Below are 57671 nucleotides of genomic sequence, written 5' to 3' on the forward strand. Positions count from 1 at the left end.
TTTCAAACTCAATACGTTAGCAGATAGTGGTATTGGTGAAACATCCTATTGGCTGGATAGCGGGAGTGTATTAGGTAAATGAATATGATGGATGAAAAACAGTTAACAGCCAAATGGGATGCCATTTATCAAGGTGCAGGTAAAGCCATTGATTGGGTGACGGCAGTAAGAGGTAATGCGCCTCGTTTAAATACCGAAGCCGATAGCCTTATCTATCGTCTACGCCGTAGCCGTAATATGGCAAAAAATCTCAGTTTAGCAACACAGCGCCCCATGTCTGTGGGCTTTTTTGGTCTCTCTCAAGCAGGAAAATCGTACCTGATTTCAGCACTTGCCGCAGGGCAAGAGGGTAGATTAAGAACCAGTATGGCAGGTAAAACACTTGATTTTATCGACCATATCAACCCACCGGGCGGCGGTAAGGAAGCGACTGGTTTAGTGACTCGCTTTAGCCGCAATGCCACAAAAGGTACACAAGCGTTTCCTGTCGAGTTGCATCTTTTCAGCGAAATTGAGATCGTTAAAATTCTCGCCAATGCTTACCTGTATGATTTTAATCAAGAAAAAATTGAATTTGAACTAGATGACGAGAAAATTTCTCGTTTAATCAATTCATTAAGCACACAATGCAATGCGACACCTGTTGCCGGTATTACTCATGATGATGTTGTTTCATTATGGGATTATCTGCAACGCCACGCGGAAAAAAGCCAGAAAAAACTGGCAACAACCTATTGGCCTAAAGCGATTGAATTAGCGCCTTATCTCAACATTGCACAACGCGCTAAACTCTTTTCTGTTTTATGGGGCGATATTGCAGAGCTCACTTCCGCTTATCAACGTTTTAGCACCACACTTGCTTCTTTAGGTAATGCCTCTCTTGTTTTAGCCCCGCTCTCTGCGTTAGTTAAAGAGCAAGACGGCGTGTTAGTACAAGAAGACAGTATTATGAACGTAGATATGTTAGAGCGTCTCAATACTGCCAATGATAGCCAGATCAGCATTTGTCCTGTTCATGGCGATCATATTGATGCCCCTGTTACCCTTTCGTTAGCAGAGTTAACCGCACTGACGGTTGAATTAGTCGTCCCATTATTAGATGCACCAAGTAAAACCCTGTTTGAACATGTTGAGCTGCTCGATTTTCCGGGCTATCGCGGTCGTTTAGGGGTTGAAACCATGGCGGATGTACGTCGTCAAGTCAACGATGATAGTGCTAACCCTCTGGCACAACTTATTCTTCGGGGTAAAGTTGCCTATCTGTTTGAACGTTATACCGATAATCAAGAGATGAATGTGTTAGTGGTATGTACTGCATCAAACAAACAGTCAGATGTAAAAGAAGTCGGTGCTGTTCTCACAGAATGGATCAACAATACACAAGGCAAAGATGCACAAACTCGAGCTAAACGTCCTTCAGGTTTAATTTGGGCAATGACCATGTTTGATATGCGTATTACCAACTCTTTAACCATGAATGAAGCGTTATTACGCCAATCATGGGGCAAAGGTGGCATGATCAAAATGGCAATGCTAGAGCGCTTTGGTCAATATGAATGGATGTCATCCGATTGGATCAATGGTGAAGCCTTTAATAACACCTTCTTAGTACGTAAACCCAGTGTACCTACCCCATTTATTCAAATCAGTAATGGCAAAGAGATTGTTCTCAATGAGGACAGTGTTTCACAATTACATCTGATGAAAAAAACCTTTACTGAAGATGAAACTGTCCAACGCTATATTCGTGAGCCAGACCAAGCATGGGAGGCGATGTTGTCGCTTAACGATGGGGGGATGCAACGCCTTGCAGACTACCTTGAAACCGTTGCATTAAAATCACTAAAACTTGAACGTATTAGCGAGCAATTGCAAGAAATTCAACGTGATTTAATTGGTCATCATCTTGAAAAATGGTATCAATCCGGTGGTGAAGAAGAGCTTCAAGTCAAACGTCGTAATGCAGCCACTATCTTACGCTTTATGCAAAGTCGCCCTTATCTACAAGGTGCCTTGCTAGATTATCTTCTGCCTTCGCGTAAATCACTCTACGACCTGTATATGCAAGAAAAAGAGATTGTTGATTCGCTTTCAGATAACAAAAAAGCGACTCAAGCCCCAGTTTCTGCTTTTGCAGCTATGGAGCAACCCACTTTCGATCTCTTTAGCGATGCGCCAATTTCTCTGGTCTCAGAAGAAGATGAAGCCCCTAAAGGTCACGGTAATGAGGTTACCTACCCTAAAAAAGTGATGGCATTATGGATAAACCATCTGCGCAGCCTGCCAGATAACGGTACGTTGTTAACCTATTTAGGCATTGATCAAGAAATTATGGTGCTGTTAGTTGATGAGCTTATCACGGCGATTAACCGCCTTGGTGTTGAACAACGTATGTTGAAAACCCTTGCAGGCACCGAAGCCATCGCTCGACGCGATGACTTAGCCGAACAGCAATCATCTCGCGTATATAATGTACTGGGCGACTTTATTACTTGGTTTAATTTCAAAGATAACGGGGTTGAAAAGCCAGATAGCAAAATCAATGTTGGTCATAAAATCTTTGAAAGACCCGATAACACGAGTGTGCAATGGGCTGATGATGAGCGTTTAGTTCGCTTACCGACCAACCCCGTTAACTATACTCTTTTATTTGTGATTGATTGGCTTATCGCTTTATCAGCGATTATTACCGAGAATGCGGGGCATTCTGCGGGAAGAGAGATCAGTGCTGAACAAAATGCACTGTTAGGTCAAATCATTCAAACCATGAAATCATCCATCGTGGAGTCATAATTCGTGTTTAATCCAGAATTAAAACCCGTACAACCTGCTCGACCTGGCTTTGCGGTATTAAGCATTCGAAATTGGGAAGGTGACGCTTCCCCTGTTTATTTAAGCATTCAGCGTAATCAAGATCGCTATTTCTTAAATGATAAAGGGGAATGGGTAGGTAATGCCTTTTTCCACCAGCTGTCACTTGAAGATGCTGAGGACGGCTATCAAATCGTTCTTGATAAAACGTTGGTCGATCCCCTCGTTAGCAACTTACAAATGGCGTATCAATTTACGTTAAAAGACGATAACGAAACACAAGATATCGGACGATTGCGTATTCGTGATGGTGTCTTAGCCTCACAAGCACAAGGTCAAAGTGAAGCATTAAAATCAACGGCAACGTTAGATACTCAAGCCGTTCCACCCACTCCCATTGTCGAAACTTCACCAGAGCCTGAATCAATCAAAGAGCCTGAGCCAATTATTCCTGAAATGAAGGTGGATGAACCGCCACAACGACCAACACCACCTGCACCGAAAAAATCAAAAATTGGCTTAATTTTAGCGATTATCCTGATTTTAATTTTAGCGGGTATCTTAACGTGGTTCTTCTTACTAAGAGGCAATCCAGCAGGCGAACCTGCACCACAACCGACACCAGAACCGGCAACAACCAGTGTGTGCAGTGTTGAAAACATGAAATCAGGTACCGCATTAGCCTTTGTACAAAGTTGTATACAGAGCCAACCAGATAGCAAGACTATCCTTGCAACGATCTCACTCGCAAAACAGAACAATCAATGTGATGTGGCTCAGCGTTTATATGCTTATAAAGCACAATCAGGTGATGTTGATATCGCACTGAATTACGCTCGTGAATACGATCCAGAAACGGCATCAGCACAAGGCTGCTTTAGTGCCGACAAAGAAACCGCCATTTATTGGTACGAAGCGGTTCTTAATTATGACTCACAAAACAGTGACGCCAAAGCGCGTCTTGAAGCTTTGAAAAAATAGGAAAGTCGCATGAAAAAGGCGCATTGGCTTACTCTTATTCTCAGCGGTTTAATTCTCACAGCGCCAGCCAGTGCTGAAGAGAAAAAACCACTATTACAAGAGGGTAAAAAGACTCTCTATCAGCGTGTATTAACCTACCCAGGTTGCCAAGTGGCAGACACAATTGGCGCGGCAGGTAAAGAACAACCCGCATTTAGCCGTTTTTATGTCTATCAGCGTCAAAAACAAGGCGCCAATGAATGGCTACAAGTCGGCCCTGATAGCTTGGGTCATATTAGCGGTTGGATGAATGCAAGCTGTACATCTGAATGGAAAATGCAATTAACGCTGGCTTTTACTAACCCAGCGGGTCGTAACCCAATGCTATTTTTCAAAGATAAACAAACGGTTGAAGGCTTACTTGAAAGCCCAACGCCTGAAAAACAGTACCAACCTTTTTTAGCTGATATCAAAAATCAAAAAGTTAATCCGGCTGTTTTAGCTAAAGAGCCTGATTATATGATTGATCAAAAAAGTAATTTTTATCTGTTGCCTGTACTCGGATCAGATGAAGTCTTTACTGATGCGGGCTATAAAGTCCGCGTGCTCAATGTGGCTTCTGTCTCTTCTCAAACCAAAGACAGAAAAAACGCACAGAATGCGAATGCGGCTGCAAACAGTGCAAAACCGGCAACACCAGACAGCAAAGATGCTGACAATATGATGCAAGGTTTTTCTGCGGCAGTAGTGTTTGTTATCGACTCAACAATATCCATGGATCCCTATATTGATAGAACCAAAGAAGCGATCCAAAAGGTTTATGCACAAGTCGAAAAAGACAACATGTTGGATAAGGTTAAATTTGGTTTAGTCGCGTTTCGCTCTAATATCAAAGCCGTCCCCGCATTGGAATATGACAGCAAGATGTTTGTTAATCCTAATGATGTGAAAGATGGTCCCGATTTCCTGAATAAAGTTAAAGAATTACGCCAAGCTAAAGTCTCAAGTAGTCGTTTTGATGAAGATGCTTACGCTGGTGTAATGCAAGCCCTTGATGATGTTGATTGGACACGTTTTGGTGCGCGCTACATTATTTTAATCACCGATGCAGGCGCATTAACGGGAGATGATCCTCTCTCATCAACGAAGCTCGATGCTGAACAAATTCGCCAAGAAGCCGCTTATCGCGGTGTTGCACTTTATACATTGCACTTAAAAACCCCATCAGGAGCAAAAAATCATGCTTCTGCACAAGCGCAATATGAGGCATTAACGCTGAATCCGTTCTTACACAAATCCCTTTACTACCCTATCAACTCAGGAGATGTAAATAGTTTTGGTCGAATGGTCGATAGTCTAGCCACCGCAGTCACCACTCAAATTCAAACGGCTTATCGTGGCGAAGCAGCAGTAGGTAGCGCATTAAATGCTGATCCTGCGTATAGCAAAGATAAAGAGACAGATACCTTACTAAACGATGCGCACGATTTAGGCTATGCAATGCGTTTAGCTTATTTAGGTGAAAAGCAAGGTACAAAAGCGCCTCCTGTCTTTAAAGCATGGATAAGTGATCGGGACTTATTACAGCAAAATATCCCAACGACAGAAGTACAAGTTTTACTGACTAAAAGTGAGCTTAGCGATTTAAGTGATGTAATGAAAAAAATTGTTAATGCGGCTAATGAAGGCTTGATCTCGCCTGACAATATGTTTGCTGATTTACGCTCAATTGCTGCCACGATGGGGAACGATCCCAATCAAATCAAACAAGGTTCAGCAACTAAATTAGGTGAAATGGGCTTACTCGGTGAATATGTCGAAAACTTACCTTACTTGAGTGAAGTCTTAGGGTTAGATGAAGAAACTTGGAAAAGCTGGGATGGGCTAGAACAAGAGAAGTTTATCCGTCGCCTCAATACCAAGTTGCAATACTACCAACGTTATAATGAAGATGTTGATCGTTGGATATCCCTCGCACCGCAAAGCGATCCGCGCGATCACGTTTATCCGGTTCCACTGGAAAACTTGCCTTAATGATCCAGATTGAAGGCATGGCAATTACGCGTGGTGATGCGCAACATGGTTTTCGTGTTGCGCTTCCTTCATTGACCCTTGAAAAAGGAGAAATTTGCGCGCTAACAGGGCTAAGTGGTTGTGGGAAAAGTACCTTACTAGAAATGATTGGGCTAATCTTACGCCCTGACGAATTAACGCATTTTCAACTTGATAATGAGTTAATTATCACACAAGCGTTGTTGAATAATGAACAAACTCAACTTGCATCATTACGTGCTGAAAAATTGGGTTTTATGCTCCAAAGCGGTGGGTTACTCCCCTTTTTAACCGTTATGCAAAATATTCAATTACCTCGCAAAATGCTGGGATTAACGCAACACTCTGCTTGGCTCGATCACGCGATTGAGCATCTGCAATTACGCCCCTTACTTAGTCGCTTTCCTCGCCAACTCTCTATTGGTGAGCGCCAACGCGTAGCATTTATTCGTGCCATCGCCCATGAGCCCGCTTTATTACTTGCTGATGAACCCACCGCAGCCCTTGATCCCCATAATGCGCAAGTGCTGTATGCACTCATTGTCGAAATGGTAAAGCAACTGGATATCTCTGCACTGGTTGTGAGTCACGATTGGTCTTTAGTCGAGCGTTTTGGTTTTAACCACTATCACGCACAACTTGAAGGAGGCGGTAGTGTCTTTATCAAACAATAGCGCCAATCCTAATCGCCTAGGCTTACTTTGCTCACTCGCTTGGCGTGACTTAATTTATGATCGCAAAGTCGCACTCTGTATTGTGTTCTCTTTAGTTTCTGTGATTGCGCCACTACTGCTACTGTTTGGACTAAAGAATGGCATTGTAACGCAGCTTCACAACCAACTGCTAAATGATCCTCGTAACCTTGAAATACGTATGTTAGGTAATGGCAACTACCCTCAAACTTGGTTTGATGAAATTGCGCAAAAAGAAGAAGTTCGTTTTGTTATCCCATTAACACGTAGCTTAAACACACAAGCCGATATTGTGATTGATGGGCAACATTTTATTGATAATGCCGAAATTATTCCGACGGCAGAGCACGATCCTTTATTAGAGGGTGCGACTATTCCTCAAAATGCAGACACCTTAGTGCTCTCTGCCAATGCGGCACAAAAACTACAGGCGAATGTAGGCGATAGTGTGCGCTTATTTATCAGCCGTAAGCTTAATGGTGTCAATGAACGAGCCAAACGTACCTTTACAGTCAGTGCCATTATCAGTGATAGCAAGTTTCCAAGAGCAGCCGCTTTTGTTTCTCTTGATGTTTTAGTCGCAATGGAAGATTACCGAGATGGTTATCAAGCACCTCTTTTTGGCGTAACACAAGGCGTTGAAGCAAAACCAAGAACCCAGTTTGCTAAAGCTCGCCTTTATGCAAAAAATTTAGATGCCATTGCGCCTCTTGATGATTGGTTTAGACAACAACACATCGATGTGATGACACAAAAAAGCCAAATAGACGCTGTAAAAGCAATCAGCTACGTCCTTAACGTAATTTTCTCCGTGATTGCATGGGTATCACTATTAGGCTGCATTGCCTCATTAATTGGTGCATTCCTTGCCAATATTGACCGTAAACGCAAAGACATGGCTGTACTACGTCTATTAGGTTTTCGTCAATTTGCCGTCTCTTTATATATTGTGTTGCAAGCACTGCTATTAACCAGTGTTGCCTTTATTTTAGCCCTTGGGCTTTATACCATCGGTAGCGCCTTATTTACCTCATTATTAGGTACACATTTACCTGAACAAGCCTTTGTTTGTCAGTTAACATTTTGGGATTTATTGATTGCCATGTGCAGTGCCTTACTGGTGGCCTTAGTGGTGGCAAGTATTGGCGCATTACGTGCCGTTTCGATTGAACCAGCGGAGAGCTTACGTGAAATTTAATTTATCGCTGCTAACTTTATCATTCGCGCTGTTATCTAGCAGTTTTACCGCATCTGCCAAATGGGACGATAAATTCGTTAACCCAAAAGCTTTACCTGATGATGTGATCTTGCCTTTCCCTTGTGACGGTTCAATGATCTTTCGCCAAGTCACTATTCCATTAAGTCAACCGTTACAAGACTACAGCGTGACGCTAGGGCAAGAAGGCGATGAATGGGGTTATTTAGAGCAATCACGAGCTGAACATATTGCGGGTAGTTTCCCACTAAAAGGCAAAGAAAAAGGCCGTTATTACCTTATGGCGAAATATCCAGTTACTGATCTGCAATATAACGCCATGCAGAGCGTGGTTAACGGTAAAGAGTGCCCTGTTGCTTCAAATAAATTACGTTTACCAAAAGTGAATATCAGTTGGTATGAAGCAATGCAATTTGCAGATCAATATAACCAATGGTTAAGAAGCAAACATCCAGAAGCACTCCCTGTTGAAGATGGCGCAAAAGGTTTTGCAAGATTACCGACAGAAACAGAATGGGAATTTGCGGCGCGTGGTGGTTTAAACGTCTCTGCCTCAGAATTTCGTGATATGCGTTTCCCAATGCCAGAAGGCACCAAAAACTATATTTGGTCAGCAGGTAGCCAATCCGCTAATGGCTCATTACAGCTCACCGGTTTGTTATCACCGAACCCACTTGGCTTACATGATATGTTGGGTAATGTCGCTGAAATGATGTTTGAGCCTTTTAGACTCAATAAACTCGACCGCTTACATGGACAAGCGGGTGGATTTATTGTGCGCGGTGGTAGCTATCTCACCCCAGAAAGCGATATGCGCAGTTCATGGCGTCAAGAAGAGCCTTATTACACTAATACTGGTGCGAATAAAAACAAATACACAGGCTTTCGTTTAGCGATAGTTGCCCCAGCATTAACCTCACGTGACAAAATCAAAGAGATAGAAAAAGAGTGGCAACAATTAGGTAATGAGAAACCCGCTAACAATAAATCAAAAACCAATAGCGATAATTCCATTAATAGCCTAAATACGCTATCAACCCAAGTACAAGATGAAGCATTGAAGAAACAATTAGCTGAATTGAAAAATACATTACGCGCAAACGCACAACTGCGTGATGAACAACGAGATCAAGCTATCCGCACTTCACTGCAATTAGGTGCTTTTTTATGTACCAAATTAAAAGATGATGGCGAATTTTATGATCGATTAATCGCTCTCCATGAAAAAAACTGCCCTACTGGCACAAAAGATGCCACATGTGAGCGACGTCAAGCGCAAGTTAATGAACATAAAAAAACCCTCGACTTTGTTGTGAGCTATTACGCAGACACCTTAGTGGATATGGCAACAACGTATGATGCTTCTTTAGTAAAACCTCAAATTGACGTTGTACGCCAATTGATGGAGGCCAGAGGAAAATCCAATTTAAATACGTACCTTTCAACGTATATGCAAGGACTGCAAGGATATTGGGCTAATGGTAAAGTTTCACGCAATGAATGGCTTGAAGCGTGCAAAAAACAATAACAGAGACTTTGAGATAGGTGTGGTATGAACAAACAACTTATGGCTGTACTTAGCATTAGTACATTACTTGCCTTATCAGGATGCCAAAGCAATAACGGTACTGATCCTCGATTAAAAAACAACAGTGATATGGAATTTTTCAGCAAATCAGGCATTACAGCTTGTGCAGGGGGGGCTGCAATTGGGGCATTAGGATGCTTAGTCTCAAATTCCAGCAATAAAGGCGCATGTATGCTCATTGCTGCTGTCGCGGGTTGTGGTGTCGGTATTGGTGCAAATGCCTATTTAGACAACAAACGCCAAAATTACGCGACAAAAGAAGAGATGCTCAATTCCATGATTGCTGACATTCAAAATGAAAATCAGCGTTTACAAAGTGCCTCTAACACAGCGAAAGCGGTGATTGCTGATGATAAAAAAGCCATTGCAAAAATTCAGCAAGATATGAAACAGCAACGTTTAAATAAAGAAGCCGCAGAGAAACAACTCAAAGGTATTGATGCCAATATTGCAGCACTTCGCTCACGCTTAGCAGATATGAAAAAACGTGAAAATGAATGGCGTGATATCGCAGCGCAAAGCCGTCAAGATGGCTTAAAAACAGCACAGCTTGATAAACAAATCAATGGGATGAAGCAACAAGTTGCCTCTTTACAAGAAGAGCTTGATAGCCTTTATACTCAACGCACTGCAATAAGACTTAGTTAAAATTAAAAAGGATAATGATGAAATTTTTACCACTTTCCCTTCTCGGAATGACCTTACTTTTAAGTGGATGTGTGACTAATCCAGCGGATTGTGATCCGACAACAGGCGATGTCAGCATTATCACCAAATTTAATTGTAATTACTCAGGGACTTACGATAACCGTATTGAGCAAAAAAAAGTGATCCTAGGCAATGAACAAGCATTAAATAGAGAATTTAAAGCTGTTTTAGCTGCCATTGAAAAAGAAAAGCAACAAACTAATGCCAGCCTCAAAACCCAACAAGCAAACCAACGCGCATTAAATCAATCAATGACCAATCTGTTAAATCAAATTCGCCAAAAAACGAAAGGGCAAAATGATATTCAAAAGCAGATCAATGAAATTGATAAACAAATGAAAGCAGCCCAAAACAACCCATCAAAATCAGTGATGGAAAAACAACTTGAGCTAGAAAATTTACAAAATCAGGTCATTAGCCTACAAAGTGATTTAGGCCTTAAATAAACCTAAAAAGGCTCTCATTATTATACAGAGAGCCTTCCACCTTATTTACATTCTTATTTCTTATTTCTTATTTATTTACATGGTAATTTATATTAACAATATATTATAAATTATATAATATTAATTATAATAAATAGACTCTTTTAATAAAACAACCGTATTTAAATTAATGTACTCTTTTTTATTTCATTAAAAATAGACTCATTATTATAATCCTCTCGTTTAATAATACATTCTTATTATTTTAATTATGGGATATAACTAATGAAAACGAAATTACTATCTGCTTTATTTATAAGTGGCTTATTGGCGACCTCTTCTGTTTATGCTCAAAATGATTTTACATTAGATAAAACCACACTTTCAGCAGGTTATGCACAAGTCAAAATGGCTGGTCAAAATCCAATGCATGGCGGTGTTTTTTCTATTCGCCAAGAAGTCAATTCACAATTTGGTCTTTTAGTCACAACGACTTACGCCCAAAATGAATATGATCTAAATAAATCGATTAATACTTTCTTTAAAGACGTCAATGCACGTTATTACTCTGTTATGGCGGGCCCCACAGTACGTTTAAATGATTTTATTAGTGTTTATGGCACGGCAGGGATGAGCCAAATTCAATTTAAATCTGAACATTCTGAATTAAAAAAAGTAAAGAAAAATGCATTTAGTTGGGGCGCAGGTTTAATCATTAATCCAGCAGAAATGGTTTCTATTTCTCTCGGATATGAAAATAGCCGTTTTAAATTTAAAAACACCGATGACCGAATTATTTTAGATGGTTTTATTGCTAATATCGGTTATCGTTTTTAATTAAAAATAAGCACATATTATAAAATAATATGTGCTTCCAAAAATAAAATACCTCTGTCTAATTTAAAACAGAGGCAAAATAACTCAAAAAGACCCACACTAGGGAATAAACACAGACACCGATTATCTAAAAATCCACTACATTAAATCTTGATACGTGCCTAGCCGATAACCTCGTTCCAAAATGGCCTGTTTTAATGCGCTATCGGTTAAGACTTCAAGTTCTGTTAGACGCTGAAAACAATAACCACTTGCACGCAATGGGTTATCAACAAAAGCAGGGTGTGTCATCACTTCAATAGAATGCTCATGCCGCGCTTTCGATTCATCAAGTACCTTTAAAAACAGTGCTTGAGTGATTTCATCACCATAAAATTGACTATCAAAACCATCACTACTTATTACACTTTGAGTATCAATCCCCTCTTTGTGTGCGAGTCGTCTATCAACCCGCATTGGTAGCGATTTTTCTTTGGCAAACTCCGCCACAATAGGAAAAATTTGTTTAAACATATGCACATGATGGTGACTATCAATATGGTCTGGTTCACAACCAAAGATCTCAATAAAACGCTGATATTGTGCTTTAAGCTCAACACGAATTTCATCAAGTGGCAAATTGCCCTCTTCTGCCATTTGCCATACCCATTTCCCTAAGACACCTTCACGCGTTAAAGAAGGTAAAGGAGACAGTGGTTTACCCATCGTCAACGTAAAATGAAGCCCAACGCCTAATCCGGGCAAATCATGACGTAATTGTGCGGCATGTTTAATTCCTTCAGCATTGACAAGTGCTGTTGTTGAGCTAACCACCCCATAACGAAAACACTCTGCAATACCGTAGTTTTGCCCTTTACTTAGCCCAAAATCATCCGCATTCACAATTAATAAACCCGCCATTCTGTCTCCTTATTACTTATTTTTATCTGCTGACGATTAATGAGAGGCTTTTTCTAACTCTGTAATTGCTTTAGCAAAATTAGGTAGATGTGCTTTATGCGCTAATAACATCTCTCGTGTAAGGACTTCTGCATCTTTATCTGAAAGTACTAACGGTGTTAAATTCATCGCTAATAAAGCATCATTTAATTCACCACTGATAGCCGCTTTGCTGGCCGCGATCTCAAAGGCTTTGATGGTATGAATTAATCCCATCACTTTTTCATCAAAATGCGTTAAACGTGGATGAGGTTTAGCGCCATCACGTCCTAAAATAGCAGTCACCTCAATTGACCAATCTGCTGGAATATTATCAATATGGCCATGATGAGGAATATTCACATAATGCTCAGCATGTTTATCATTATAAATAGCATTTATCACTTCGCACGCCGCATCAGAGTAATAAGCACCGCCACGTAATTCCAACTCTTTCGGTTTGATATTTAAATCAGGATCTTTATACAACTCAAACAGTTGCTTTTCGACTTTTTGTACGACTTTAGCGCGAGCGCCCCCTTTATAGTATTCACCCATTTCAATCGCTAACATCTCTTTTTGCTTGAAGTAATACAGTAAATAAGAGCATGGCAGCATATTAAGAGAGCGGATCAACCCTTCACTAAAAGGTAAGTCAAAAATATTTTTTACAGAGCCCGCGGTTAAGGTTCCTGAAGCCACACCGTCCAATAATTCAGGAAAACGGGATTGACCATTAACAATAACGTCTTTAATAAACACCATGTGATTTAAACCAAATAAATCAATAGAGAGTTCATCTTTATCCGTTAACTTCAAAACATCGGTAATAAACATTTTCATACCGATTGGGATATTACAAACCCCAATAAATTTCTTAAAATTGGTATGACGATAAACGGCTTCTGTTACCATTCCTGCTGGATTCGTAAAGTTGATGATCCACGCATTAGGGCAAATTTCTTCAACATCCTTAATAATATCGAAAATAACAGGGATAGTGCGTAAACCCTTAAATAGCCCCCCAGCACCATTAGTCTCTTGCCCTAAATAGCCATGACTTAAAGGAATAGATTCATCAAGCTCTCTTGCTTTCAATTGACCAACACGCAATTGTGTTGTGACAAAATCAGCCTCTTTTAATGCTTCACGGCGATTAAGGGTTTTATAAAGGGTTAAAGGAATACCTGCCTTTTTTACCATGCGCTGACAAAGCGCAAAAATAATATCAAGCTTCTCTTTTCCTTCTTCAATATCCACTAGCCATAATTCAGTGATCGGTAGTTCATGATAGCGCTTAATAAAACCTTCTAATAATTCAGGCGTATAACTGCTTCCACCACCAATGGTAACAACTTTTAATTTATGACTCATAAAATACTCCCATACAGCATAATAGTGCTGTTATTTGTGTATTAATGGCGAAATTAAGGCGTAAAGAACCATGAAGAAAATAAGCTTATTTTCTTCTTTCTCTCTATTTCCAATAAAGGTTAACCTTTATTGGTTATTAACTTTTACGCTTAATAATGAATTAGTTTGTTTCTTTAATACTGTATAAATTCTTCCGATAACTATTAGGTGTCAGCGATGTTATTTTCTTAAATGTCTTAATAAATAAACTTGGACTGCTGTAACCCGCATCAAAAGCAATATCTGTTATCGAGTAGTTTGTAATTTCCAATTGTTTTTTCGCAAAATTAATTCGAATATCATGAATAATTTGCATTGGTGTTTTATCGTAATAACGCCGAGTTGCTCGGGTTAAATATTCTTGTGATTTCCCTGATAACATCACCATATTAACCAGTGCATTTTCACCAAATTTTTGTTTGTCATGCATCTCGTTTACAGTGTCTCTCAGCCATAAGGGAATATCGTCTTGCGTTCTGTTTTCTCGATGGTGTCGTAATCTATTCACCACATTAAAGGTGACCATTTCAATAAATTCATTAAATTCAGTATGGCGGAAGTTCAGGGAGCCAATAACAGATTCAATATAGGACAGAAACTCATTTTTCAATTCATAAACTTGTGAAGCAATAAAATAAGAAGGCAATAACGAGAGATAATGTTTATCAAAAAAGGCTTTACTAATTCCCACATTTAAAATACGAGTTGCACCAAAATCATAAAAACTTTGATGATGAGAGCCGATGGGGATAAAAACAAAGTCACCCCGCTCTAATAAAATCTTTTTACCATTAATCTCTTGATAATAGCGTCCTGTTAATACAATGGTGAATTCATAATAATCATGCTGATGCAGCCCACTGACACTCTCTGTTTTATTATAAATAAAGACATGAAAGTTTTTGCCATTAAATAGCTGATCTTCATAGACCATGCGTATTTCGCTTTGTGCTCTCAATGACTCCACCACGGTATTCATCTTATTTTATCTTCTCATGTAACTCGATTAATTCTGTCACTAACTCCCTGGCTAACATCGATGTCATCAAATGATCTTGCGCATGGACTAATACCAAACTGACTTTTGTTTTTCCGACGCCTTGATCATCACCAATTAAACGCGTCTGTATTTTATGTGCTTCATTTAATGCTTCGCGAGATTGCTCCATTAATTTTTTAGCGCCATCAAAATCACCTTCTTTGGCTTTTTTTAATGCACCATAAGCCACACTACGCGCTTGGCCTGAGTTAATAATGAGCCCCATAATGATCTCTTCAAATTCGTCATCGGTTGCACTGCTATCAACGGCATTTTCAATATCTAACATCATCGTTCCTCTTTAACACTGGCAAGTGCAGAGAAACCTCTGCACTTGTGTTTTCTATCACTTAAAATTTCAACGCATTGGCAATATCTTCTTCACTTTCTTCTTTTTCAATTTCAGTTTGCGCTTTATTTGAAATAATCACGAAAGGAAGATAAATCAGTGTGGCAACCCCCAAGTTAAACAGTGCTAATAACAGTGCCGCAATACTACCGTTGGTATTAAAGAAGGCACCTAGCCCGGTTGGCATTGTCCACGGTGCAATATTTGTTACTGGTGGGATTATCCCTAAGTAATAAGCCGTCACCGTAATTGCAGCAAGAATAGGCTGAATAAGAATAAAGGGAATAAACATGACTGGGTTCATAATCACAGGTAGACCAAAAATAATCGGTTCGTTAATTTGGAATAAACCTGCTGGTAATGCCAGTTTTGCCACTTGGCGATGATCGGCACGACGAGATGCAATAAAGATAGCCAAAATAAGCCCCAATGTTGCCCCTGTTCCCCCTAAGAAGATAAAGGAATCTAACATAGGTTTCGCCCAGAGATGGAACGTTTTACCTGCCGCGAGCGCCGCTTCCACTGAACCGTATTCAGTATAAATTGAGACGTTCTCTAACGCCCAAGGCGTCATAATGCCACTATCAAGTGCTGCAAGTGCAAGAGAACCATGAATACCAAAGAACCACAGTAGAGAGGTGAAGATAACGTAAGCCCAACCCACCACAGAGCCCATTGATGCTAATGGTGTTGAGATAGAATCTAAAATAATTTGATGGAAGTTCGTCTCATACGTCGCTAATCCCCACGAAACGACCCCCATAACTGATAGAATAATAAAGCCGGGAATTAATGCAGAGAATGAGCGTGAAACAGAGGCTGGCACGCTATCTGGTAAACGGATAACCCAGTTGCGACGCACAATAAAGGTAAACATCTCAGCTACAACAAGACCAATAATGATACCAGAAATAATATTGGCACCACCTAACCAGTTAGCACCTACTGCATAAGCGCCACCTGCGTTATAAGGTGTTACGGTCATAAAGGCGGCAATAGAAAGTAAGCCTGCCGCAATTGGATCAACTTTACGCTCTTCAGCTAAAGCCATTCCAATAAAGAAGGGGGCCATCAACGACATGATCCCCAATGTACCGTTATAGACATTCCCTCCTATGGCTTTAAAACCATTGAGTGTTTCTATTGTGGATGCATCAAGGCGGATACCTAAAGAATAAAAAAAGGAGCCATCACCAAAACTAAGAAAGACGTTATTGATAAGTACAAACATTGCCCCTGCAAGGGTTAACGGCATTAAACGAATAAAGCCATTTTTAATCGCATTGACGTGAGGTTGCTTTCCAATTTTAACCGCAAAAGGAAGGAGTACCTTTTCAAGTGAACCAATAAACTTACTCATAGAAAAATACCCTTAAAATGCCGCTAATTGCTCGGCTTGCTGAAAAATTCGCTCTTTGACTGGAATAGAAATAATAAAAAATAAAAAAATAGAATTAATTTGTTGTTGCAGATGCTTTTTTAATAGAGGCGACAGCGGCTTTTAACACACCTAAACCATCTACTTTTCCATATAACAAAGAATCGATCACTTCGACCGGTTTATTCGGGAGTAATTTTTGGATATCAGGCAACATCCAGCTAATTTGTGGTCCAAGTAAAATCAGATCTGCATCCTGTCCTTTTTGTGCCGCTAAGGTTTCAGGAAATGCTTCAATGACCACGGGTACCTCATATTTTTCTGCTTGTGCTCGCATTTTGGTCACGAGAAGAGATGTTGACATGCCAGCAGAACAAAATAAGTAAATATATTTCTTTTGCATAAAACCCTCTTGAATTGGTAACGATTGACCCTAGAGATAATAAGACTTTCTCTTGTGCATTCATTACTGTGTCAGTACAGAAACCGAAGTAAGATTAAAATAAGGATTGTTTCTGCTTGAATGAAGTATACGCAATGATACTAGTTAACGATATTTCTTATAGGTCCAGAATTGTCTCTCCTTGACCTGCTCTTTTGACACTCTTCACAAATTGAGTAAATAATCTGAAGAGTTCTTTCACGTCACGAAATTTGTCTTTCTTATTAACCGTTATGATCATTCGCAACATTTCGCCATTTTAGTCAAGTTAATTCTTTATTATTATGAGAATGTGAATTAGTATCATTACTCTTTATGTTTTTGATGGTATTATCGTCTTCTTTGTGGATCGACATTTAGGCCACTGCGGTAAAGATCCGTGTTATTTCGTATTGCAACAATATGGGAAAGAGAATGTTTAAAAAGTCATTAAGCCCACTGTTTTTACTGCTTTCTTCACTTGTTATCGCTGGTTGTGATAATGCTCAAGACACATCAACAGCACAATCAGCAGAGAAACAAACTCTCACGATTGAACATTTCCAAGGGACCACTGAAATCCCTGCACACCCACAAAAAGTGGTTGTGATGAATATGGAAACACTCGATATTATTGATGCATTAGGTGTTTCTATTGTGGGTCTTCCACAAACGAATGTTCATTTACCAAAATTCTTAGAGAAATACACCAATCCGAACGACTATATCAATGAAGGTGCATTATTTGAGCCGAACTATGAAAAACTCAGTACAACAGCACCTGATTTAATTTTAAGTGGTAGTCGTGCTCGTGATGCGTATGCAAAATTAAGTGAAATTGCCCCTGCGATTTCGATGGATATCGATCCTAAACGTTTCGTTGAAAGCCTTGCCGAGCGCACAACAACATTAGGTCAAATTTTTGGCAAAGAAGAACAAGCCAAAAAATTACTGGCTGATTTCCATAGCAAAATTGATACCGTAAAAACCAAAACGCCAGACGCAGGTAAAGCAATGGTCGTTTTAGTCAGTGGCGGTAAAATTTCGGCTTATGGTCCAGGCTCTCGCTTTGGCTTTATCTATGATGTATTAGGTTTTGAACCCGCTTATGTTTTTGATAGCCCAGGTTCACACGGCAACATCGTTAACTCTGAATTACTGTTAAAACTTAACCCAGACTGGATGTTTGTTATTGATCGTGATGCCGCAATTGGTCGTGAAGATTCACAACCTGCTCAACAAGTTCTTGATAATGCTCTGGTCAGAAAAGTAAATGCTTGGAATAAAGACCAAGTTATCTATCTTGATGCAAGTTCCATTTATATCTCTGGCGGGATCCAAACATACTCTCGCTTAATGGATACAATTAATCAGGCATTGGATCAAAAAAATAAAGTAACTGAATGAAAACGTTCCATTTATCATTGGGGATAGGCGTCATCGCTATCCTCTCAATGATCAGCCTATTTGTCGGTGCAGGAGATATTACTCCTGCTTCGCTGTTTTCTGATCCCGATATGCGCGATATCTTCTTTATCAGCCGTGTTCCGAGAACCCTATCATTATTACTCGCCGGTGGTGCCATTAGTGTTGCAGGTTTAATCATGCAACTGCTTACGCAAAATCGTTTCGTTGAGCCCTCTCTTGCTGGCACAACGCAATCTGCAAGTCTTGGATTATTAGTCGTCATGCTGCTCTTTCCCGCAGCGAGTATCTTTACCAAAATGATGGTCGCCACTGTTTTTGCCCTTTTGGGGACGTTACTATTTATGTTGCTTTTACAAAGGATCACCTTAAAAACAGCGCTAATAGTTCCTTTAGTTGGCATTATGCTCAGTGCGGTTATTGGCGCACTCACCATCTTCTTAGCCGTGTATTTCGATTTACTGCAATCATTAGATGCATGGACAAGTGGCGATTTTTCAAGTGTATTGCAAGGTCGTTATGAACTGTTATGGCTTGTTGGCGCTCTTGCCTTAATGGCATGTTGGGTTGCAGATAGTTTTACTGTGGCTGGAATGGGCCGAGAGTTCTCGATTAACGTGGGACTGAATTACCGCAAAATCATGATCATTGGATTATCCATTATCGCGCTTATCAGTGGTGTCGTGGTTTCTGTTGTGGGTGCATTGCCTTTCCTTGGTTTAATTGTGCCCAATCTGGTGAGCTTAGTAATGGGGGATAATATACGCAAAACCATCCCTTGGGTCTGCTTAAGTGGTGGTGGGATTGTTTTACTGTGTGATGTGATTGGTCGCCTTATTCGCTACCCATTTGAAATTCCTGCCAGCGTTATTTTAGGCGCTGTGGGTGCCGTTATTTTCCTTTTCTTACTACTAAAGCAGCAACGTTATGCAAAAAGTTAATTCATCCATAATTAGCAAATGTACTGGCGCTGCCGAACATAAGAAAATGCGCCTTTCCCCCATGTCTCGTATCTGGTTATTATTAGGGGCATCGTTATTATCTATTGTGTTATTTATGACGATAAACCTAAACGGCAATATCTCTTATATTCTGACGCATCGTGCTTACATTATTCTCACCATGATTGTGGTGGCATTTGCAGCGGGTGTTTCTACTATCCTGTTCCAAACCATTGCCAATAACCGTATTTTGACGCCTTCACTAATGGGATTAGAAGCCCTGTTCGTGTTGCTACAAACGGTGTTTGTCTTCTTTGAAGGCGATATGCCAGCCTCATGGATGCTGAATCTATCAAAGTTTTTCTTAGAATCGACATTGCTAGTGCTATTTTCCGTTGTACTCTACCGCTGGCTGTTTAGTTCTGTACGTTTTAACATCAATTTAGTCCTCATGATTGGGATTATTTTAGGAACACTATTTCGTAGTTCAGCTACGCTATTACAACGCTTGATGGATCCTAATGAGTTTTCCATTTTACAAAGTCGCATGTTTGCCACATTCACTCGTGCCACTCCTGATCTTATCTTTTGTGCCTTAGCCATTATCGTTGTCGTCGGTATCTTACTGTGGCGAATGCGCTATAGTTTTGATGTCATGGCATTAGGCCAAGCAAATGCCATTAACCTTGGTATTAATTACCGCAAACAGACCACTTATATCCTGTTACTGATTTCTGTTTTAGTTGCCGTTTCTACTGCTTTAGTTGGTCCGTTAACCTTCTTGGGTTTAATTGTGGCTAACCTTGCTTATCATATCAGTGGCAGTAGCCAACACCGTTTCTTGATGCCTGTTGCCTTCCTATTGGGGACTATTGCCTTAATCGGCGGACAACTGGTTTTAGAATATGGCTTAAAAATGACAGGAACACTTTCTGTTGTGATTGAGTTTGTTGGTGGGATGTTCTTTATCTATTTGGTGTTAAGAAGACTTTAATATGATTGAAATCAGCAAAATATCAAAACGTTATCAAGACACAACGGTTCTCGATAATATCACAACAACCATTCAACGTGGCGGTATTACTTCGATCATAGGCCCTAATGGCGCAGGTAAATCCACACTACTTTCGGTTATTGGGCGTTTATTACTTCCTGAAAGTGGCATGGTAAGCGTTAATGGTATGGATGTTGCGGCAACAGATAGCGATGTTCTTGCTAAAAATCTCTCAATACTGCGCCAAGAAAACCAGTTTGTCAGTCGTTTAACCGTAGAAGAATTAGTGAGTTTTGGGCGCTATCCTTACAGTAAAGGGCGTTTAACACTCGATGATAAGAAAGTCATTGATGAATCATTAGCCTTTTTAAATTTGACCGAGTTTCGTCATCGCTATCTAGATGAATTATCGGGCGGGCAACGTCAACGTACCTATGTTGCGATGGTGCTATGTCAAGACACAGAATATGTCATGCTTGACGAACCGCTGAATAATCTTGATATGAAACACGCGGTAATAATGATGAAACTTCTGCGAAAAGCGGCGGATGAATTAGGAAAAACCATTATTATCGTTATTCATGATATCAATTTTGCCTCTGTTTATTCTGACTATATTTTAGCCATGCGGAATGGAAAACTGTATTATCATGGTTCACCCAAAGAGATCATGAAAGCAGATATTATCGAAGATATTTTCGATACTCCCGTTGACGTTAAAGAGCTCGATAATAAGCTAATTGCTATGTATTACTAATTCCAACTAGCTTGATTCGCTTCAATAAAAAGCATGTTGTTCTTCTCATTAACAACATGCTTTTTTTATTCTCTTTTTCCTTGCTGAAGTAACACCGAATCAATATCTTCAAAGATAGATTGCCACTCATTATCGTTAATATCCATTAAGCCTAAATAGCGTAATAGGAATGTGCCTTCTGTTGCTAAAAATGCCAATCGTGCACGTTTTCCAGCTTCTGTCGTCGTATCTATACCCGTTAATCGTTGCTGATACCACGCTTTTGTACTTTGCAAATATTCTGGCGTTTGTAGCAATGCCGCTAATAAACTTGCCCCTTTAGCAAAAGAGATTTGATCATGAGCCTGCGTGGCATAAATATGTGCAGCGACGCGATTTTCAGATGAATCATCATTTTTAATAACTTCTTTAAATTTGGTTTCATAACTCTCTTCCCAATGCTCAAACATCGCATCAATCATCGCTTCTTTACTGCTAAAACAGTATTGGACACCCCCTTTTGAAATGCCCATTCTTTTCGCCACTGTATCAATAGTGAGTGCTGCCGCACCTTGTTCCATTACGATATCGAAGATTGTTTCTAACAACTTCTCCCTATCAATGGTTCTTTGACGTCCCATAAAAAACCTCTTTTCAATACGACCGTATGGATTTATATTATAGCTGCTAGTAAAAATAATACACATAAAAATAACTGAGATTTCTATGATAAAAGATTATAAACGTTGGATAGTCTTACTTTTGGTCTCTAGCATGCTGTTTCTCATTGTTGTTGATGTCACTGTGCTTTATACCGCATTGCCACGTTTAACCCATGATTTAAACGCAAGTGCTTCAGAAAAACTGTGGATAATGAACGCTTATCCTCTTATTGTTGCTGGATTATTACCCGCTGCGGGTATGCTTACGGACAGGATCGGCCATAAAACATTATTTATTAGTGGATTACCGCTGTTTGCGCTCGCTTCATTATGTGCAGCATTTTCACCTTCGGCTACTGCTTTAATTGCTTCTCGCGGTTTTTTAGCCGTAGGCGCCGCAATGAGTATGCCAGCAACACTATCAATAGTGCGCCAAGTTTTTAGCGATCCCCAAGAGCGCGCTATTGCGATTGGTATTTGGTCTGCTGTGGCTTCTGGTGGTGCCGCTTTGGGACCGTTAATTGGTGGAATTCTATTAAACAACTTCTGGTGGGGTTCTGTCTTTTTAATCAACGTTCCCATTGTTCTTTTCGTTTTACCTTTCTCTTTTTGGCTTATCCCTAAGTTTTCGGGACACAGTGATCATAAAATTGATTATTTAAGCTCAGTACTCATTTTAGTGGGTTTGATCAGTGCTATTTATGCCTTAAAAGAAATAGGAAAACCTTATACACAGTGGAATGAAGCTACGATTGCCACTATTATTGCCGTCGTCTTTCTTACTCTATTTACGCTACGCCAACGTCAACAGACTCACCCAATGATTGACTTTACGCTATTTAAAAACCGCTTTTTTAGTGTCGGTATTTTAATGGCTATACTTTCGATGGTGATCATCGTGGGCATTGAATTATTGCTTAGTCAACGTTTACAGCTTGTTGCAGGTTTTACTCCTCTTCATGCAGCGCTGGTTATTTTACCTATTCCGATTGGCTCTGTACTGGCTTCTCCATTAGCAGGTTATTTTTTGGTACGTTTAGGTGAAGTTCGCTTAATTATTGCCGGATTTATACTTACTTTAGTGGGAAATCTGTGGTTACTTGCTGTTTATCAAACAACATCACCCATGGTGTTAATTGGTAGCTTATTCTTCATTGGCTTTGGGTTAGGCATTATTTTTACCACCGCATCGACATCAATTATGTTGAGTGTGGCAGATAACCAAGCAGGAATGGCAGCATCCATTGAAGATGTCGCTTATGAGCTAGGTAGTGTGATTGGTGTAACATTTATGGGCAGTTTGATGAGTACGGTGTATACCTTAAAACTGATATTGCCTGACTCATTAACCATCGATGATACCGTATATGACAGCTTAGATGAGGCGCTTATTGTTGCCGAGAAATTGCCAAATGACGTGGCTTCTCTTGTAATATCTCAAGCAAATATCGCCTTTGAAAATGCTTTTTTTGTCGTGTTAACTGCGACAGCAATGATTACCGCACTTAGCTTGATTTTTTTACCTTATTGCTTACGTAGCACAGTAAGATAAAATGCACTTAATAATAAGTAATTGATAAATAACCTCACGCAATATCATGGTGCGTGAGGTTATTAACTGCAATATTAGATGATATTAAAGCGTAATAATTCCTTTCATTAATAACCCTACTACAACAACATCAAGTAATAATAAAATAACTAAATAAAGTATCTCTTTTGCCTGGAAAATAGGTTTATTATCGTGTTTTTCTTTACGTGACCAAATAAAAATGGGCAATCCGCAAGTTAACAAAATAGGCACTAACGCAACATACTGGATTTGGCTTGCATACAAAATAAAGAGACAGAAAATAACACCTAATACACCACTTAATAATGCTAATTGTCTTCCTGTTTTAGCGTATTGATCATATTGGCGATTAATACAAATCTTGGTGATATAAAGTGTTGTCGTAATATAAGCGGGAACAACCATTAACGCGCTAATGTTATACATTGTATTCCAGGCATTATTAGAAAAGTAGACTAATAGCATTGCCGCCTGCATAACAATACTACTTACCCACAACGATGTATTTGCCGCTTGATTTTTATTCGTACGAGCAAAGACCTTAGGAAATGCGCCCTTTTGACCTGCAACCATTGGGATTTCAGCACATAACATTGTCCATGCTAACCACCCCGCTAATACAGAAATAATCAACCCAACATTCATTAGCCAATCGCCCCAATTTCCAACAACTTTAGCCAATACACCTGCCGTAGAGGGGTTACTTAATTGCGCTAATTGACTTTGTGGCATAACACCAAAGGGTAATACTGATAATAAAATATAAATAATTAATGCTAATAAAAATCCTAATAAAGTGGCTTTACCCACATCTTTCTTATTTTTTGCTCTACCCGATAAAACAACAGCCCCTTCCACACCAATAAATGACCATAATGTTACCGTCATTGGTGCCAAGATTTGTGACATTAACGAGACAGGCTCTGACTTATTACCGACAGTACTCATGATTTGAGGAGATGTTCCCCAAAAATTACTAAATAATTGGTAATAATCAATAAGTACACCAAGCACAATAACAAATAAAATCAATGGCACTAATTTAGCAAGGGTTCCGAGTGTATTAACGAAGCCCGCAACTTTTGTTCCTGATAACACTAAAAAGTTATAGCCCCAAATTAAAATAGAACCACAGATAATCGAATTTAAATTATTACCGTCAGTAAAGACACCAGGGAAAAACTGATCAAATGCATCCATCAAGATAACGGCAAATGCCACGTTACCAAATGCAGTCATTAACCAATAACCCCAAGCCACATTAAATCCAATAAAAGAACCAAAACCCTCTTGTGCATACATATATACGCCTGCCTGAAGATCGGGTCTTAAATCCGATAACAAGCGAAATGCATTAGCAATAAAATAAACGCCAATACCCGCAATAATCCATGCAATAAGCACAGGACCTATTGCTGAACTTGCTGCGGTATTTTGTGGCAAGCTAAACACGCCACCACCTAACATTGAACCTACAACAATTGCAATAAGTGCCAATAAGCCCAATTTTGCACCACTACCTCCCGTTGTATTAGTGGTGTTGCTTGATGATGTTATTTCAGATTTGTTCGCCATAAAAAACCTCTTATCTCCAGATAATCCTATCTGGCACTTTAATCAGTGCCAGATATTTTGATAAAATTGTTATCTCGTTATTGATTATTGACGGCCTTTCTTAATAGCAGAAACATGGCGTTTAAATTTTATATGTGAAGGTAACACTTTCGCTTCGCGTTCATCTTCAACAATAGCTCTAACCCAAAAATCTCCGTTTTCATCTACATTAATTCCCTGAATTTCATGCTCAAATCCTGGAAATTCTTTATCAAAATTCTGTAATGCTTTAAGGTAACCAATAATACCTTGATCCCCTTTAGGTAGGCGTTCACCCGGCATAAGTACAGGAATTCCTGGTGGGTAAGGAACTAACATAGTCGCAGAAATACGGCCTGAAAAATCATCAAGAGGGATATGCTCAGCTTTATAACGAACCACTTTTTGGTAAGCATCAGCGGGGGACATTACAGGTGTAGGGTCGGTATTTACCGCCTCACTAATATGTTTCATTAAATCCAACTCATCCATCTTATTGTGCATAGTTTGGCAAAGTTGTTTTAATGTCATTTTTGCATATTTAGGAGACGCGTCTTTCAGTGATGGGATTGCCTCTGTCGCTAACGCATTTGAATCATAGAGTTTTTTAAAGGTGAGTAAACTTTCTAATAGTGTTCCCCATTTTCCTTTTGTCACGCCAACAGAGAACAGAATTAAAATGGTGTAATCTCCTGTTCTTGCGATCTCAATACGCCGATCATCTAAAAATTTCGTGATGATATAACCAGGAATACCCATTTTTTGGTATTTGCCATCCGCGGTGATCCCAGGGCAAGTTATTGTGACTTTCACGGGATCTAGCATACTGTCGCTATCGGCAATATCTTCATCAGAAAAACCATGCCATTTATCACCCACTTTTAATGTCCAGCAATCTGGCTCTTGGCTTAACAGATTAAGAGGTGCTTGCTCAAAACTGTGGCTTTCACCTGTTTTCGGATCACGTACTTGGGTCGGTTGTAGTACATCAAAGAACCACTCTGATTCACCATTCTGTTCTTTTAATTGACGTTTGACAGAAACAACCGCCTTACGAAAACCAATGGCTTCTTCTATCGATTCCTGTACTAAAGATGGACCTGATTCACCTTTCATCATACCCACAGCAACATCAATAGAAGCAATAATTGGGTAATAAGGCGATGTTGTGCCATGCATCATAAATGAGTCATTAAAATCATCAAAATTTAAAGGCGCACGATCACTTTTCTTCACATGGATCATCGATGCCATAGAGAGTGATGGCAACATTTTATGTGTTGATTGCACCGCAAAAATGGTAGGACGGTTTGGCATATCCTCAGCAACATCCATCGCAAAACGATTTTTATACAGAGGATGAAAACGCGCATAAGCATACCATGCTTCATCAAAATGAATACGGGGTACACTGGCGGCTAAATTTTTTACGACATCATTGACGTTGTAACAAAAACCATCATAAGTGCAGTTGGTAACCACGGCATAAGTAGGCTCCGTACTAACGGCACCTTCTGCTAGCGGGCTCTCTTTTATTAGTTGACGAATACTTGCCTGTGATAATCGTTTGGTTGGAATAGGGCCAATTAATCCGTATCCATTACGTGTTGGTTTCAAATAAACAGGGCGTCCTTGTGAAAGCGTCAAACCATGATTAAGCGATTTATGGCAGTTTCTATCAACGACTACGATTTCATTAGCACCTACAGCACCTTGAGCAACAATACGATTAGAGCCTGATGAGCCAGACACACCATAAAATGTCCAATCAGCACCAAATAGCTCTGCGGCAATTTCTTCTGATGTTTTTGATGGCCCAGCATGAATAAGATAGTCACCCATTTCAGCCGTCGCGACACCAATATCCGCCCGCATCATATTTTCACCAAAGAAGTTAATAAACTCGATGCCAATAGGATGTTTTAAATATGCCATACCGCCCATATGCCCGGGGCAATCCCAGTAATAATCACCATCCTCAGTGAAATTTTTTAATGTTTTAAAATAAGGTGGTAAAAGACTTTCTGCATAGCGATGAATTAATGTATAAATGCGATTCGCCGTAAATGTAGCTGTTTCTGAGTAAAGATAGATATATTCGCTAACTTCTTTAAGAATATTGATAGAGACATTATCTGTAATATTTTCTTCGGAGATTAATAATATCGGTGTATCTGAATTTCTCTGTCTGAATAATGAAATAAAACCTTCGGCTTCTATATTCATTTTGGGATTATTTTTATCCCAAAAAATACCAACGGCACTATATTTCGGGCTTTCTTTTATATATTTAATACCATGATCAATATTATCTGCAATTTGAGCTACAAATCCACGTTCAGCAATTGCTTTTTGTAAAGATGTTAATGCCTGTTTAGCGGGGCTATCTTCTTTTAGCCCAGATGAAGAGACAAATAATACATTATGATTAAATTTCACGGACACCTCCATAGGTATCAAATACCTATATTTATTAGGTTTACATTACATTACTCATTTTGCTTCACAAAAAATCAGTTGGTCATTTCACAATGATCAAATTAAAATTTAATAAAATCATTCAAATATAAAATAATAGTTAATATGTCCAGCATGATAATAAAAATAAAGAACGCACGTTCTGTGGGCGTAAATATCACTTTTTTCTCTTGATATCGAGACCACACAAAGAGGGGGATCCCCAAAGTCAGTAAAATAGGAACCATTACTAAATACTTTATTTCACAGGCATAAAACATAAATAGACAAAAGGCTAACCCAATAAAACCACTAATCAAGGCTGAGATTTTTCCTTTATCTGCATATTTAGAAAAATCGCCTGATAAGCAAAGTTGTAATAAATATGCTGAGGAAGTTAAATAAGCGGGTAAAACCATTAATGCGGAAATGGCTAACATTGTTAACCAAGCATTGTTGGAGAAATAAACAACAAAGACGACTAACTGCATAAATAGGCTACTGACCCAAAGTGATACGCTAGCAGCGCCATTATCATTTTTAGTGGCAAAGGCTTTCGGGAAAGTTCCGTTCTGAGCTGCGGCCATAGGAATTTCAGCACAAATCATTGTCCACGCTAACCAACTGGTTAATACGGAAACCAAAACGCCAATATTAATTAACCATTCACCCCAATCTCCTGACACTGTTTTTAATATTCCTGCCGTAGAGGGCGTGGGGATCATGCTTAATGTTTTTTGAGATAAAACACCAAAAGGTAATATTGAAATAAAAATACAAATAATCAGTGAGACAATAAAGCCGATCAACGTGGCTTTCCCCACATCTTTCTTATTTCGAGCGCGTCCAGATAACGCAACAGCGCCTTCTACACCGATAAAACACCATAAAGCAACATCGAGTGGCGCTAATATTTGTTCTGAAATAGAACCCAGATTATCAGCCGGTATAGAGGCAGAATTTCCCCAAAAATTATTGGTGAGTTCTTCATAATTAAGAAAATAAACGAGAATAAAAACAAAAATACTTAAAGGAATTAACTTAGCAAATGTCCCGATAATATTAATTGCGCCCGCTAACTTTGTACCGGATAAAACCAGGTAATTAAATCCCCAAATGAGAATAGAGGCACCAATAATAGAAGGAATATTATTTCCTCCCTTAAAATCACCAGGTAAAAAATAATTTAAAGTATCCATAACCATAATAGCAAAAGCAACATTACTAAATATGGTCATTAACCAATAGCCCCACGCCACAATAAAAGCGACAAAAGATCCAAATCCTTCACGAGCATACATATAAATACCCGCTTGGAGATCTGGACGAACGTCAGATAGCACCATAAAAATACGAGCAATAAAATACATGCCAAAACCACAAATAAGCCAAGCAACAATAACTGGACCTACTTCCGAGGTTGCAGCCATATTTTGTGGTAGACCATCAACACCACTGCCTATCATTGAACTAATGACGATAGCAACAAGTGCAAGCAAGCCTATTTTTTGGCTTGCATTGTTATTAGAAGCGCCCTTTGACATATTATTATTAACCCTATTGCAACAATAATTTTATTAAAACTATTAGTTAATTTTTAATTATAGTTAAATATAAAAATGACACAGGTTTTTATCCTATATATCACTGTAATAATGATGTGCATAACCTATTTAAGATGAACAATCGTATACTCTGTGCTAATTATTTAATCATCTTGTGATGAAAAATAACAAACAAAACAACTAAAAAATAGATATAAGTCAAAAAAAAACACTAATACAAGAATAATTATAATTTATTCATTCATTGTGTTAGATATAAAAAACCAATTATTATTAATCTTATTAAGATTATTATAATTGTATATTTAAACCTTTATAAAAAAATCACTATATATAAAACATTCAACGAGTTAAAGACAAAAAACCTTATTTAAAAATAATTGATATAGTTAATACTATCTACGTATTAATATGTAGGTATATATTAAGAATATACTCTTTAAGCGGATATTTTTAATTTAGATATTAAAAACAATCTATATTTAATCCATCCAGACTAAAATGAGAAGGCGATTGTCCCATCTGCTTTTTAAACATCGTTGAGAAAGAGCCGGCACTGTTATAACCCAAATCAAAAGCAATTTCAGTGATCCCGCGGCCTGATAATATTTGTGTTAATGAATTCAATAAACAGACCTGTTGTCGCCATTGTGAAAATGACATTCCTGTTTGTTGGCGGAAAAAACGACTAAAAGAACGCTCACTTTTATGTAATTTATCTGCCCACTGTTGTGGTAAAGAATCTATTTTAGGATTACGAATAAAATCACGACATAGTTGAGCTAATTTACCGTCTTGTGGAATTGGCGCAAAAAACGGTAACGGTTTTGCTTTCGCTAACTCACATAAGATTAACTGCATTAACAGACCATCCCGACCTTTTTTATCATATTCTGCGGGCACATCTACAGCATCAAGCAAGAGTTGACGAAAAAGAGGAGAAACACTGACAACCTCACATTGTTTACTATGACGCGGTGCTGCAGAAGGTTCAATATATAGGCTACGAGTGCTCACATCTAGCATACGCGTTTCATGCCCAGTTTCTGGCGGGATCCACACACCACAAGACGGTGGGATAACCCACTCACCATCATTGGTACTCACTTCAATTAAACCGGTGGCAGGATATAAAAATTGAGCTCGGCGATGTTGATGCGTTTCTAACAAAGTATTGGGCAAATAATCTGTACCCAGCGCAATAACATCTCGGTCAAGTGAATCAACGCTTTTTAAAGGTACATTTCTCACAATTAAGCCACTCTCTTTTTATTTTCATTCTTTTAATATAACAGTTCTCACGCACACTACACACTGGCAAATAATGAGCCCTATGATTAAAATCGATATATATCTAAATAGATAACGTAAGTGCCTTATGTGAAATTTCAACCTTCTTGATATCTATTTAACAAACTTTATTAACAATCAAAAAACGCACTTTTAACACCCCTCGTAAATAGGCTGAAATTCAAATGTCATTGTCTGGTTTTAGAATGTTGGCAAAAGATTAATCAACTACTATCCCTCTCGCAGAGGTTATTTCGCGCATTCTGCAATTATCTATGCATTCAATAATAATGCAGCGGATACCAGACATTCCCTTTATTCATAGTCTAGAAAAATCACGCACATTCTTTATATCAAGTATCGGGTATATCGGGATCCGCCTATTATGTTTAAGGTAGAGTTCATTATGAGCAATCAGTCCGATCACGATAGTGATACAAAGAGTATTCTCAACGATGTTAGCCGCCGCCACTTTATTCAAGCGAGCTCAGCATTAGTTACCCTTCCATTTCTCGCTTCAAACACTTTTGCGGCGACATCAGATAACGCTATCCCAGTAAAATCAATAACAACCGAAGATAGTGAGCGTGTTGTTTCAACGTGTAGTAGCTTTGACTGTGGCGGTAAATGTGACATCCGTGCCCATGTAAAAGATGGCAAAGTTACCCGTATTAGTACACGTCCAGATGCTGATTTAGATGAAGAGATGCCAATTATGCGTGCCTGTGTACGAGGCCGTGGTTATCGTAAATTTGTTTATCATCCAGACCGTTTAAAATACCCAATGAAACGCGTTGGGAAACGGGGAGAAGGAAAATTTGAGCGCATTACTTGGGAAGAAGCAACCACACTTATTGCGCAAAATATGCAACGCATTAACCAGCAATATGGTCCAGCCTCTCGCTTTGTCAGCTTAAGTACCGGTGTGACTGGTGGTATTTTCTCAGGTGCGAATATGTTACGTCGCCTATTTAATCTCACGGGTGGTTTTCTGGAAAATTATCACTCTGTCAGTAACGGCAATACGCTTGCAGTCACCCCTTATACTTACGGCACCGCAGCCAGTGGTAGTACACTCGATACGTTAGAAAATACCCCTCTTGTGATTTTATGGGGTCATAACCCTAATGAAACTATTTTTGGTCATTCAAACCATTTCTTCCAGAAAATGAAGAAAAACGGCACTAAATTTATTGTCGTTGACCCACGTTATTCTGATACCGCCTCTTCTTTAGCGGATCAGTGGATCCCTTTACTGCCAACAACAGATAATGCCATGATGGATGCGATGATGTATGTCATCGTAAGTGAAAACCTTCATGATCAAGCATTTATCGATAAATACACGATTGGCTTTGATGAACACCAAATGCCAGAAGGCGTGGGTGAAAATGAGTCTTTAGTTGCCTATTTAATGGGTAAAAAAGATGGCATTAAGAAAACCCCTGAATGGGCTGAAACCATCACTAAAGTACCAGCAGATACTATTAAACAATTAGCTCGTGAATACGCATCGACAAAACCAGCAGCATTAATGCAAGGCTGGGGGCCTCAGCGCCATATTTGTGGTGAACGGACGGCGCGTGGTGCAACATTACTTGCGACTATTACCGGTAATGTAGGTGTTCGTGGCGGTTGGGCTGCGGGTTATGGTATGGCATTAAACTCCGAACTACGTAAGACCATTGCGGGGCCAAGTCTATTAACCAACCCAGTAAAAGCAAAAATCAATATCACCAACTGGGTACAAGCGTGCGAAGATAGAAATTTAGTCACACCGCAAAATGGGTTACTGAATGCAGAGAAACTTGATACTGAAATCAAGATGATTTTCTCAATGGCAGGTAACTACATGACAAACCAAAATACCGATATCCTTCATGCCGCAAAAGTACTTGAAGATGAATCAAAAGTAGAATTTATTGTTTGTAGTGATCTCTATCTGACACCCAGCGCAAAATATGCCGATATCTTACTGCCAGAAACCAGCTTCTTAGAACGCTGGAACATCGGTGGTACATGGAGTTATGGCGACTATATTATTCTTTCTGAAAAAGTAATTGAGCCTGAATTTGAGCGTCGCACTGACTATGATTGGTTACGTGAAGTTGCCGATAAATTAGGGGTAGGTGAACAATTTAGCGAAGGTAAAGAGACGGATCGTGATTGGATTGAATATTTAGTCGATGACGCAAGTGTCAAACGTCCTGAAGACGGTATTCCAACCTTTAAAGAGCTATTGGTGAAACGTCGTCATCTATTAAAACATCGCCCGCATACTCAAAATGTCGCGTTTGAGAAAAATATCCAAGATATCGAGAATAATCCATTCCCAACACCATCAGGCAAAATTGAGATTTTCTCTAAGCGCTTATATGACATGAATAATGTCGATATTCCTGCACTCTCTCATTATGTACCCGCTATTGAGGGCCCTGAAGATACGTTAACGGATAAATACCCATTACAACTTATCACATGGAAAGGACGTAACCGCGCAAATTCAACACAATTTGCCAACCCTTGGTTGCAAGAAGTGCAACGCCAAGAACTCTGGTTAAACCCGTTAGATGCCCAAGATAGAAACATCAAAGAAGGCGAGAAAGTCAAAGTGTATAACGATCGTGGGATCACGATGGTTCCCGTCAAATTAACACAACGAATTATGCCTGGTGTCGTCGCCTTGCAAGCCGGTGCTTGGTGGCAACCTGATGCAAAAGGCATAGATCAAGGTGGATGTGCCAACGTATTAACATCATCCCGTAGCACCGCAATGGCACATGGCAATGCTCACCAAACATTATTGGTCGAGGTAGCAAAAGTATGAGTAAATTTATCGTTTATCCTGCCGTGAGCAACAAACAGTTAGGATTTTATATCGACAGTGCTCGCTGCTCAGGTTGTAAAGCGTGTCAGGTAGCTTGTAAAGATAAAAACAACCTTGATGTCGGACGCAAATTTCGTCGTGTCTATGAAATCACTGGTGGGGGTTATACCCGTAATTCTAAAGGCGCGCTGGTCAATAATGTCTTTGCTTACACGTTATCTATTTCTTGCAACCATTGTGACGATCCGATTTGCGTTAAAAACTGCCCAACGACAGCAATGCATAAGCGTGAAGGAGACGGTATTGTCATGGTCGATACAGACAAATGTGTCGGTTGTGGTGCTTGTGCATGGTCTTGCCCTTATGGCGCGCCACAGATGAACCCAGAAACTAAACAGATGTCAAAATGCGACTTTTGTATTGATTTACAGCAAAAAGGTGAACAACCCGTTTGTGTCGCCACTTGCCCGCTAGGCGCAATCCAATTTGGTCCTATTGATGAACTACGTGAACGCTATGGCGATTTAGATTATGTCACGGGTTTACCTTCCCCTGAAATAACACATCCCAACCTTGTTATTAACCCACATCAGGGTGCAAATAATGACGGAATTAATAATAAGGGAGAAAGAAAATGAATGAATGGTCATTATTAATCTTCACATTCATGATGAATGCGACCATCGGTCTTGCACTAACAACAGGTTTTTTTGCGTGTCGCCTTTCTCATTATCTTAATGCAGAAAGCTATTATCGCTTTATGCTATTGACCTTATTCGTTATTTGCGGATTGGCGGGTCTAGGTTCTATTGCCTCAATCACTCACTTAGGTGTGCCCTTAAATGCCCCTAATGCGATTAGAAATGTTTTTTCTGCTTGGCTCAGTCGTGAAGTTGCCGTCACGGCTATTTTCGTTGGCTGTTTAGGCTTAACCTTTTTATGGCTCTGGCGTACTCGCAAACTCTCAATGTTGTTATTGAGTACCAGCATTCTGATTGGGTTATTTGATATTTACTGCATGGCATCGATTTATCGCCATACTTCCATTTTGACATGGATGGATCCAAACACTTACGTGATGTTCTTCGGGGCAATGCTAACACTAGGTTCAGCTATTTTCTTTTTACTTATCAAAGTATTACAACGTATTGGAAATAAGTTAGGTATTGAAATACCACAAACCTCTTTCCCAATGCGCTGGAAATGGCAGTTATGGGGAATAATGGCATTTAGCTTAATAGGTCGATTACTGTATCAACCTTTTTATGAGCAATATTTAACTAGCACGCTCTATAGCCAAAAATCGGTGACATTTCCGTTATCACCTATTCAAGTCTATTACTCCATTGGTTCGTTACGGACGATATGCTGGATCTTAGCAACCTTTGCAGTATTGGCTTGTGGCTATAGTTTAGTGAAATTCCTAGCCCCTAAAAATCAAGATAAATCAACTGAGTCTATCTTTGTGTTTGGCTGTGTGATCGCCATTATCGCTGACTTTATGTTGCGCTATGTTTTCTACTCAATTCACTAATTGTCATTGAGCAAATCGTTTAAATAATAAAAAAAACAAACCTCATTAATTGGGGTTTGTGTAAGGAAGTATCAAAAATTATGAGCAGACTCTCTTATTATGCAGCTGCATTTAATTTATTGGGAATTTGTTATTTATTCCCACCTGATGATGACACCAATAAAACTGCACTCAACTTTTTTAAAACCGGGGATTTTGCAGCGCAGTGGCCTTGTAAAATTGAAAGCTGTCTGTGTGAACGTTTAATTAATTCTGTTTCTATCGAGACAGAGCAATTAAAAATCCAATGGCAAAATCTTTTTGTTGGTCCTAATGCGTTGCCCGCTCCTCCTTGGGGTTCGGTCTATTTAGATCCTGAAGGTTTATTACAAGGGGATTCGACTCTTGCACTGAGTGAATTTTTAAAACGGGAACGTTTAAAAGTAAACACACCTTTTCCAGAGCCGATTGATCATATCGGTTTGATGTTATTTCAAGCGGCAGTATTGGCTTCGGAAAAAAGAGAAGAAGCGGTTAATGAACTATTATCCCTTCATTTGACCACTTGGCTACCTCACTATTTAAATAAATTAAAAATGAGTGGGTATAGCCAATTTTATAGCACGTTAACAGAACTGGTAACCATCACGGTGAACGCATTCAGAAAATAGAAATTTATTAATAACTTATCATCCTAACATAATTATTTAAGGTAATTTGGACCACGCACCCAAATTACCTTTTTTAATGATTATGATTTTAATCTTAAGCGTTTTGTTAAACGGCGTAGGTTAGCCGGATCAAGTGATAATTCTCACGCAGTTGCTACCCAATTTTGGTTATTATGTATCAATGCTTGTTTCATTAAGTCTCGCTGAAAATCATTCGTTACTTCTTTTAAACTTTTGCCTTCAGAAGATAATATTTGAGCTCCTGAATAAACTGGATTTTCAGCCCCTAAAGCAAAATGGCTAACGAGTCATCCAGCTCTTGTTAGAACAATTGCTCGATGAAGAGTATGCTCTTTTAATCTCAAATCTTTGTGATCTAACTGAACTCACCGTTCACCTTGCGTATCAATCAACAAACGCTGATTTATATATTCTATAGTCTCGTCTATCGTCATAATATTATTAATAACATTAGTAATACCTTGTCCGATAATTATTTCTGCTTGACGTAAATTAAATAATTTACCATTTGGTACTGATGATTCTCGTATTCCCTTATTAATTTCTTGATAAGCCAATGTCATCCATGGGTAGCGATGGCTAATTTCTTGGTTATGACTGAAATTTTGATGATTGCTGTTTCCACCTAATAAAATAAGGTGATCTATCACCATTGGGGAATAAAGCCAACGATAAAACTGCTCTGCATATTGTGATTTTTGGCTATAACGTGAAACCCCTAATACGCCACCCCCTAATTGTGGAATACCTCCGGGTACAGGTGCAAAACCTGTTTTCGGTAAAATATTGCTATGAGCGACATCATTAAATAGATTCATATAAGCGATCAGCATAGCTAGATGCCCTTGCTCAAATTGTCTAACGGATCCACTCCACCACTTATTATGAATATTTTCAGTGATCGACAACTGTTTTAAATATTCTTCTAATATTTCACCTGCTAAAGGCATTTCTAGTCTAGGAATATTATGACTTCCTATTAAACACCCTCCTTTGGCGTAATAACGTAATAGATACTCTGTTGCAATCAGCCCTGCACTACCCAATGTTGTTGAAGCCCCCATAGGGCAATTTAATTGCCCTTCGTCATGTTGTTCAGTAAAAAACTGCGTCACATTATCGTATTCTTCAAATGTTGTCGGTACAGTTAACTCATTACCTGTTTTTTCGTAATACATTCTTTTTAGAATAGGATCTTCAAATACGTCTTTTCGATAAAATAAGAGTTGCGCACTGGCATCAAAAGGCATGGCATAAGCAACATTATTGACTAAACTAAATTTTTGCTGTGTCGGCGATGAAAAATTATTTAATAAGTCCGTTAGGCCATTACCGATCTTATCTAATGGCTGTAATATTCTTTCCGCAAACCAAGGAAAACAGGCCATATCAATACGCAATAAATCATAATAGGGATGCAAATGTAACTGACTTAAAATTTGATAAATTTCATCGTAAGGATGTATCGCCAAATTAACTTTAATCCCTGTTTGACGATAAAAATGAGGCAGTAGCTTTTTTAATGCACTTGTTGAAGGGCTAGGTAAAATAAGTAAGTTAAGACTTATCTCTGCTTTATTCTCACTGATCACTGCGGGTGTAAAAGTATAAAGATGGTCACTTTGATTACGCACGCAAGTCACATTAATTTCAGTGAGTTCATTGTCATCTTCTACCTGCATTAATGCATCCATCACTTCTAATCCAAGCTGAGCGTAATTCATTGGAAAGTAATACAACCCTTTTAATACAGGTGGAATATTGTCGCTCAATGCAAAAATAGGTGGGCAATCATGATGACTACCAAAATAACTCGCTTGTGTTAAATAATGCGCTTTCTCTATATCTTGAGCTATAAAGATGTCAGGGATTTGCTCCAGAGAAAAGAAATCAAACGCAATTTTATAACTCTCTTCATCAGATGCACAAAGCATCACATGCTTTTTATCGGGTGCATATTCTACAAGTCTATTTTGTAATTCATTAGCAAAATTGTGATTATTTAAATAATGGCTACTCCCGATAAAAATACCCACTAGTTTGCCTGTCGTTTTTGCAACCTGCTGGCAAATAGCTTCTGCTGCTTGAGCAAAATCGAGTGTGAACGATCGTTGAGCATTCAATGGCTGGCGATACACAAATGCAACTTGAGAAGGCGCTAATTTTAACGTGTCAAAATAAGTATTCGCATCTTTAAGGCAGCTAACCGTGATCACTTGTTTATAGCCACCCGCCGCAATTTTCTGTAATACCTCTAATTCTGTGGTTTCCAGATCATCTGTTAAAAAAAGATCGTAGGTAACTTCAGGAAAGTGGGCAATAGACTGCCTTAACGAATTAAAGAAAACGGCATATTTTTCAGAAACCAATTGAGGTAAAAGTATCGCAATTTTATGGCTTTTATTGGTTCTTAGCAGTTGAGCTTGTGTATTTAATTGATAGCCCATTTGTTTAGCGGCTTGATGCACTGCTTCAATTTTCTCAACACTTACATTTCCACGTTTATTCAATACGTTAGAAACTGTTCCATGAGAGACACCTGCTAGTTTTGCAATATCTTTAATCGTTGCCATTGACCTTTTTCCATCTCAATTTCTGCTTTTACTAGCATACCTGAATTATTTATCGCGACTACTGCTAATTAATTTGAACGTTCCATTCTTGATTTGTTTTAAAAACAAACAATTGTCATTTATCTCAAATAAATGATTATCAATATCAATTAAAAATTATCTCGTTAATAATCAATAGGATTATAAATTTAATTTGAATAAGATCACTGATCTGATCTTCATTTATTGGCAAACAATCTCCCGCATTTTATTATTGGAACGTTCAAATTTATCTATACCTTATAGATAACCAACACCAGACATTCAATAAAATCATAATAAAACAATAGGATAAGGGGATTACTTATGAAACTTCATTTTTTAGGGACGGCTGCCTCAGAAGGTATACCGAATCCCTTCTGCCGTTGTGAACACTGTCTGAAAGCAAGAGAACTTGGTGGGAAAGATATCAGAACTCACTCTTCAGCCATTGTCGATGACATTATGTTAATCGACGTATCGCCTACATTTAGTTATCAGTTAATGCGTGATGGCAGGGATGCTACCCATTTTGAAAACCTACTATTCACCCATACTCATCCCGATCATTTCAATGTTGGCGATCTATTTAGCCGAATGGAAGGTTATGGCTTTGAAATTCATCATCCTCTTCACATTTTTGGTAATGATCGTGCAATTAATGGTTGTATCGAAGTTTTACCCGGTTACAGCAAAGAGCGTTTCGCTTTTCACTGCTTAATTCCTTTTGTTACTGTCGAAAGAAACGGTTATAAAATTACACCATTACTCGCTAATCATGCGAAATGGGAGCTTTGCTATGTTTATCATATTGAGAAAGATGGCAAGGTTATTTTCTATGGCCATGATTCAGGTTGGTTCCCTGAATTAACGTGGAAATGGTTAGAAAACAAACCAATTGATATCGTTGTGTTTGAATGTACTTATGGACTCAATGGTAAAGATCGTACTGATAACCATATGAGCCTAGAAACCGTATTTGCAGCAAAAGAAAAACTGCAACAGCAAGGTTGTTTACATCAAGATACACAAATTGCCGTTTCACATATTTCACACAGTGGTAAATTGCTTCACCACGAATTAGAAGCTGTTTGTGCTCCTCACAATATCCGCGTTGCCTACGACGGATTAACCTTAGAAATAAATTAAGAGGAGAACGACGATGGATATGAAAATAACCTCTCGCTTACTGATTATGATGTTTGTGCAATATTTCATGCAAGGTGCATGGAATATGACCATGGGGCTAGTATTAAGTAGCTATGGCATGGCAAGCATTATTGGTAATGCCTACGCTTTATTAGGCGTCGCAACCATTATCTCCCCATTATTTATTGGTATGGTAGCAGATCGTTTTTTTGCTTCACAAAAAGTCATGGGCATCCTTCATTTAATTAATGCCGCCGTCATTCTTTGTGTTCCTCAATTTATTGAAGCACAAAACAGTGGTATGACTTTATTCTTAATATTTATTATTGGATTATTGTTTTATCCAACAACTGCGCTGTCAAATAGTATTAGTTTCTCTCATATTAATGGCGTGAAATATTTCCCTATTATTCGTGTATTCGGTACATTCGGTTTTATGGCTATCGGATTTATATTAGGTGAAATGGGCTTCTCTGGCAGTACGATGACTTGGTATATCGCTTCTGCTGTGGGTGTTTTACTTGGTTTCTACTGCTTTACTTTACCTAATACGCCACCTAAAGCGAAAGGTAAGCCATTCTCTGCTCGCGATATTTTATGTTTAGATGCACTTTCATTATTTAAAGATCGTTATTTTGCTATCTTAATGTTTAGTATCTTTATTTTAATGATCCCAAAAACAGCTTACTCCGCTTATATTCCCGTTTTTATTAAAGCATTAGGTTTTAATAACGCGGCATCTATTATGCAAATAGGTATAGCCTGTGAAGTTCTGTTTATGTTCGTATTGTCATTCTTCTTAATGAAATTTGGCTTCAAAATCACATTACTTTTAGGGGCTGTTAGTTGGATCATTCGCTCAATATTCTTCTCTTATGCAGCGGTAAATACAGAGTTTTACTTTATCGTTATCGGATTAATGTTACAGGGATTATGTTGGGACTTCTTCTTTACTGCTGGTGATATCTATGTTGACCGAAAAGCCAAACCGGAAATTCGTGCTCAAGCACAAGGCCTACGCTTTATTGTCTCTAATGGTTTCGGCTTATTATTTGCTTCCACTATTTGTGGTCAAATCTTTAATTCAACCATAACAGAAACAGGCGATGCTGCATTACCGCAGTGGTCAACATTCTGGATATATCCAGCCGTCGTTGCTGCCGTCGTAACCTTGTTCTTTATCTTCTTCTTTAAAGATGATGTAAGTAAAAAGAAAAATAACGAAGATAAGAAAGCACCAGAAAGTACAGCAACCGCTTAGTATTAAAATAATAGGCCAACGTTAGGATCAAACCATGGACGCATTAATTCAGTTTGTTGACAGCATTGGCCCTTTATCACTATCAAGCATTGCTAAATTACTGGCCGCCTTTATTTTGGGTGGCCTTATTGGCTTAGAGCGTGAATCAAAGGGAAAACCTGTCGGTTTTAAAACCTGTGTCATTATTGCTGTTGCCAGTTGTTTATTAACTATCGTTTCTATTCAATCTGCGGAATATTACGCCAATATCTCCGATAATATTCGTAGCGATCCCATGAGATTAGCGGCACAAATTATCAGTGGTGTCGGTTTTCTGGGGGCTGGTGTTATATTACATCGACGTGATGATGCTATTTCAGGTCTGACAACAGCGGCTATCGTATGGGCATCAGCGGGTGTTGGTATTGCTTGTGGCTCAGGTTTTTATTGGCATGCCATGATTGTCACTGTGCTCTTTTTTATGGCTATTCAACTTAGCCCACAAGTGGTGCTATTTCAGATGAAAAATCAACGTTTAGGTAAGATTAAAGTGCGTATGTTATTTACTCATGAAAATGGTGTTCCTCTTTTAATTGAGTATTTAAAAAGCCATAAAGATGTAATTGAAAACCTGACTATTCGTGATATTAAAAAAGAGCGCGTTGAGGTGAATTTAAAACTGTTAGTAAGGCAAAAAATTACCTTGCCTGAATTTTATTGCTCATTAAAACAGCTTGAACATGTTCATTCTGTTTCGCTAGATCATTAATCTATTTAAAAATAAAAAGTGCGCTTAATTTAACGGCGCACTTTTTATCTTATTTTGATGACCGATTAATGGTCACATTAAGGTTTTTTTATAACTAACGGATTACCAAAACGTTCTAGATACATCATGCCAAAAATTGTTGAAGCATAATCTGTAATATGGCCGACATCACGATAAACAGGTACACCTTCTATATCGGTTAAGCAGATATTTTTATCACACTGTACATCTTTAGGATCGATGATAATCAACGTTGGATAATCCTTTTTTAATTTAACAAATAACTGATCCATCCATGTATTCCCCTCACCTTTATAGTTTTTGGGATTACAGTTATTATCGGCAAAGTCTTTTCTTAATTTTGCATTTTCATAAAAACAGGTCATAAAACCACTTGGCATAGAATTGACTGTTTTAATAAAAACGGGTTTAGCTCCCGTGGCAATAATAAGATCGAGCGCTTCTCGCATCGCATTCTCAACACGTTTACGAGACGCTTCAACCGTTCTCACATCACCTAGCTTATTAATGACATGATTTGACGCGTAGTTATTCCAAACTTGCCCAAATATGACATAATCAAAGTGGTTATTCTTGATAAGTTGATAATATTTTGCCGTTTGATCGTAACAACGTTGATAAACTGTATTTTTATGGTTAGACCAGTCATAAAGATAAATATTAGGAAGAGTAATACACGATGACGTTGCTTGTGCATATACATCTATCTTGGCATCTTTACCTAATATATCCATAAAGCCCCAATAATGATTTGCATGAGAATCACCAAATAAAAATGCTTTTCTCTGGCTTCCTACTTCACCAAGATGGCACATTTTATCGGGATCAGAGGCTTCAAAATTCATACATTTAGCTCGGTTGGGATAATTAAACTGATTTAACTTAGCTTCTAAATTAACGTAATTTTGCCCAAGCCTTGCTCCAATACCTTGATATTTTTCATTTAGTGCATTGAGCCCTAAAGCGCATAAAATAGGAACAATTAACAACAGTGTGATGGAATATTTAAAGGCTAAACGCTTCCTTCTAAATGGCTTTTCAATAAGAAAATAAGAGACCAGTGAGAGCAATAAGGTTAATGCTAACAGTGATCCTTTTTGTAGTTCTGTATTAAACACACCGATATAACGCGCAACGGCAAATAATGGCCAATGCCATAAATAGAGCGAGTAAGATAATAATCCAACAATCACGATTGGCTTCAATGAAAGTAGTTTTTTAATAATACTTTCATGCTGTCCTGTATAAATAATTAATGCAGCACCAAGACAAACATACAACGTATTAAGATTCGGATAACCTGCAATAATATCATTTTGGAATGCAACCCAAATAATAATACCTAGCGCAATTAAGCTAATAACGTCATTTATTCTTCGATTAAGTTTTATCGTTGTCGGGAAGTAAGCAACACATGCCCCCAACATAAATTCAAAGATACGCGTACTAAAATAGTAGTAATTTTTCGGTTGATCTTTTTGATAAAAAAACACCAGAGAAAAAGAAATTATCGTAATAAATACAACAAGATAAAAATTATTTATTTTTTCTTTATGATTGATTTTATGCAGAAAATAAAGAACAAAAGGCAAGAAAAGATACCATTGCCACTCTATTGCTAAAGACCATGTGTGCAATAACGGTAAAAAGAGTGCATCTTGTGCTGCATAGCTGGTTGTCGCTCTCGCAAAGTATTTATTAGAGAGAAAGGCTGAGGCATATTTTTCGCTATTTGTAATATCAAGATAATCATTCGGGAGATAGAAAATACCTGAAATCACTAAAACTGCAATTAGAACAACAAGGTAAAGTGGCTGTAATCGCCATAATCGACGATTATAAAAATCACGGAATGAAAAATGTCCTTGTGACAATGACGTTTTAATTATCAACGAGATCAAAAAACCAGAGATCACAAAGAAAATATCAACACCAATAAATCCTGAAGGAATTAAGCGATTATCCAAATGGAAAAGGATAACCAAAATAACAGCGATCGCTCTTAAACCATCGACATCAGCACGATATTTTATATTCATAAGTCAAACATATAATCCGAATAAAAAGAATCGTTGGATTATATACTAATTAGCCATATCGCTTCAGTCTTAAAAAGAAGACTACGCTTTAATATTGTCTATTAATAACATCTAAATGGCCATAATTGATTAAATTCCATCGTTAAACCCATCTGTACTTCAGTTGAAAGTGAACCTTTGCTTACCACAAATTTGGGATGTCGAATAACAATAGGGGTATTAATCGCATTATGTATTAATGATGATCGGTTTTGCTCTAACGCCTTATAAAGCGTTTTCATATCTACTGATAGCGTATTCTCACGTAATCGTCCAAGCGTAATATGAATAATATCTTTATGAAGTGTACTCTCAATAGGGATCTGCTGATAAATCTGCTGCCTAAAGCGTGTTAACTCTTCTGAGATACCCGTTAATATCAGGCTACCATTGGATGTTAGGACAACGTTATTAAATGAAATTTCAATACTTTTTAGTTGATTAAAGATTTTTGCAATCTCATGACACCACGATAATAATACGGGACGTTGCCGTTTAAACTGCTCATTTTTTTGATTAAAAATCGTTAATAATGTGGAATGAAATTCTTGTGGCTGAGTAAATTCAATAAATGGAAACTTAAGTGCAAGCTGTTCACAATAAGTCGTTAGCTTCTGACTAAAAGGAATAAAGTTTTCTTCAATTTCAGGCTGACAAATCATTAATTGCCCCGCATTTAAGCTGACATCAATAATACTTTCATCATTAATTTGTCGTTGCCAAGTTTCACCTGTTGCTAACTTTTTCAGGGTCGCTTGTGTCAAAAATTCGTAAGCCATAAATAAACCTAAACCAAGAATAGAATGATGACTAATACTTTGGTTTGAGTGGGATTTAAAATCAAGTTTTAGAGAAAATAATAGAATAAAGGTAAAGATGGCGTTTTTGAAATAGGATCAAGATTATCTTGAGTCAGCTCATTACATGCCCCAATCCACCATTGATAAGTCATATAAATCGCTTACTTATTGATTGTCTCATTCACATTACAGCAAGACATAACTTATTACCACTTTCAGCTATTGGCATCAGAAAAACCTTTATGAATAAAAATTAACACCCCATTCTAATAAATTTTGTTTCTTTAGTTTGAATTTATGTTATAAATAACAAATACGCATTTTGAAAAACAATCTTTCATATTGCATTGCGATGATATCCATTTCAATAAAGAGCAAAAAGATGAACATGAACGCTAATAACCGACTATTAAGCCTAAACCTACTCCTTCGTTAGGTGGCTGAGCACGTTCATTTTTTTGCAAAAGCCACCAGTAAGGTGGCTTTTTGTTGTGCCCCTACTGGTGGAACTGTTTTTTAGGGGAGTTTCTATGATGTCTAGTTTCACCATTAGGATGATGAGTTACAACGTCTTATCAATAAGCCACTATATGATGGCAATAGCCTCTACCACTCATTCGATAACACAGGAGGCAAAATGAGCCAACAATGGACATCACGAGTCGGCCATATCTTAGCAGCCGCAGGCTCTGCAATCGGCATTGGCGCAATCTGGAAGTTTTCTTATGTTGCAGCCAATAATGGCGGCGGTGCATTTTTAATTGTCTTCTTGTTATTTAGCTTTGTGATCGGACTTGCTGTATTACTGGCTGAGAATATTTTGGGAAGTAGCACACACGCTGAAGCCGTTAACGCATTTAAAAAGATGATGGGACGTAATTGGGTCATTATTGGCGTTATTGGTGTATTCAGTTCATGGTGTATTTATAGCTTCTATAGTGTTGTTGGTGGTTGGACAATTGGCTATACCGTTATGGCGGCAACAGGCCAATTGAATATTACAGATAGCGCTGAATTAACAGGTATTTTTACTCATTTTATTAGTGATCCTTTATGGCCTATTTTGGCTCACCTTACCTTTGCTGGATTAACCTGTTTTGTCGTTTTAGCGGGTGTACAACGTGGATTAGAAAAAGCGGTCAAAATCATGATGCCAATGTTGTTTATCATTATGATTTTATTGATTATTGTTGGCATCAGCTTGCCTGGTTCTTCTGAAGGTTTAAAATTATTTTTATACCCTGATTTCAGTAAGTTAACGCCTCAAGGCGTATTAGATGCGTTAGGATTAGCCTTCTTCTCACTGTCTATTGGTTTAGGTATTCACATCACTTACAGTGCTTATTTAGCGGATAATAAAGGTATCGCTAACTCAAGTATGTGGGTCGTTATTTTGTCATGTATGGTCTGTGTACTTGCCGGATTAATGATTTTCCCCGCATTATCTGCCGCAGGTTTAGAGCCGAATGCTGGCCCTGGTTTGACCTTTATGACGATGCCCGTTTATTTCGCTAATTTACCTGGTGGTAATGTTTTAGCCGTGACTTTCTTTGTCTTGTTATTAATGGCAGCATTAACCTCTGCAATTTCATTACTTGAGCATATCGTTGCTTATGTGCAGATGCGTTTTCAGTGGACTCGCCGTCGTGCTGGATTAGTCGTTACCGCCTCTATTATGTTGATGGGAATTCCCGTTTCATTATCTTTCGGACCTATGAGTGATGTGACGCTGGGAGGAAAAACCGTCTTTGATCTGTTGGATTACCTGACTTCTAATATTTTGATGCCACTGTTTGGCATTGCAATGTGTTTGATCTTTGGTTGGTCACGTAGAGCAAATGCCTTTATTCCTGAAAATATCACGGGATTAAAACGTCAAAGCTTATTATTAGTATGGCGTTATATTGGTCCTATCTGTATCGGAATTATTTTAGTACACGGGTTAATTGGTTAATCATCAGCAAAAAGAGCCACTCAAATGAGTGGCTCTCGACTTAATTATTTATGGATACTTGATGACTTTATTTATAGCTTTGCTTAATTTCTTGAGCCGCTGCTAACCCACGTTTTGCTTCCTTTTCAGCAAGTTCTACGGATAAACCGATATAAGAACGAGGATCGAGCATTGCCTTAATTTCATCTGCATTAAACGCCGCGGTAATGGTTTCATTCTTCATCAGGTTAGTGTAAAAATCTTCACCATCTGCCGCTGTTTTAATCGCTTCTTCATATAACAGTGAATGCGCTTTATCTTTCCCTAATTTTTCTGCCATTTTCATCATAACGTATTCGGTATTATCTAAACCCTTATTTCTCATCACGTTATGTAGCATTCTCTCTTCATGAGGAACAATGGTTCTTGAAAGTTCTTCCGTTCTTAATAAAATTTCTGTTGTTAATTCTAATGCTTCTTCAATTAAGCCATCGAATAACATATAAGAACTACTATCACCTTCATAAGGTCTTACCGCAGAGTACATCCCCACATTAGGTAATGAGTACAGTTTCTGCGAGTTAGCAATAATTCCTTTCGCGAGTTTGGGGTTAATTTTATGAGGCATCGTGCTACTCCCCACCGTGCCTTTTGTAAACCCTTCAGAAACTTCAGCAATTTCTTCTAACGTCGTGCTATAAACTTCTTCACCTATTTTATGGCAGATATTTGCCATCAAAGCCAAGTTCATCATGTACTCTAATTTATGCGTACTGAGGTTACGTGAAGGAACCTCCATCGCTTGCATACCCACTAATTCAGCAACGCGTTTTTGTACTTTCATTCCCACTTCAGGCATTGAGTTAAAAGCACCTACTGCGCCTCCCATCATAATGGTAAATACACGCTTCTCACATTCTTTCATGCGCTGGTAGCAATCAATAAAATCGCTGATCCACACGGAAACTTTATACCCATAAGTGATAGGAATGGCATGACGACCGTGCGTTCTTCCCGCCATGACCATATGTTTTGTTTTTTCTGCGAGATTTGATAAGTTTTCAATAATCTCACTCAACAATAACATGAACTTATTGTGTACGGTTTTCATCATATACAGCTGTGAACTTTGCTGTATATTTTGCGTGGTAATACCGTAGTGCACATATTTACCACTTTCTTCAGAGCATGCCTTCACCAGCACTTTTAAGAAAGGCACAAAGCCATGACCGATTTTTTGATAAATACGGTTCATCTCTTCAAAATCGATATTCTCAATAATCGCCTTTTCTTTAATTTCATCTGCGGCAGACTGTGGAATAAAACCGTATTCAGCTTGTGCTTGCGCTAACATTGCTTCAAACATCAACCAAGTTGAATATTTAGCTTCATTGGACAGCAGATTTTTTATACCGCGATCGTCGATTGTTTTACTTTTAGAATCGTATAACGCTCTCATCATATATCCTTTTATTTCTTCATTGCTTCATCAACAGCATTGCGAACAAATTCGACTTTAGGGCCATAAACGACATGGACATGGTTTGCTGCCGGAAAGAAGAATGCTGTACATCCAGACTCCAACATTAATTCTTTATCTATTTGATTAACTTCACTAATATCAATACGTAATCGTGTAATACAGTTATCAACATTACGAATATTTTGTTTACCGCCTAATGCTTGAATTAAAATCTCGGCAATTTCGCCATAACGTTTTTCTTTGATTAGCGTATTTTTCATATTGCTTGATTCTTCTCTACCCGGCGTTTTGATATCAAATTTGACGATAGCCCAGTAGAAAATAAAGTAGGTCACAACAGCCAGTGCGCTACCAATCAATACTAAGAAGATCCAGTTAGTATGTTCGTACAGTAAACCAAAAATCGTGAAGTCGAAGACTGTGCCTCGGATATAACCAATTGCAACACCCGCAAACGAGAGTAAAACTGCGCCAATACCCACGATAATCGCGTAAATTAAATAAAGTAGCGGCGCGATAAAGACGAAGGTAAATTCAAGAGGTTCTGTGACGTTACCTAACATGGCGGTTAAGACCATCGTCACCAACATCGATTTCACTTCAGGACGGTTTTCTTTTTTAGAGGTTCTGTAAATTGCTAACGCAATCGCTGGGAATAGGAACAGCGTAACAAGCATCTGTTGCTGAGCCATAAAACGCGTTAGGCTTGGCATCATTGTCCAATATTCACTGCTTGGTCCTTGGTTAAATAACACTTCCGTCATTGCAGGCACAACACCTACATAGGTTTGCCCATCAATCACATAAGAACCACCCGCTTCGGTAAATCTAAACAGTACGTTCCAGACGTGGTGTAAACCAAATGGAATAAAGAGACGTTCACCACCCGCGGTAAAGAAAGGCCCGACAGGACTTAAGAAGACAGCCGAGAGCTTGGTTAAGCCCATGACTAATACTTCCCAAATAAAAGGCAGTAGTGCACCGACACCAATCATTAATCCGACCATAATAATGGCGACAGATTTTTTTCCTGAGAAGAAGGCAAATGCCGTCGGTAATTCAAGATTATAGAATTTATCCGTTGCCCATGCAGCAATTAATCCCGTGATAATCCCTCCCGCGGCACTAATATTCATGGTTTGTATACCCAGAACCTTGATTTGCCCTACCTGCGTCATAACCGCAGGATCAGCAAGTTTTCCTGTCAATACCAGCCAGATATTGATAGTACTTATCAAGGTTAAATAGCCGACAACAGAGGCAAAGACCGCTATCCCCTTATCTTTGTGGCTCATACCATATGCCACACCCATTGCAAATAAGAGTGGGATATTGTCAAACACAACACCAGCAATCGAGCGGATACTCACTAATAAAGCATTGACGGTTTCATTTCCTAGAAAAGGAAAGCGTGCAATCATATAAGACTGAACTAAAGCACCACTGATCCCTAAGATCATACCAATAGGTGCCAACACACCGATAGGTAGAAGTAGGGTTCTACCAAAGCGCTGAATAGATTCGCTGAACTTTTTCCTGGCCATATTTTTTTCCTTATGACTTCTCGAATATAAAAGAATTACCGAGGTACTCTATCTTAGGGATTATAAGAAATGAATGACGTACTGGTTTTAAATATTATCTCAGGTCATGATTTATGACTTAGGTCATTTATTAATGACTAATTTAATAAATAACCGAGAATAAATGAATTTACTCTATTAAATAATATTTATTTTAGGGTTTGGAAGTCTGATTGAAAAGAAAGACTATTTTAGAACAAAGCATGATTAATCTAACAGAATAGATTAATACTATTCACGCTTTAATAATTTCAAAGAGATTCGAATAAACCATATAGATACCGCTGTCTCTTTTTAAAGTAAATTTTCCAACTCATTAATCAGTAAATCCACCAGCATAAAAAAGCCAATGCGAGATTTGGTATCATCTTTCTTTGTATCATGATTATCAGCAAAACAAAATAGAGCATGAGTTGCATAAGTGGTTAATTCGTTGGTATTAAATGCTGTCATGCTAATGATGTTGGCATCTTTTAACTGCACGATCTTTGCTGTCTCGATGATTTTCTTAGTACCACCTGAAAGGGAGATAAAGATCACCGTGTCGTCTTCATTAACAAGACGTGTAAACGAATCAGATAAATTATAATCATTAATAAAAAAGCAATGTAGACCTAATGCAAATAATAGATGTTCAAGGTAATACCCTACTGCTTTGCTCGTGCCTCTTGCAACAATAAAAATATTCCTAGAATGACGTAAAGTTTTTGCACACTCCTGAATTTGCTCTTCATTAATTAAGGTAAATGTTTTATTAATATTTTTTTCTAATTGTTTTTTATAGGACGCGGCATTAGTCTTTTCGACTTTATTTTTTGTTAAAATATAATTATTAATTTGAAATTTAAGCTCTTTAAATCCACTAAATCCCAATTTTTGCGATAAATTAATGATAACCGTTTTTGATACAAAGGTTTTGGCGACTAGATCATTAATATTTAAATACGGAATATCCGCAATATTATCGGTGAGATACTTTAATACTTTCTTTTCGCTGATCGTTAAATTGTCATAATTTTTTAAAAAATCCAGCATATCTCACCTAATAAATTAATCTAAAACATCTGATGAAAACAGCAAACATAAAAAGCAGTTCTGTTCTTTCTGCGAGTTTATATGAAATAAAGTGCATAACGAGTATACGTTAAATCATACAGTTATATAGGAGCAGAGTATTATTTTGTGAATTAGGATAATAATGAGCTCATTTTTTATGAGCCCAATACGTATTATTCGTTACCCCAGCGATTAAGAAACATGGCGATATCATCAATGCGTTTTTTATCAATACCCGCTTCTTTTGCCATCTCTTGCTGTGCGTTTTCGCTAATTTCTTCGTTATTCATTAATCGTGTAAGTAATAACTGGAAGTAGAGAGCAAGTGCATCTTCTTCTGCTTCAGCAACAGGCTCTATCGATTCCATCGCATACTCTTCGACCATATCATAATATTTAAAATGAATGTCATTGTTCATAAGTTGTCCCCAAGGATTAACGTTTATACTCGTCGTATTCAAATGAGTAAGAGTATATCTCTACATTCGCCTGTTAGCCTAAAATTCGCTATCATCCACTTCCTTCTTTTTTGCGGATAAGCTGATGTCTACGATTATTGATACTTTTATTGCTCCACCTTGCCATGATGAAATCGAGATCCTTTATCAAGATGAGCATTTAGTACTTATCAATAAACCAACTGGACTATTGAGCTTATCAGGAAAAAATCCACAAAACATCGACTCGGTACATTATCGATTAGTGAAGCTATTTCCAGACTGTACTCTTGTTCATCGCCTTGATTTTGGTACTTCTGGTGTGATGGTTGTGGCGCGCAATAAAGCAATCAACGCGCTTTTGTGTCAACAATTTAGTCTACGCAGAGTAACCAAAGTATACAACGCACTACTGTGCGGGCATTTAGATGAGAATGAAGGAATTATCGATGCGCCGATTGCAAAAGATCCATCTCTGTTTCCACGCATGTCGATTTGCCCCACTAATGGCAAACCTGCACGCTCTCGTTATCGTGTTATTGCGCGTTTTTATCAGACGTTAGAAGATGGAACATTATTGCCTCTAACGCGGGTACAATTTATGCCTGAAACAGGAAGGACACACCAACTTCGCATTCACAGCCAGTTTATAGGGCATCCTATTTTAGGTTGTGATTTATATGGCGGAGGCAACGAAGGTTTAATTGAAGAAAGGAAAGGAACAGAACGGACTCCGCGACTTATGCTTCATGCGAGTGAACTTCATTTTGTCCACCCCATTAGCCAAACACCCATAAAAGCGTGCAGTGAGAGCCCGTTTTAGCTATCGATATTTACAGTTTAAGTGCCTTTATTGTTTCATCGATATCGAGCTCATCTTCAGTAAAAATGATTTCTGTTCCGTGCATAGTGGTGATCGCAAGCTTTCTCAACGTGCGCATGTTATTCGCGCCATCCGCTGATTTTGGTCTGATGCTATTCATTAAGGTACCAACAGAAAGTACCGTATTTTCTTTATTGATATGCGTATCTGCAGATATCTCTTCACTATAAATTCGAAATGACTTAATGGATGCTAGTTTAACTCGCTCACCTGCAATATAAACGTATTTACTGTCTGGGATCACTTTCACTGCGTAAGCAGACAAGCCTTTCGTATTTGTGGTTGGTTCAAACGTGACATTGGCATCTGTCTTTATCAAAGCAGGGTTGGCAACTTTAATCACATGAAAATAACGGTTATCACCGTTTTCATCTTTAATAAATCCAAAACCTTTATCTTCAAACCACTTTGTGATTATTCCGTTCATTGCCATTATCGCCTACTTAATCGTTTATCTACAAAAATGTCCAGACGCAGTATAAAGCACAATGCGTATACAGACTATGCTTATAAACCACTTTGCTCATCACCACATCAAATCATCTGGAATTTTAAAATCAGCATAAGGATCGTCTTCATCTTGTTCTGTTTCGCTAAGTGCGTTATTTAACAAGATACAGTCCACATCTCGTTGGGTAATTTTATCCGCGACACTGGCAGGAATAATTGCGTATTCCGTTTTATCTGCGTTATCCAGACGCGCAATGGCGAGTCGTCCACTAATCAATTGAGATTGCGTCAGTTTATCCACCACAATATTTTTAATCACATTATTGTCAGTGAAGTTAAAGTCAATATCGCCTTTTGATGGCGTAATTTTATTCATTTCAATAAGTTGCTTAACTTGCGCTTTATATTCTTTAGATAAAGTGGCTTGTTTTTGTTGCTCACTAAGCCGTTTATCTCGCTCAAGCTGCGCTTTTTTATTTTCTTCTACGGCTTCTCTTGCTTCTCGCGCTTGAACGCGTGATTTTTTTGCTGTTCTTTGGACTTTTGCCATTTTTTTACTGGTCACAAGCCCAGCTTTTAACATTTGCTCTTGTAAGGTAAGTTTTGCCATTGTTATGCCTAAATTTGCTCAATCACTTTTGAAATTATACCTGTAATTTCCAAGAGTGCATTAGATTGTAAGATGAGTCAGTTAAGAGAGGAAATAGACCTTGTGAGATTTGAACCTATCCGTGCATTCAGAGTATATTGGAAAAACTATTATCAAACTTTCGCTTATAACAGGTAATACTAACAATGGCTCTGATCCCAAAAAACTATGCACGGTTGGAAAGTGGCTACCGTGAAAAAGCACTGAAAATCTATCCATGGGTGTGTGGACGTTGTGCGCGTGAATTTGTCTACTCGAACTTACGTGAACTCACCGTTCATCATATTGATCACGACCACACCAATAACCCAGAAGATGGTAGTAACTGGGAATTATTGTGTCTGTTTTGCCATGATCATGAACATTCAAAATACACAGAAGCAGACCAATATGGCACAACGGTTATCGCTGGTGAAGATGCACAAGATGATATAGGTGCAGCCACTTATAACCCTTTTGCTGATTTAAAATCGATGCTTAATAAGAAAAAATAGAGAACACAATGTCTGCTTTATCGTAAAGCAGACTATTTAACAAAATTTTGAGCTGTATATTATCCGTCTCAAAATCCGTCTTCTATGCCAAAATAAGCTAAAAAGAGAAGAATTGAATAAATAATAAAATCAATAATCGTTGTTTTTAATAAAATAAAAAAGGTGAGAATTTATCTAATTCTTATAATTGATAAAATCATTCACCTTTATATTAACTTAATATATTTTTAATTATACTCCATCTGAATATTTACAACACTTTTTACATTTCCAGCCTTTACCGTTGATGATGGCTCAGGTGCATATTCTGCATTGAATAAAGAGGTAAGAACATCTGCAGTAATATTATAAGCAACTGGCTCACCCGCTTTTATGGTTTTATTATATATATCGACTATCTTAAAACCAATGCCTTTGGCAGGATTATTAGTTTCTGTATTTTTAAAAACAGTTCTATTACTATCTACTGTTGTGCCTATAAAGGTAATATTTATTGTATTATTTGTATTACACTGTAAATTTATTGGTATTCTTTTTGATGTATTTGCACCCGCGTTATAATTATCAAGAGTAATAGATGCAGAAGGGGTAGAAAAGTCACAGGTTGGCTCTAATATTCGTACTTCACTAGATGTTCTTACTGGCACTAAAACATTAAAAGCCTCATCAGCGCCAGGAAGATCGGCTCTTCCTCTTAGCTCCATTTTAAATAATTCAGTCCCTGCTGGAATGATGCCGGCAGTAGGTTTAAATCTAAATACGTTAGCTGTTATTTGATTATTTGCTATCTTATACCATTGCTTAATATTATTTGGATGCCTAATTGAGCCACTATATACACCACCAATATCAGAGTTATCTTTCCCCCCTGTATATGGTAATAAATATTGGTCATTTAGTAATTCTTGTGAAACTCTAGGAGACCATACACCAAACACATTGTAATTTTGCCAATTATCATTAGTCTTAAATTCCCTTATTTCTTTTGATTGAGCAAGTGAACATTTCACGGCTACATTAGCCGATATTCCTTTCGCTGCGTCGCTTGGTTTTATAACTGGCGGTAATCCGACTACATAAAGTGCCTGATCGGATGGTAAAATACTTCCAGAAGGCAATCCATATTCTCGCGCTCCCTCATAGGAGATAGAAGGACTAATGTCACCACAATAAATTTTCCAATCTGCATAGGAGTAAGTACTTACAGAAAATAAAGCAAATGTTAGAATTAATGACTTATATTTCATAATAAAACTCTCTATAATTGGCTAAGCCCAAGTATATGTAACATTAATAATTGATTGTAATGTTCCAGATGAAGTCGGACCGTTTAATTTAATAACCCTAGCAGACAGATTAAATATGACTGTACTATTATTTACATTACCTATTTTTTTATTTATAGAATCACCTGAACGAATTAGCACTGAATTATCCTTGTTTCTAATTTGTACGCCGACATTCGTTGATGTTCCTTTGTTAATAAAATATCTGTTTGCAACATTATAGTCACCCGAAAATACAGCCGAAACATTATTTGTTACATTAGGGCAATTAGTCATAGTAATATCAAAATCCACCCAATCTGAATAAGGGTTTAGTTTATAAGTAAAAATATCACCTAAATCGACGACTTTATTTGATGGAATAATAGTACACGGCTTAGCTAATACTTTTCCATAAATCGTGACAACCGAAGTTTTAATTTCTTTAGCATATGTTAATGAAGGCAAGCTGAATAAAAGTAGCATACTAATAATATATTTAGTCATAAAACCTTCTTTATAAGTATTCAAGAACGAAATTTGCAGTTGCTGTAAATTTACCCATTGTAACGGGTAAACGAACAGAGACTAATTCCGCATTTAAATTAATCACATTACTTACACTGGGTTGCAAGTCGACCATTACAGCTCTATTTTTATTAATAGGGATCTGCGTACCGTTAGCATTAGTTATCATAATGGCGACTCCTGTTGCTGCTGCTGGCACACTATCTAATTTTAATAAGTCACGATTAGAAGGATCTTGCTCACCATTAAAACTTAAATATGCCCCTCTCGCAGTTTCTCCACACCGACTTAATACAATATTAAAACTTTTTTTAGGTCCTCTACGATCTAAATCTAAGAAATTTTTATTTGCATTAGAACCTAAATTAACAGTAAAGTTTTGGCTTCCTATTTCAACTTCACAAGAATTAGACCAAACTTGCCCTTTAATAGTTATTTGCGTTTGTGCTTTAGCAATACTTGATATAAAAGGCAAAAGAAAAATTATCGCTAAAATATAAAGTGGTTTTTCCAGTTTCATTATTCACCTTCACTTTATTGACATTGAGCTGAGAAATTAACAATAGACTGGTTTTTCTCAATATTTGATAAGTCATATGTGAAGGAACAGGCTTGGTCTGCTTGGTTGCCCCATTTCACATTAATCATTCCTTTATCATTTAGACCTGCAATATAAGCTTGGCCAGCATCACCAACAAAAGAGGAAATACTTTTATTTTCTATCGTGGCAATAGCACCAAAAGGTACTGGATTTCCTTTATAAGTAATATTAATAAAGGCTTTATACCCCACCTGAGGATCAAAGCTTGCGAGTACTACAGCATCATTATCTGGTACTACGCTGACGATAGCATTTTCAATTTCAACATTTTTAGGTAGCTTAGTAATATCCAACTCTACTCTGTTTACACGATAGTTCGATGCATAAGGAATAAGTGCATAACCACGACTATCCGTTGAAATACCCCGATGTCCCGCAATTGGCGTATTACTCGCACCTGGCGCTTTAACTAAAATTGCCGTTTGATTTAGAGATTGTCCAAAGGTTATACCGTCAGAGTGAATTAAGGCCCCGCCTGACATACTATAATAGAGCTGTGAACTATCTTTATTATAAGAGTAGCCGACATTAGTGATCATTTTAGGTGAAAAATAGCTACCTGAAATACTACTTTGGTATAATGTTCTTTCATTCTTATTATACCCTTGCGATATATTGTAGCTTAATGCGTCATTCTCAAGTAAATTGCCACTTAATGTCATTTGATCGCTCAATGAACCATTTAAGTCAGAAACAAATGAATTACTAATATAACTATTTTTATAAATAGCTGTACTATCTGGTGATAAAAATAGACTCATCGGAACGGACATATTAAATGATAGCATTTGATCATTCTTATCATTCCATACCGTCTTATTATTAGAGTAGTTAGTACTAAAAGAGATCCCATTGTAACTAGTGGAATAACCAACTTGTAATAATGTCTCTTTTTTAGACGTGTTCCAATATGTTTTATTCTCACCACTTAAATATATTGAACCAAATCCAACTGGCTGAGAGATGTTAATACTTGTTTTACCTTTTATTTTAAAGTTCAAGTCATAATAATAGTTATCATCATTGTCATATTTATCCGAATTCATATATTTATAGTTAGTATCATTAAAATCATAATAACCACTCGTTGAATAGCGATAGCCTGCAAAATGAATATCAGTATCTGTTTTTTCTAAATTCTTTTGATAAGATATTTCAAACTGTTGCCCGTCATGAGAACTGTTATCGGCAAGTTTTGAATGCGCTTGTGTAACAGAAAGGGATACCGCTCCTAACGTACCTAAATTTTTTGCACTACCTAATGTAAAGCTATTATAATTTTTGGATAATTGTGTACCACTAAAAAGAGTTAAATCATTCTTTAATCCATAATAGAATTCACCCATTACGAATTTATTTTTTTCAACTTCAGCGCCTCCATTCCTGACTTCACCAAAATTAATAGCATACTGAAAACCACCTGCACGTTGCATATTGGGTAAAGAAGACCATGGAACCGTAAATGATTGAGTACTACCATCTGCTTCTTTTATTGTTACATATAAATCACCACCTGAGCCCACGGAATTTAAATCATTTATTTCAAAAGGACCCGCAGGCACCGTTTCTTGATAAATTTCATATCCGCTCTGTTTAATAGAAACAACCGCTGTTCCTTTCGCAATACCTCGGACAACAGGCGCAAAATTACGCAGACTATCAGGTAACATAGACTCTTCTGACGTCAGTTTAATCCCTCTAAAACTGACACCATCATATAAGTTTGATGATGTATAAGTATCCCCTATGATTAACCGCGAGCGCCATTGCCCTAAATCACGAGATAAGGTTGTATTAATATGATTGAAATCAGTTTTAGAGCCCTGTTTGCTACTATTATAATTCCATGTTGAATAGTCTCTTAATCTCCACGCACCAATATTTAAACCAGATCTTAAATTTAAATAATGTCGATTTGAAGAGCTACCTTTATAATCATAATTACCACCAGAATAATTATAATTAATGATAGCACTCGTAATACCACTACTCCATTGACTAGGAGGGATATATCCTTTTGCTTTATTATCAATATATAACTGTGGTATTGATATATCTAAGCGTAATTTACCAATATCTAAATTTGTTTTTGCATCAGGAAATATTTCATCTATCGTTGTCGTTGTTTTTATTTCTTTAGGAATATATTCATGTTTAATTGGCATAAGGCCAATTTCATTCTCATTAAAATACGGCTGCATCTTTCTTTTATCATTATTAAACTTAAAATCTAAGGTTAATGCTGATAAAAAATTATTATTGATATAGACATCAACTTTGTAAAAGCCGTCTGGGATTTCTTGACCTTTCTCAAAATTTGATAGATCAGCAACATTTTCAACATTATCCGATATAAGTAACGGATTAAACCATAAGTCTTGTGCCGATGAATTAAGACTGACAATATAAACAAGAAAAGCAGAAGTAATACTATACTTACTACTTTTTTTAAATTTGTGATCTTCTCTCATAATGCATCCAGTCTATATAGAAAATTTATATTTTCTTTGTGATCCTTGGTGTCATAGAACCATAGTCATTAATGGTTTCATAACTGATTTCATTACTTACTTTTGAAGTAGATTT

50 protein-coding genes and 1 pseudogene (2 of these 51 cut by a window edge) are annotated in these 57671 nt (G+C 37.9%); 25 read left to right on the forward strand and 26 right to left on the reverse strand.

Going from position 1 to position 57671, the window contains the following annotated elements:
* The 10 genes from SB028_RS18635 to SB028_RS18680 all read left to right on the forward strand — a co-directional run.
* Nucleotides 1–82, forward strand: partial view of a virulence factor SrfB gene (locus tag SB028_RS18635; RefSeq protein ID WP_248620484.1) — the 3' portion only. It extends 2903 nt beyond the left edge of the window; only the last 82 of its 2985 coding nucleotides appear in the window; its start codon lies off the left edge, out of view; it ends in the stop codon at nt 80–82.
* Between the two features lie 2 nt (nt 83–84).
* Nucleotides 85–2793 (forward strand): putative virulence factor, encoded by a 2709-nt coding sequence (locus SB028_RS18640; protein ID WP_248620483.1) that lies wholly within the window; start codon nt 85–87, stop codon nt 2791–2793.
* A gap of 3 nt (nt 2794–2796) precedes the next feature.
* Nucleotides 2797–3792 carry a hypothetical protein gene (locus tag SB028_RS18645; protein ID WP_069369500.1) on the forward strand — a complete coding sequence of 332 codons (996 nt, stop codon included), beginning with the start codon at nt 2797–2799 and terminating at the stop codon, nt 3790–3792.
* 9 nt (nt 3793–3801) lie between these two features.
* A complete protein-coding gene (locus SB028_RS18650; RefSeq protein WP_318859714.1) occupies nt 3802–5805 on the forward strand; it encodes a vWA domain-containing protein in 2004 nt (667 codons plus the stop codon).
* Entirely contained in the window at nt 5805–6497 is a 693-nt protein-coding gene (locus SB028_RS18655) for an ABC transporter ATP-binding protein (RefSeq protein ID WP_077885152.1), read from the forward strand. The genes SB028_RS18650 and SB028_RS18655 overlap by 1 nt, the downstream gene beginning before the upstream one ends.
* Nucleotides 6478–7713: an ABC transporter permease gene (locus SB028_RS18660; protein WP_069369498.1), complete on the forward strand. Its 1236-nt coding sequence runs from the start codon at nt 6478–6480 to the stop codon at nt 7711–7713. Before SB028_RS18655 ends, SB028_RS18660 begins: the two co-directional genes overlap by 20 nt.
* On the forward strand, nt 7703–9259 hold the full coding sequence (locus SB028_RS18665) for a formylglycine-generating enzyme family protein (RefSeq protein ID WP_069369497.1): 1557 nt from the start codon (nt 7703–7705) through the stop codon (nt 9257–9259). Before SB028_RS18660 ends, SB028_RS18665 begins: the two co-directional genes overlap by 11 nt.
* A gap of 24 nt (nt 9260–9283) precedes the next feature.
* Entirely contained in the window at nt 9284–9967 is a 684-nt protein-coding gene (locus SB028_RS18670) for a hypothetical protein (protein WP_069369496.1), read from the forward strand.
* A 17-nt stretch (nt 9968–9984) separates the two neighbouring features.
* On the forward strand, nt 9985–10473 hold the full coding sequence (locus SB028_RS18675; RefSeq protein WP_260664875.1) for a hypothetical protein: 489 nt from the start codon (nt 9985–9987) through the stop codon (nt 10471–10473).
* A gap of 264 nt (nt 10474–10737) precedes the next feature.
* Nucleotides 10738–11289, forward strand: coding sequence for an Ail/Lom family outer membrane beta-barrel protein (locus SB028_RS18680; RefSeq protein ID WP_069369494.1), 552 nt, complete (start codon nt 10738–10740; stop codon nt 11287–11289).
* 138 nt (nt 11290–11427) lie between these two features.
* Here the strand turns inward: SB028_RS18680 and chbG are convergent, their stop codons facing one another.
* The 6 genes from chbG to SB028_RS18710 form a co-directional block, all read right to left on the reverse strand.
* On the reverse strand, nt 11428–12189 hold the full coding sequence (chbG, locus tag SB028_RS18685) for a chitin disaccharide deacetylase (protein WP_069369493.1): 762 nt from the start codon (nt 12187–12189) through the stop codon (nt 11428–11430).
* 36 nt (nt 12190–12225) lie between these two features.
* Nucleotides 12226–13581 (reverse strand): 6-phospho-beta-glucosidase, encoded by a 1356-nt coding sequence (locus SB028_RS18690; protein ID WP_069369492.1) that lies wholly within the window; start codon nt 13579–13581, stop codon nt 12226–12228.
* Nucleotides 13582–13741: 160 nt separating this feature from the next.
* Entirely contained in the window at nt 13742–14599 is an 858-nt protein-coding gene (gene chbR / locus SB028_RS18695) for a transcriptional regulator ChbR (RefSeq protein WP_069369491.1), read from the reverse strand.
* Between the two features lies 1 nt (nt 14600).
* Nucleotides 14601–14948 (reverse strand): PTS N,N'-diacetylchitobiose transporter subunit IIA, encoded by a 348-nt coding sequence (chbA, locus tag SB028_RS18700; RefSeq protein WP_069369622.1) that lies wholly within the window; start codon nt 14946–14948, stop codon nt 14601–14603.
* 61 nt (nt 14949–15009) lie between these two features.
* Nucleotides 15010–16368 (reverse strand): PTS N,N'-diacetylchitobiose transporter subunit IIC, encoded by a 1359-nt coding sequence (gene chbC, locus SB028_RS18705; RefSeq protein ID WP_069369490.1) that lies wholly within the window; start codon nt 16366–16368, stop codon nt 15010–15012.
* A 94-nt stretch (nt 16369–16462) separates the two neighbouring features.
* On the reverse strand, nt 16463–16789 hold the full coding sequence (locus SB028_RS18710; protein ID WP_069369489.1) for a PTS sugar transporter subunit IIB: 327 nt from the start codon (nt 16787–16789) through the stop codon (nt 16463–16465).
* 453 nt (nt 16790–17242) lie between these two features.
* On the opposite strand from SB028_RS18710, the gene SB028_RS18715 reads away from it, so the two are divergent.
* From SB028_RS18715 to SB028_RS18730, 4 genes are read left to right on the forward strand one after another with little or no spacing between them, the layout of a single operon-like run.
* Nucleotides 17243–18214 (forward strand): siderophore ABC transporter substrate-binding protein, encoded by a 972-nt coding sequence (locus SB028_RS18715; RefSeq protein ID WP_069369488.1) that lies wholly within the window; start codon nt 17243–17245, stop codon nt 18212–18214.
* Nucleotides 18211–19173, forward strand: coding sequence for an ABC transporter permease (locus tag SB028_RS18720; protein WP_069369487.1), 963 nt, complete (start codon nt 18211–18213; stop codon nt 19171–19173). Before SB028_RS18715 ends, SB028_RS18720 begins: the two co-directional genes overlap by 4 nt.
* A complete protein-coding gene (locus SB028_RS18725) occupies nt 19160–20167 on the forward strand; it encodes an iron chelate uptake ABC transporter family permease subunit (protein WP_069369486.1) in 1008 nt (335 codons plus the stop codon). The genes SB028_RS18720 and SB028_RS18725 overlap by 14 nt, the downstream gene beginning before the upstream one ends.
* Before the next feature lies 1 nt (nt 20168).
* Nucleotides 20169–20924: an ABC transporter ATP-binding protein gene (locus tag SB028_RS18730; RefSeq protein ID WP_069369485.1), complete on the forward strand. Its 756-nt coding sequence runs from the start codon at nt 20169–20171 to the stop codon at nt 20922–20924.
* 65 nt (nt 20925–20989) lie between these two features.
* Here the strand turns inward: SB028_RS18730 and SB028_RS18735 are convergent, their stop codons facing one another.
* The gene (locus tag SB028_RS18735) at nt 20990–21544 is read right to left on the reverse strand and encodes a TetR/AcrR family transcriptional regulator (protein WP_069369484.1); all 555 of its coding nucleotides are present in this window, start codon (nt 21542–21544) and stop codon (nt 20990–20992) included.
* Between the two features lie 85 nt (nt 21545–21629).
* On the opposite strand from SB028_RS18735, the gene SB028_RS18740 reads away from it, so the two are divergent.
* Complete coding sequence (locus SB028_RS18740) at nt 21630–23117, forward strand: MFS transporter (protein WP_069369483.1); 1488 nt, start codon at nt 21630–21632, stop codon at nt 23115–23117.
* Nucleotides 23118–23201: 84 nt separating this feature from the next.
* Here SB028_RS18740 and SB028_RS18745 read toward each other — a convergent pair whose 3' ends face one another.
* From SB028_RS18745 to SB028_RS18760, 4 genes are all read right to left on the reverse strand, one after another.
* A complete protein-coding gene (locus SB028_RS18745) occupies nt 23202–24713 on the reverse strand; it encodes a basic amino acid/polyamine antiporter (RefSeq protein WP_077885151.1) in 1512 nt (503 codons plus the stop codon).
* 84 nt (nt 24714–24797) lie between these two features.
* Nucleotides 24798–27170: an Orn/Lys/Arg decarboxylase N-terminal domain-containing protein gene (locus SB028_RS18750; RefSeq protein ID WP_069369482.1), complete on the reverse strand. Its 2373-nt coding sequence runs from the start codon at nt 27168–27170 to the stop codon at nt 24798–24800.
* A 101-nt stretch (nt 27171–27271) separates the two neighbouring features.
* A complete protein-coding gene (locus SB028_RS18755) occupies nt 27272–28732 on the reverse strand; it encodes a basic amino acid/polyamine antiporter (RefSeq protein ID WP_069369481.1) in 1461 nt (486 codons plus the stop codon).
* A 486-nt stretch (nt 28733–29218) separates the two neighbouring features.
* Complete coding sequence (locus tag SB028_RS18760; RefSeq protein ID WP_069369480.1) at nt 29219–30004, reverse strand: AraC family transcriptional regulator; 786 nt, start codon at nt 30002–30004, stop codon at nt 29219–29221.
* Between the two features lie 445 nt (nt 30005–30449).
* Here SB028_RS18760 and SB028_RS18765 point away from each other — a divergent pair, with 445 nt between their 5' ends.
* The 4 genes from SB028_RS18765 (at nt 30450) to SB028_RS18780 (ending at nt 35054) form a co-directional block, all read left to right on the forward strand.
* Nucleotides 30450–32870 carry a DMSO/selenate family reductase complex A subunit gene (locus SB028_RS18765; RefSeq protein WP_069369479.1) on the forward strand — a complete coding sequence of 807 codons (2421 nt, stop codon included), beginning with the start codon at nt 30450–30452 and terminating at the stop codon, nt 32868–32870.
* Nucleotides 32867–33508 carry a DMSO/selenate family reductase complex B subunit gene (locus tag SB028_RS18770; RefSeq protein WP_069369478.1) on the forward strand — a complete coding sequence of 214 codons (642 nt, stop codon included), beginning with the start codon at nt 32867–32869 and terminating at the stop codon, nt 33506–33508. Before SB028_RS18765 ends, SB028_RS18770 begins: the two co-directional genes overlap by 4 nt.
* Complete coding sequence (locus SB028_RS18775; RefSeq protein WP_069369477.1) at nt 33505–34404, forward strand: dimethyl sulfoxide reductase anchor subunit family protein; 900 nt, start codon at nt 33505–33507, stop codon at nt 34402–34404. The genes SB028_RS18770 and SB028_RS18775 overlap by 4 nt, the downstream gene beginning before the upstream one ends.
* Nucleotides 34405–34484: 80 nt before the next feature.
* Nucleotides 34485–35054, forward strand: a complete 570-nt coding sequence (locus SB028_RS18780; protein WP_069369476.1) for a molecular chaperone TorD family protein — start codon at nt 34485–34487, stop codon at nt 35052–35054.
* Nucleotides 35055–35440: 386 nt separating this feature from the next.
* Here the strand turns inward: SB028_RS18780 and SB028_RS18785 are convergent, their stop codons facing one another.
* On the reverse strand, nt 35441–37648 hold the full coding sequence (locus tag SB028_RS18785) for an extracellular solute-binding protein (protein WP_069369475.1): 2208 nt from the start codon (nt 37646–37648) through the stop codon (nt 35441–35443).
* Between the two features lie 345 nt (nt 37649–37993).
* Here SB028_RS18785 and SB028_RS18790 point away from each other — a divergent pair, with 345 nt between their 5' ends.
* Genes SB028_RS18790 through SB028_RS18800 form a run of 3 tightly spaced genes read left to right on the forward strand, consistent with a single transcriptional unit; the run spans nt 37994 to nt 40824 of the window.
* Nucleotides 37994–38815 carry an MBL fold metallo-hydrolase gene (locus SB028_RS18790; RefSeq protein WP_069369474.1) on the forward strand — a complete coding sequence of 274 codons (822 nt, stop codon included), beginning with the start codon at nt 37994–37996 and terminating at the stop codon, nt 38813–38815.
* A 13-nt stretch (nt 38816–38828) separates the two neighbouring features.
* The gene (locus SB028_RS18795) at nt 38829–40076 is read left to right on the forward strand and encodes an MFS transporter (RefSeq protein WP_069369473.1); all 1248 of its coding nucleotides are present in this window, start codon (nt 38829–38831) and stop codon (nt 40074–40076) included.
* A 34-nt stretch (nt 40077–40110) separates the two neighbouring features.
* Nucleotides 40111–40824 carry an MgtC/SapB family protein gene (locus SB028_RS18800; RefSeq protein WP_069369472.1) on the forward strand — a complete coding sequence of 238 codons (714 nt, stop codon included), beginning with the start codon at nt 40111–40113 and terminating at the stop codon, nt 40822–40824.
* 77 nt (nt 40825–40901) lie between these two features.
* Here the strand turns inward: SB028_RS18800 and SB028_RS18805 are convergent, their stop codons facing one another.
* The 3 genes and pseudogenes from SB028_RS18805 to SB028_RS18815 all read right to left on the reverse strand — a co-directional run.
* Nucleotides 40902–42884 carry an acyltransferase family protein gene (locus tag SB028_RS18805; RefSeq protein WP_074454106.1) on the reverse strand — a complete coding sequence of 661 codons (1983 nt, stop codon included), beginning with the start codon at nt 42882–42884 and terminating at the stop codon, nt 40902–40904.
* A gap of 101 nt (nt 42885–42985) precedes the next feature.
* Nucleotides 42986–43702, reverse strand: coding sequence for a hypothetical protein (locus tag SB028_RS18810; protein WP_069369471.1), 717 nt, complete (start codon nt 43700–43702; stop codon nt 42986–42988).
* 98 nt (nt 43703–43800) lie between these two features.
* A pseudogene (locus SB028_RS18815) lies at nt 43801–43884 on the reverse strand (formate dehydrogenase); the annotation flags it as partial.
* Between the two features lie 476 nt (nt 43885–44360).
* Between SB028_RS18815 and SB028_RS18820 the strand changes: the two are divergent.
* Entirely contained in the window at nt 44361–45677 is a 1317-nt protein-coding gene (locus SB028_RS18820; RefSeq protein ID WP_069369470.1) for a sodium-dependent transporter, read from the forward strand.
* A gap of 67 nt (nt 45678–45744) precedes the next feature.
* Here the strand turns inward: SB028_RS18820 and SB028_RS18825 are convergent, their stop codons facing one another.
* From SB028_RS18825 to SB028_RS18840, 4 genes are all read right to left on the reverse strand, one after another.
* Nucleotides 45745–47115 (reverse strand): adenylosuccinate lyase family protein, encoded by a 1371-nt coding sequence (locus SB028_RS18825; RefSeq protein WP_069369469.1) that lies wholly within the window; start codon nt 47113–47115, stop codon nt 45745–45747.
* A gap of 11 nt (nt 47116–47126) precedes the next feature.
* Nucleotides 47127–48683, reverse strand: coding sequence for a PTS transporter subunit EIIC (locus SB028_RS18830; protein ID WP_069369468.1), 1557 nt, complete (start codon nt 48681–48683; stop codon nt 47127–47129).
* Between the two features lie 333 nt (nt 48684–49016).
* Nucleotides 49017–49757, reverse strand: a complete 741-nt coding sequence (locus SB028_RS18835) for a MurR/RpiR family transcriptional regulator (RefSeq protein ID WP_069369467.1) — start codon at nt 49755–49757, stop codon at nt 49017–49019.
* Between the two features lie 194 nt (nt 49758–49951).
* Nucleotides 49952–50197 (reverse strand): DUF2543 family protein, encoded by a 246-nt coding sequence (locus SB028_RS18840; RefSeq protein WP_036914285.1) that lies wholly within the window; start codon nt 50195–50197, stop codon nt 49952–49954.
* Nucleotides 50198–50321: 124 nt separating this feature from the next.
* Here SB028_RS18840 and SB028_RS18845 point away from each other — a divergent pair, with 124 nt between their 5' ends.
* Nucleotides 50322–51038 (forward strand): RluA family pseudouridine synthase, encoded by a 717-nt coding sequence (locus SB028_RS18845; protein WP_069369466.1) that lies wholly within the window; start codon nt 50322–50324, stop codon nt 51036–51038.
* 10 nt (nt 51039–51048) lie between these two features.
* Here SB028_RS18845 and SB028_RS18850 read toward each other — a convergent pair whose 3' ends face one another.
* The gene (locus SB028_RS18850; RefSeq protein WP_069369465.1) at nt 51049–51531 is read right to left on the reverse strand and encodes a cold-shock protein; all 483 of its coding nucleotides are present in this window, start codon (nt 51529–51531) and stop codon (nt 51049–51051) included.
* Nucleotides 51532–51624: 93 nt separating this feature from the next.
* The gene (locus tag SB028_RS18855) at nt 51625–52158 is read right to left on the reverse strand and encodes a DUF2058 domain-containing protein (RefSeq protein WP_069369464.1); all 534 of its coding nucleotides are present in this window, start codon (nt 52156–52158) and stop codon (nt 51625–51627) included.
* 185 nt (nt 52159–52343) lie between these two features.
* On the opposite strand from SB028_RS18855, the gene yajD reads away from it, so the two are divergent.
* Nucleotides 52344–52691: an HNH nuclease YajD gene (gene yajD / locus SB028_RS18860; RefSeq protein WP_069369463.1), complete on the forward strand. Its 348-nt coding sequence runs from the start codon at nt 52344–52346 to the stop codon at nt 52689–52691.
* 227 nt (nt 52692–52918) lie between these two features.
* Here the strand turns inward: yajD and SB028_RS18865 are convergent, their stop codons facing one another.
* The 5 genes in view from SB028_RS18865 to SB028_RS18885 are tightly spaced (at most 25 nt apart) and all read right to left on the reverse strand, a layout consistent with a single transcriptional unit that may run on beyond the window.
* Nucleotides 52919–53938, reverse strand: coding sequence for a fimbrial protein (locus tag SB028_RS18865; protein ID WP_069369462.1), 1020 nt, complete (start codon nt 53936–53938; stop codon nt 52919–52921).
* Between the two features lie 21 nt (nt 53939–53959).
* Nucleotides 53960–54463, reverse strand: a complete 504-nt coding sequence (locus SB028_RS18870; RefSeq protein WP_069369461.1) for a fimbrial protein — start codon at nt 54461–54463, stop codon at nt 53960–53962.
* A 10-nt stretch (nt 54464–54473) separates the two neighbouring features.
* Entirely contained in the window at nt 54474–55004 is a 531-nt protein-coding gene (locus tag SB028_RS18875; protein WP_069369460.1) for a fimbrial protein, read from the reverse strand.
* A gap of 14 nt (nt 55005–55018) precedes the next feature.
* Nucleotides 55019–57556 (reverse strand): fimbria/pilus outer membrane usher protein, encoded by a 2538-nt coding sequence (locus tag SB028_RS18880; protein WP_069369459.1) that lies wholly within the window; start codon nt 57554–57556, stop codon nt 55019–55021.
* Between the two features lie 25 nt (nt 57557–57581).
* Nucleotides 57582–57671, reverse strand: the 3' end of a protein-coding gene (locus tag SB028_RS18885) for a molecular chaperone (protein WP_069369458.1). 609 nt of this gene lie beyond the right edge of the window; 90 of the gene's 699 nt are visible here — the last part of the coding sequence; the start codon falls outside the window, past its right edge; the stop codon is at nt 57582–57584.

Origin of the sequence: Proteus vulgaris (genome assembly GCF_033708015.1) — a bacterium.
Lineage (GTDB): Bacteria > Pseudomonadota > Gammaproteobacteria > Enterobacterales > Enterobacteriaceae > Proteus.

Excerpts from the sequence above, each read along its gene's own strand:
- SB028_RS18880 (WP_069369459.1), bottom strand. The coding sequence starts at position 57,556 with ATGAGAGAAGATCACAAATTTAAAAAAAGTAGTAAGTATAGTATTACT.
- SB028_RS18740 (WP_069369483.1), top strand. The coding sequence starts at position 21,630 with ATGATAAAAGATTATAAACGTTGGATAGTCTTACTTTTGGTCTCTAGC.
- SB028_RS18810 (WP_069369471.1), bottom strand. The coding sequence starts at position 43,702 with ATGGCTTACGAATTTTTGACACAAGCGACCCTGAAAAAGTTAGCAACA.
- SB028_RS18805 (WP_074454106.1), bottom strand. The coding sequence starts at position 42,884 with ATGAATATAAAATATCGTGCTGATGTCGATGGTTTAAGAGCGATCGCT.
- SB028_RS18775 (WP_069369477.1), top strand. The coding sequence starts at position 33,505 with ATGAATGAATGGTCATTATTAATCTTCACATTCATGATGAATGCGACC.
- chbA (WP_069369622.1), bottom strand. The coding sequence starts at position 14,948 with ATGTTAGATATTGAAAATGCCGTTGATAGCAGTGCAACCGATGACGAA.
- SB028_RS18755 (WP_069369481.1), bottom strand. The coding sequence starts at position 28,732 with ATGTCAAAGGGCGCTTCTAATAACAATGCAAGCCAAAAAATAGGCTTG.
- SB028_RS18655 (WP_077885152.1), top strand. The coding sequence starts at position 5,805 with ATGATCCAGATTGAAGGCATGGCAATTACGCGTGGTGATGCGCAACAT.
- SB028_RS18840 (WP_036914285.1), bottom strand. The coding sequence starts at position 50,197 with ATGAACAATGACATTCATTTTAAATATTATGATATGGTCGAAGAGTAT.
- SB028_RS18680 (WP_069369494.1), top strand. The coding sequence starts at position 10,738 with ATGAAAACGAAATTACTATCTGCTTTATTTATAAGTGGCTTATTGGCG.
- yajD (WP_069369463.1), top strand. The coding sequence starts at position 52,344 with ATGGCTCTGATCCCAAAAAACTATGCACGGTTGGAAAGTGGCTACCGT.
- SB028_RS18875 (WP_069369460.1), bottom strand. The coding sequence starts at position 55,004 with ATGAAACTGGAAAAACCACTTTATATTTTAGCGATAATTTTTCTTTTG.
- SB028_RS18720 (WP_069369487.1), top strand. The coding sequence starts at position 18,211 with ATGAAAACGTTCCATTTATCATTGGGGATAGGCGTCATCGCTATCCTC.
- SB028_RS18670 (WP_069369496.1), top strand. The coding sequence starts at position 9,284 with ATGAACAAACAACTTATGGCTGTACTTAGCATTAGTACATTACTTGCC.
- SB028_RS18780 (WP_069369476.1), top strand. The coding sequence starts at position 34,485 with ATGAGCAGACTCTCTTATTATGCAGCTGCATTTAATTTATTGGGAATT.
- SB028_RS18795 (WP_069369473.1), top strand. The coding sequence starts at position 38,829 with ATGGATATGAAAATAACCTCTCGCTTACTGATTATGATGTTTGTGCAA.
- SB028_RS18790 (WP_069369474.1), top strand. The coding sequence starts at position 37,994 with ATGAAACTTCATTTTTTAGGGACGGCTGCCTCAGAAGGTATACCGAAT.
- SB028_RS18870 (WP_069369461.1), bottom strand. The coding sequence starts at position 54,463 with ATGACTAAATATATTATTAGTATGCTACTTTTATTCAGCTTGCCTTCA.
- SB028_RS18735 (WP_069369484.1), bottom strand. The coding sequence starts at position 21,544 with ATGGGACGTCAAAGAACCATTGATAGGGAGAAGTTGTTAGAAACAATC.
- SB028_RS18825 (WP_069369469.1), bottom strand. The coding sequence starts at position 47,115 with ATGAGAGCGTTATACGATTCTAAAAGTAAAACAATCGACGATCGCGGT.
- SB028_RS18690 (WP_069369492.1), bottom strand. The coding sequence starts at position 13,581 with ATGAGTCATAAATTAAAAGTTGTTACCATTGGTGGTGGAAGCAGTTAT.
- SB028_RS18855 (WP_069369464.1), bottom strand. The coding sequence starts at position 52,158 with ATGGCAAAACTTACCTTACAAGAGCAAATGTTAAAAGCTGGGCTTGTG.
- chbC (WP_069369490.1), bottom strand. The coding sequence starts at position 16,368 with ATGAGTAAGTTTATTGGTTCACTTGAAAAGGTACTCCTTCCTTTTGCG.
- SB028_RS18710 (WP_069369489.1), bottom strand. The coding sequence starts at position 16,789 with ATGCAAAAGAAATATATTTACTTATTTTGTTCTGCTGGCATGTCAACA.
- SB028_RS18820 (WP_069369470.1), top strand. The coding sequence starts at position 44,361 with ATGAGCCAACAATGGACATCACGAGTCGGCCATATCTTAGCAGCCGCA.
- SB028_RS18785 (WP_069369475.1), bottom strand. The coding sequence starts at position 37,648 with ATGGCAACGATTAAAGATATTGCAAAACTAGCAGGTGTCTCTCATGGA.
- SB028_RS18640 (WP_248620483.1), top strand. The coding sequence starts at position 85 with ATGATGGATGAAAAACAGTTAACAGCCAAATGGGATGCCATTTATCAA.
- SB028_RS18725 (WP_069369486.1), top strand. The coding sequence starts at position 19,160 with ATGCAAAAAGTTAATTCATCCATAATTAGCAAATGTACTGGCGCTGCC.
- SB028_RS18745 (WP_077885151.1), bottom strand. The coding sequence starts at position 24,713 with ATGGCGAACAAATCTGAAATAACATCATCAAGCAACACCACTAATACA.
- chbR (WP_069369491.1), bottom strand. The coding sequence starts at position 14,599 with ATGAATACCGTGGTGGAGTCATTGAGAGCACAAAGCGAAATACGCATG.
- SB028_RS18850 (WP_069369465.1), bottom strand. The coding sequence starts at position 51,531 with ATGGCAATGAACGGAATAATCACAAAGTGGTTTGAAGATAAAGGTTTT.
- SB028_RS18715 (WP_069369488.1), top strand. The coding sequence starts at position 17,243 with ATGTTTAAAAAGTCATTAAGCCCACTGTTTTTACTGCTTTCTTCACTT.
- SB028_RS18730 (WP_069369485.1), top strand. The coding sequence starts at position 20,169 with ATGATTGAAATCAGCAAAATATCAAAACGTTATCAAGACACAACGGTT.
- SB028_RS18865 (WP_069369462.1), bottom strand. The coding sequence starts at position 53,938 with ATGAAATATAAGTCATTAATTCTAACATTTGCTTTATTTTCTGTAAGT.
- SB028_RS18835 (WP_069369467.1), bottom strand. The coding sequence starts at position 49,757 with ATGCTGGATTTTTTAAAAAATTATGACAATTTAACGATCAGCGAAAAG.
- SB028_RS18845 (WP_069369466.1), top strand. The coding sequence starts at position 50,322 with ATGTCTACGATTATTGATACTTTTATTGCTCCACCTTGCCATGATGAA.
- chbG (WP_069369493.1), bottom strand. The coding sequence starts at position 12,189 with ATGGCGGGTTTATTAATTGTGAATGCGGATGATTTTGGGCTAAGTAAA.
- SB028_RS18800 (WP_069369472.1), top strand. The coding sequence starts at position 40,111 with ATGGACGCATTAATTCAGTTTGTTGACAGCATTGGCCCTTTATCACTA.
- SB028_RS18770 (WP_069369478.1), top strand. The coding sequence starts at position 32,867 with ATGAGTAAATTTATCGTTTATCCTGCCGTGAGCAACAAACAGTTAGGA.
- SB028_RS18675 (WP_260664875.1), top strand. The coding sequence starts at position 9,985 with ATGAAATTTTTACCACTTTCCCTTCTCGGAATGACCTTACTTTTAAGT.
- SB028_RS18765 (WP_069369479.1), top strand. The coding sequence starts at position 30,450 with ATGAGCAATCAGTCCGATCACGATAGTGATACAAAGAGTATTCTCAAC.
- SB028_RS18830 (WP_069369468.1), bottom strand. The coding sequence starts at position 48,683 with ATGGCCAGGAAAAAGTTCAGCGAATCTATTCAGCGCTTTGGTAGAACC.
- SB028_RS18650 (WP_318859714.1), top strand. The coding sequence starts at position 3,802 with ATGAAAAAGGCGCATTGGCTTACTCTTATTCTCAGCGGTTTAATTCTC.